A 57,671-nucleotide genomic window follows, 5' to 3' on the forward strand; every position below is an offset into this window, starting at 1 on the left:
AGTGAGGGCAAATCCATCGACTGGTGGGAAGAACTTACAGAAAGTGATAGGGTTAATATTCTAAGTGGTATCAGAGATTATCAACAAGGTGAAACCATGAAATCCAATGAATTCTGGAACGGTTTGACCAATGGATAAACCTTACAGGGTAGAATGGACAAAAAGGTCTCTGATAAACGCCATTGCCATTAAAAATTACCTTATTCAAAAGTTCACTGTCAAGGAGGTCGTTAAATTTGAAAGATTGCTTCGGCAATTTGAATTAACGGTATCTAATTTCCCTACATTATATCCTGAATCAAAAAGTCAAAAACTTTTAAGGCGAGCGGTCATTCACAAAAACACAACTGTTTATTACATTTTCAATAAAGGCAAAGTGACGGTTGTAGCTATGAAGGATAATAGGAAAGAGAAGGCCGATAGATAACCATGGTTAAAGATAAGACACTAGTGTCATGATTTTTAATAGCTTAATAGTTAGGGTAGTTCTTAATTCCTTTTCCTGGTTCTGTAAAAAGAACTTTAATTGGGATCATTTTTTAATTTGAGCATTACTATTGGTGGGTATCTTTGCTAAAAATGAAGACACCTAGCTAATCTTGGAGTTTTCTATATTTGATGATATCTGATTTTCTTTGTAATTTTAACTCGTAAATAACACATAATCAATACGTTCTTGAGCTATTTATAAATCGAGTGTCCTTAAAGGGATTTGATTTTGATAAGTACATGCAAAATACTGATAATCAATCATTTGTAACAAGTAGTTGTATTCTGTCATCCCGACCAAGCGGAAAAGTGATTTGCGAAAGCAGATCACTTTTTTTGTTTCCACGAAATTGAAAACACAGTTTTCAAAATTGAGTGGAAACAAAAATAAGGAAGGTGCCAGCCTTCACTTTTCCATTTGCAGTGAGGGTTTATAAGGATTCTGCAAATCCTGTTTTCAAAATTGAGTGGAAGCAAAAATAAGGAAGGTGCCAGCCTTCACTTTTCCATTTGCAGTGAGGGTTTATAAGGATTCTGTAAATCCTGTTTTCAAAATTGAGTGGAAACAAAAATAAGGAAGGTGCCAGCCTTCACTTTTCCATTTGCACTGAGGGTTCATAAGGATTCTGTAAATCCTGTTTTCAAAATTGAGTGGAAACAAAAATAAGGAAGGTGCCAGCCTTCACTTTTCCATTTGCAGTGAGGGTTTATAAGGATTCTGTAAATCTTGTCATCCCGTACAAATAATAAAAGTGATTTGCAAATGCAAATCACTTTTATTACCTATGCAATAGGCTATGTTTTAGGTGATTGCCGGTGCATATGACACTTCCAAGGCTATATTCTAAATGATTCGGTAAATTTGTTATTCTACAATTTTTATATCTATTGAGGTTCTAGATTGCCAACCTGTTTCGTCTGTTACAGAATAGGCACAGTGGTAATCACCCGCATCAATGTCATCGGGAATGGTTAAACTGATGTTTATTTCATAAGAAGTCAATTCACCTTCTATAGAATAGTTTTCCATAAATAAGAATGGGTTAACAGGTGATTTAATATCCCCTAAATCACATTCAGTAACTTGATCATCATGGGTGTGATGGTCAAAATTATGATGGATATCCAGACTATAAGAAGCCAATTCCTTGTTATCTGTAACCGTTGCTCTAAAGCTATAAGTTTCTCCTTTTGTCAATTGGGCACAGCCTTGTGGAAAACCATTATCGTAATTAACACTAATCGTTGGTTTTTCTTCATTCTTATCAATACTATCATCACTTGTGCAAGAGAATAGAAGTATCAAAAATGATAAAAAACAGAAATGTTTTAAGAGAACTTTCATATTTAAGATTTAAAACCGCATAGTATTTAGTGCTACTATGCGGTGTAGTTATTTTTATTTAAGCAGTAACATCTATATGTGTTTCGTATTCTTTGGTATTTCCATCTTCATCTTCAACCGTGAAAATGATATGATACTCTCCTGCGGGAGCAGTTGCTGGAACGTCTATGTGTTTATGGAATTCTGCCTCGGTCTCCTCATGGAATCCCTCCTCAAAAACTTCTTCATAATCCCATTCCACCTCCTTTTCTGCAGGTGTAAGTCCGTGTGCATGAACATCAACAGTAACATTATGTATACCATTAACAGCATTTATCATAAACTCTGCATGAAAGTCGTTTCCTCTGACAACTGTAGTATCTACAGAAGCATCACTTAAAGTAATAGGACCCATAATGTGAATATGCCCTTCTACCTCTGTACTATTACCCAGTTCGTCGGTAACTAATAACTCTACATGGTACTCTCCTTCAGGAATATTGGTAGGCACATCAATATGCTCGTGAAATGTAGGGTTGATAACTAAATATTTACTATCTGTAAATACCTTCTCAAAATCCCAATCTACCTCACCATCACCTGGTTCTACTTCATGTGTATGAATGCTAAGTGAAATGCTTTTTACTGTTGCTTCTGCATTTATTATTGCTTCTAAATGAATGTCTGATCCTTTATAGGCTACTTGATCTGTTGAATGACTACTTCCTTCTCCGTATTCAAAATCGGAAATGACTGGCGCATTTAATTCAATACTGTCGTCATCATTACTACAAGATTGTAAGGACAGTCCTAGAAAGGCAACGATGGCTAAAAATTTGAAATTTGTTTTGATAATGTTCGTTTTCATGTGTTTGATTTTAATTGTTATTAATTTATGTTCACTATTTATTAAAAAGGTATAGTCAATGAAATGGATAAGTTTCTACCTGGTTCAGGTACATCTATCAATCGGTAAAAACTAGTGTGGTTGTAATATTTTGTATTGAACACATTGTTGAGTTTTACACGTATATCAACAGGAGCATCACTGCTAAACACATCTATTTTCGATATAAAAGACATGTTCAAAACTTGAAATCCCTCTGTCTTTTCTTCTGGAGGCACAATTTCTTCTTGAGAAGCTGTAATTCTATAATCTGCAATTAATTGGGGCTTCTTAAATGGAAGAAAATTTTTGAATTGGTAATTTGCCGAAAACAATCCTGATAATGGGGGTGAAAAAGGCAGTGTAAAACCTTCTTTGGCTCCACTGGTTTGTCTGGAATACACATACTCTGTCGAAGCATTCAATTCTAGATTTTGCAATATAGTGGCACTTGCCCTGATCTCTCCTCCAGCCCTAAATACCTTACTCTGGGTATACTCATAAATTTGGAGGGTTTCATAATAATTTGAAGTAGGATTTAGGTATATAAAATTCTCAAAAAGATTTACAAAGGGACTAACTCCAAAACTAAAACTAGCGTTGCTATGGTCAATATCCAGATCCAATTGATAAGATGATTCAGGGTCAAGATCTAGATTTCCCCTTTCGTACCGATACATATGATAATTGACTCCATCCGAGGCCAGTTCGTTGGCCAAAGGCATTCTAAAACTCTTTCCTAGATTGACTTTATAGGTAGTATTGTTATAAATAAAACTTAGTCCAACCGAGGCACTTATATTGCCAAAATCCAGTGTTGTGTTTTGGGCCCTTTGCAAATAGATGTACGATGTAGATCCGTCATTGTTGTTCCTGGTCGAGGGATACCAGTCAAAATAGGATTGGCTATTCAACAGTCCATAGTCATAGCGCAGGCCTCCCAATAAATGTAGATCTCGATGAATCTCAAAATTGTCATAGGCAAAAGCTCCAATGGTAAAGCGGTTGTATGCCGGGATCAGAAATCCCCATCCCCCAATGTTGTTATTTTGATATTCCAAATTTACACCTGCTACAATATCGTGCCTTGCATTAGGGCTATGAGAGTCCTTTACGTTTAGGGCATAGGTGTTTTTATCGAATATCCGTTCCTTATTATCAGGTGGTGTTGGCATATACCCATGTGGAACGGGTTCGGAGAGTTCCTCCCTATGATTATTTTGGTAACCCAGGTCCAGATAAAGGGTATGATTTCCTATACCTAGGGAAGTATTGTTCGTGATTTTAAAATGGTTTACTTTATGATATGGTAAATCGAGATCGCGGTTAGAACTATCGTAATCAATGTTGGAAGTTCTTACTTCCAGGCCATGGGCATTGGCAAAAAAACCATTTTTAGCGTTTACATTACTAAAAGTAGTTTCGGACTTTAAGTTGTTGGAAATAAATCCGATCCCAAAGCTTGCATCGGCTTCTTGCCCCGCTGTATTTCTTAGATTATTGTCATCTAGCTCAAAAATGTAATTTTCATAATTGATTTTATCCGTTGGGACTTTATAATCGCCGTGATCCCTATACGTTAATCGTCCACGATAAAACCACTTATTTGTCCGCGCATCTATGCCTGCAGAAACTCCCAGTAAATCATTATTGTTTTCTCCTAACAGGTTTACCTCGCCCTTCATCGAATTTTGAATCGGCAATTTCAAAGCCTGTATATCTACAACCCCTGCAATGGCATCGGAACCGTACTGCAACGAAGCGGGGCCCTTTATAATCTTTACTGTTTCTACGCCATACTGGTCAATTTCCAATCCATGGTCATTGCCCCACTGTTGGGCCTCGTGCTTTATACCGTTTTGGACAACAACTACCCTGTTGAACCCTAAGCCCCTAATTACGGGTTTAGACTGCCCTGAACCAATATTGATAGTGCTTACACCAGGGATATTCTTCAAGGTCTGCATTAAACTGTTCTCCCTATTTTTATCAAGAAAATCTTTGGATACGGTCTGCGATACAATAGCGCGTTCCTGAGTCTCCCTTTTTTTGGTTTTGGCGTTGACTTCAACTTCTTGAAGCTCGGTGGCAGACTCCCTTAAGTAGATCTTTACGGTATCCATGGTTGGCCCTACCTCAATGGTTGCCGTTTCGGCCGAATAACCAATGTGGGATATAGTTAAGGAGTGTATGCCTTGGTCCACATTTTTAACGGTAAATGTCCCTTCAGAGGTTGAAATAGAAAATAAGCCTTTCCCAATAACATTGGCTCCTTCTATAGGCTGTAAGGTTTTGGCGTTTATCACAGACCCTTTGATTTGAAAAGAATCCTGTGCAGACACCATCGAGCATAGGCTAAAAAATAGCCATAGGCTCAGTACTTTATGGATCATGATTTATTACTATAAGTTGGTACAATTGCCCCATGGAGGGGTGATTACAAAACCTATGCAAATAATTCCATATGGTAATTTAAAATGCTTTCTTGGGCCTATATGATACGGAAAGGACTAGGGTGTTGCCACTTCCTTAACCTTATATAGTGATATTTTAAATAATCTAGATACCGTTCCCAATTGCGAAATAGGTATAACTATAAAGCACTGGAGTAGTCCAAGAAAATTAGAAAGAATCAAGTGCAAGTGAAACTTATAGTGAAGTAGGTGGAGGCCGTGAAAAGAGCTGGTCTGGAGCAATGGTGTTTGAAACAACGGAATCGTAATTATCAGATTTCTCTATCTGGGGAAGTGATTCTGTGTTTTTAATACCATAATCCGGTATATCCGTTGAAATTGCCGGAGTTAAGTTATGGGAGACGGCATGGTCGCATATATAACAATGTAAGGCATGCTCCTTGTCGTCCGTATGGGAAAGCACATGAAGCCCTGCCATTTTCATCGAGAGGAAAAGAGCTAGGAACAGAATGCTGATACTATTTTTTAGACGACTATTTTTCATCAAATGCAAACATAACAAAATAAGGGAAACAGGTTGCTAAAATAATCTTAACAATAATTAGTGTTTGTGATGCACTCTGAACCGCAGTAGTTTCCAATTATAATAGTGGGCCAAGGATATCAATAGGGTACCAATTATAGTCGTGCCTATTTCCCATAGTTCTGTAAAGTTGAGCCTACCTAAGCCAATAAATATAAAGCCTAAAGCAGCAAATTGCAAAGGTTTTAATTTACGGTGGATTTTGTGATAACTTGGCCATAATGAAGCCATGACAAAGACAAAGCTTAGACCGATAAATGTCTTTTCTATATTTGGGTTGGCTAAGAATTGTATTCTGCTAAATGTGGCGAGGGAAAGCACTACAGGTATTGCTGCACAATGTACGGCACAAATAAGAGAACTTGAAAGGGCTATGAGGTCTAATGTACTGTTCTTTATTTTCATTTGTTGGGTTCTTGTTTAAACTTTTGGTTTTTGGCACTTGATGAGGTAGAACGTTTGATCTTCATCTATCTCTACTATTTCAAAAAGTCCTGCCTCACCAAACTCTTCTTCTACGGATGCCTCGTCGAAATAAAATAGTTTGGCACCTTCGTGAAACTCATAACGATCCTTGCCAATATGTTTTCCTTTTCCAAAATTTGGTGCTTTTTTTGTAATTGCCGTAAAAATCATATAACCGTTTTCAATTAGTTGGTCATAGCAGTCAAGGATTAGTTTTTCTCTTTCTTTTTTTGCTAATAAATGAATTAAGGCATGGCAAAAAACCCCTTCATATTTCTTAGAATCAAAAGGCATGTCTTTTACAGAGCCTTGGTAGATTGTCATATCGTGACCAAAATGTTTTCTAGCCAATTTAATAGCTGTTTTTGATATTTCTATACCCGTTACCTCAAATCCATTATCCTTAAATATTTTGGCATTTCGGCCATAACCAATACCTGGTAGAAGAATGTTGGATATTCTTTTTTCTATGAAATAGTCTTTTGCCAACACAGCGGATATTGCCGGTTTCATACCCCACATTTCTTGTTTTTCAGTATAGTTGTCTTCCCAGAATTCTGCCATATGGTTAGCTATTTACTGCATAGTTTATCTTCTAGAATGTCACATTTATAACCTAGATTATGAACTGCTGACCTAAACTCTTCTACTGGAATACTTTCTCCTTCAACCCTGAGTATACTATGGTCACAAGGGTAATGAATGATCTTACGATCTATATCAAAGTTAATTTTTAAATCGGAATGGCTATTCTTAAGCGATGTAATAATGTTAACTGCCTTACTTATGCTTGGAATATTTGTTGTAAAAACTTCAATCATAGAAAACTCCATTTAAAATTGTTCATCAGTCAGTTCTTTATTGACCATGGCACCTGCTATATTCCCGGTTGAAACGGCATAGGCTACCGAGCGCATGGGACTGGAATTATCCCCACAGGCAAAAATATCTTGGACGGTAGTTTGCTGGAAATTATCTGTTTTGATATGACCGTCTTCCGTTAATTTACAACCTAGTTCCATAGGAATGGAAGTATGCTGCTCAAAAGGAAGGGGTGCATAGGCGGCAAGGAATCTTTCTTTACTACCATCTCTAAAAACTATTTTTTCGATATACCCATTTCGGTGCTCTATTTCCAATATTTCCTTCTCGATCACTTCAATATTATTTGCTTTGAGCTTTTTTAATTGTGACTCATTGAAATCCATTGGTCCATTTGTCAAAATGGTTAGTTCATTAGTTAGGTTGTGCACTAAAGATGCAAGATGTAATGCTCTATCTCCATTACCAATTAATGCCGTTTTTACAGTTTTATATTCATATCCATGACAATAGGGGCAGTGTATTACGGATATACCCCAGGATGTAGAAAATCCTTTAATTTTGGGCATTATGTCTTTAACTCCTGAAGCGAAAATAAGTTTTTTGGCGGTGAATGTTTTATTCGATTGCGTTATGATTTCAAAACCTAATGGAGTTTTTCGTCCTTTATGGGCAACGTCTTTTAATAACGATATTGTGTTATATTGTTCTACTTGCTGTTTGGCAATTATAGAAATTTCTTTTGGTCTTTTGCCATCTTGGGTTAGGAAGTTATGTGAATGTGGTGTTTGTTCGTTACAGGGTTGGCCACTGTCTATTACAAGAACTTTTCGCAAGGACCGTCCAAGACACATAGCCGCGGAAAGTCCGGCATAACTTCCACCAATAATGATCACTTCAAAAACTTGATTCTCCATAATCTTAAATTTTAATGCAATTATGTCGCATTAGATTGTCTTGCAAATATATCTTTATTTTGTAATATTGCAATACAATCGCAATAAATAATTGCGAATAAATCGCGTTAATGTGAAGAAAAGAAGGAATACGCCTACCAAAGAAGCTGTTTTGGAGGTATTGTCAAAGACCGGGAAAGCGATGAGTCAAGATGCCATTGAACAGAAGATAGACATTGATATCAATCGGGCTACCATCTATCGTGTTTTAAATCGTTTTTGTGATGATGGCATTGTGCACAGAGTGGTTGCAGAAGATGGCAAACAGTATTTTGCATTGTGTATGAAATGTGATGAAAATAAAAAAAACAGTCATCATTTTCATTTTAGATGTCTTAAGTGTGAAACGATCGAGTGTCTTCCTGTTGAAGTTAATTTTTCAATTCCAGATGAATACTTGGTTGAAAACGTGAACTGTGTTTTAACAGGCACTTGTAGCGAATGTATCTCCAATTAGTATCAATCATTCACTAAATCAATCGGGTAATATAACATAGTTGCTCCCCCATATTTTTTTTCAAAACTGATATGTCAAAATTGCAGGCCTCAACTTTGCTCATTGGTCTTAATTTTTATCACTTTTCAAGGGAAGAATCAGAATTTTGCAATAAATCATTTTGCAGGCTTTGCTATAAAGGGAGACACTACAGGCCTTATTGATGAAAATCATAAATAAACTATTGTCCAAATCCTGTTTTCAAAATTGAGTGGAAACAAAAAAAGGGAAGGCGCCAGCCATATTTTATATACCGGGTTTTCGGTAGGTAAGACTCCTTGTTCCATTGCAATAAACACAGACAATTTTGGGCTATCCTATTCCTATTTTAATATTCCTTAAACTAAAAAAGGGAGTAGAATTAATTCCACTCCCTTTTTCAATCTAACTTATATTAATTCTCTAGCTTAATAACCTGGATTTTGGGTGGTAAGTGCGTTGCCACTTTCGTCTTTACCTCCAGCATCGATTTGAGATTGCGGTATTGGCATATATTCATGCTTACCTGCAACAAACGTAGCACCGGTCAAAAAGCCTCTAGCTATCTGTTCCTTTGCTAAATAGGTGTTTATAACATCTGCTGCTATACCCCATCTTACTAAATCAAAAAAGCGATGACCTTCGTGGGCCATTTCCAAACGACGTTCCGTTCTTAAGGCTATTGTAGCTTCTTCTTTTGAAGCAAAAGGAGCATCATAGGTGTCAATCAAATAGTTGGCTGCATTTGCAGTGCCTTCGAGGTTTTGAATATAAATACCTGTTTTTGCACGCTCCCTTATCATATTTATATAAGTTCTTCCTTCTTCCAAATTCTCCAACTCTATTTCTGCTTCTGCTTTCCAAAGCAAAACATCGGCATATCTAATAATGCTATAGTTGGCAGCTGTTACATAAGGCCAAGATTGCAAATAAGCAGGATGATTTGCTGAGATTACTCTTTTCTTAGGTCCATATGGGCCATAGGTAGCTAGATCCCTGGCCCAACTTTCTTCATAGTTGATCTCTAAATCTTTGTAAGGAATCCCTGGTCTTCCGATGGTAACATCCAACCTTGGGTCAACATTATCACTTTCGGTAACATCATCATTTCCAATTATAGGCATTCCTTCAACATCTGTTTTATACGCATTTACTAAATTTTGGGAAGGACGTAAAAAGCCATATGCTGCATATCTTGGACCACCGGGAGGCATTAAACGATCACCTATAGACCCATTGTAATTACTAGGAGAACCATCGTTTATAGAATATTGAATTGCAAAAACAACTTCTTCACCATTGTCGTTTTCAGGAATAAATATTTCACTGAAATTAGGGGTTAAACTATAACCTCCTTTAGAAATAACTTCATCTGCAGCATCACTGGCCAACTGCCATTCTCCCTGGTATAAATATGTTTTGCTCAAGTATGCCCATGCAGCGTATTTGGTTGGTCTTCCTGGATCTGCTTGAGTTTCCGGTAATACGGCAATGGCTGCATTAAAATCATCCTCTATTTTTGTCCAAATTTCTTCAGGAGTAATTTGGGTGTTCGATAGATAATTTCCATCCTCATCCGTATAGGAGATTCTATTGTAAAGTTTTTTAAGTTCAAAGTAAAAATGACCTCTTAAAAAACGCATTTCGGCAACGCGTTGGGTTTTGGTAGCCTCATCAAATTCGGTAGTATTTTTTAAGGCTTTTAAAACGGTATTTGCACGATAAACCCCTTCATAAAGTACACTCCACTTTTGAACAACATCTATAATTTGTCCATCAATATTGTAAATCTCCATTCTGTGAATTTGGTTTTGGTCACCTGTACCGCCACCACCTTTATAGGCATCATCAGAAAGCACATCTCCAAAACTCCAGTTGGATGCTGGCGAGTTAAAAGCATTGGAGGCTTCATTACCTTGTCCATTTAATATGCTGTAAGCAGAGATTACCAAAGATTCTATATTTTCGGGTAATTCAACCTGATCGTCTGTTAGCTCTCCAAATGGTTCTTTTTCCAAGAACTCATCGCTACAAGAGGCTAGTAACCCAATTAAGGCAAATAATATGATTATATTTTTCATTTTGTTATTTTTTTAAAAGTTGAAATTAAGACCTAAAGTAAATGTCTGTGAACTTGGATAAATACCTCTGTCTACACCAATATCCAAGTTACGGTCATCGGAATCGTAATTCTGTAATCCAATTTCAGGATCCAATCCTTCATATCCTGTAATGGTAAATAAATTGTAGGCTTCCAAATAAACTCTAATACGCGAAGCTTTTATTTTTTCAGCTACATTCTCCGGAAGGGTGTACCCCAATTGAAATGTTTTTAAGCGTAAGAATGAACCGTCTTGTACATAGTAAGAAGAAGGTCTAATATTGTTGTTAGGGTCATTTAAAGAAACTCTAGCCAAATCGGTATTCGTATTTTGTGGTGTCCACGCATTTAGAATACGATCGTTCTTATTGTAGTTGGCCAAGTTGAAAAAATCAGTATAGTATCGCGACAAATCATAAATATCATTTCCTTGCGAACCTTGAAAGAACAAAGTTAAATCCAATGCTTTGTAATTGGCCGTGAAGTTAATGCCATAGGTGAAATCTGCGTGTGGAGAACCTATAAAAGTACGATCGCGATCATCTATAACATTATCGTTGTTGATGTCCTTAAATCTATAATCCCCAGCAACGGCACTCGACTGATTACTAGAGGCCGCTTCTGCATCGGAAGCAAAAATACCTTCTACTACGTGACCATAGAAGGAAGCTATTGGTTGCCCAACTGCGGTTCTCGAGGTACTCTGGTCAAAATTTACGCTATGTAAAACCCCAGGGTCTGTTTCTATGAAATTAATACCTTCTCCTAAGGACAATAATTCATTATCAATAACAGAGAAATTAACGCCTATGTTAAAATTAAAGTCCTTTGCACGGTCACTTTGATAATCTGCCGTAAACTCAAAACCTTTGTTTTCCATCTCGCCCACATTCTGCCATTGACCGCTATTTGAAAAACCTGCTTGATCTGGTGCCAAGGTTTTAAACAATAATAAATCTTCTGTGTTTTTATAAAAGTAGTCAGCAGAAAAAGTCAGGGCATCATTGAGAAATCCAAAATCCAACCCAACATTGGTCTGTGTAGTTGTTTCCCATTTTAAATCGGGATTTGCAATTCTGGATAATGTAAAACCGGTCTGGGTACTATTTTGAGCCCCATCAATGGCGTAATTGGAATAATACGGATTACTACTATATCCAGATAGTGTTTGGTAAGCAGGGATGTCCTGATTACCTGTTACACCCCATCCGGCACGTAATTTTAAGTTGGATATAACCCCTTCATTATTAAAGAAGTTTTCTTCGGATATTTTCCAGCCAGCTGATAATGCCGGAAAAGTACCCCATCTATTATTTAACAATTTAGAAGTACCATCACGTCTCAAGGTGGCAGAAAACAAATATTTGTTATCGTAGGTATAATTTAATTTACCGAAATACGAGAATAAGGAGTACTCTATTTTATCACCGCCATTCGTTTGAGTGCCTTGGTCACCTGCATTTAATATTCTAATGTTTAGTTCATTGGTAGGAAGATCATCAATAGAAGCGGTTGTAACTTCATATAGATTTTCTATGCTTTCAATCCCGACTAAGGCACTAAAATTATGTTTGTCGGCAAAAGTTTTTGTGTAATTCAAGGTATTCGACCAAACCCAGTCGAACTGCTTATTATTTCTGACAGATAAACTATTGATTACTCGCTGAGGATTTGGCTCCTTGTAAGTAGGACTAAATGAGGTTCTGTCTGATGTAGTATAATTAAGTCCAAAATTAGTTTTGAATTTTAAGTCTTCAAAAAGTTGAATTTCGGTAAATACATTACCAAATACGCGTACCCTATTTTCGATATTATCTTTATTTCGGTATAAATTACCCAATGGATTCTGAGTATCCGATAATGGATAACCGGTGAATTCTCCATTAATATCATAAACTGGAGCAATACTTGGAATTCTGAAGGCGTCGTAAACGGCATTGCCCAACAATGAATTAGTACTGGTACCAACACTTTTGGAGTAGGCAACGGTTAGGTTTTCGCCTATTGTTACAACATCATTAAACAATTTGTAGTCGGAATTTAAACGTGCGGTTATTCTACTAAAATCGGTGTATTTTAACGTACCTTCTTGATCAAAATAGCCTAAAGAAAACATACTATGCGACTTTTCACCTCCTTTGGCCAAGCTTAGGTTGTAAGATTGGATAATGGCTGGATCAAAAATTTCGCCGACCCAATCCGTGTTGGCGGAAGGAATTGTATTTTCAGCATCCAAAAAATCAGGAATTACCGGTGTAGCACCGTTGCCATATATGGCATGGGCAGGTGTTATTCCATCATTGGCAAAACCTTGCCAATATACATTCCCATAATTTTCCGCACTTAAATTATTCGGTAAATTAGTAGTATTCTGAATACCGGAATGCATGTTGATGGAAACTTTTGTTTCGTCAGATTTTCCTTTTTTTGTAGTAATGATCACAACACCATTTGCGGCCCTAGAACCGTAGATACTCGAAGATGATGCATCTTTTAATACTTGAAGGGACTCAATATCGTTAGGGTTGATAAGATTGATACCTGAAGTTGTAGGTACACCATCTATTACATAAAGAGGATCGTTATTTCGTATCGTACTATAACCTCTAATTCTAAGGCTGCTTGGGCCACCAGGAGAGGCCGAACTTACCACGTTAACACCAGAAACCTGGCCTTGTAGCATATTGTCGACACTAGCAACAGGCTGGCTTACAACACCACCCATATCAACAATAGCGACGGCTCCAGTTAGATCACTTTTTCTTTCTGATGTATATCCTGTAACTACTACCTCGGATAATGCAGCGGCATTCTCCAATAAAGTTACAGAGATATTAGCCTCTCCGTTTAAGCTGACTTCTTGTGTAGTAAAACCTATATATGAAATGACCAAAACGGCATTTTCATCGGATACATCTATGGAGAAATTACCATCAAAATCAGTAGTAGTTCCGTTAGTGGTACCTTTTTCCATAATACTTGCACCTGGGAGCGGCTCTCCTAAATTATCTGTAATGGTACCTGATACTGTTTGTTGAAACGCGCTATATTCAGCGTTAATAATATCGTTGTTTACATGTGCATAACTGTTGGAATACAGCGCAACGAATACTAGTAAAAACAACGAACCAATATTTGTTCTTTGCGATTTTGAATACGAACATTTAATGTTCTGTCGAGGGTTTAGCATAATAAAAATAATAGAGTTTTGAATTTGTTTTTTTGTTTTGAATGTTATACTTCGCTGCCATATACTTCAGTTGTGTACTATAGTTACTAATGGCAAAAAGTACTTTTGGGGTCCCAGTTTATCTGGAGAGTTTCACGTCATAGTTAGTTCATTTAATTTTCAGAGTTTTTTTAAAAGCGCAAAATTGAACATTTAAATGCTGGGTAAAAAGGATATTGTTATTGTTAAAGAAAGCTTAATAAATACATTATTAAAATTTAATATGGGAAGTGCTGGTTTTGTCGCAACTTCTTGTATTGAGCAGAATGGCCTCGTGTAAATTCCCTAGTGAAATTGGGATACTAGGACCTATATATCAAGTTAATAAGACACTTGTATTTCTGCAAGTTCCCTATGTTTGATACAATCAATATTTTTCAATAAAATTTGAAAATTGACCATTAACTTAACATTACCATTAAGTTTAAAGATTTTTGTGTTGATAAACCCTTGTTTACTGTCAAAAGAAAACATGACCTAATAAGGATAGAACTGTAACTGGACTGGTATCGATTTCTGGAATGGCTAATTTATTTGCGATTCATGGAAACCCTTTGGTGCTACTTTAAAGGAAATTGTGCAGAGGGTGCTAAATGCCATATTGATTAAAACTATCCCTTCCTATAAATCAGACGAGTCCTTTGAATATAGTTTTTTGACTGTATCAACATATATCCTCCTTGCTGACGGCCCTGCTGTTAGGTTCTATACCATACCCAAATTTTTTGGCATAATTATAGGTGAATTCTGCCCCAAAGAATAGGATCAGGCAGGAGTAGGAAACCCATAGGAGAATTAATACAATGGTACCGGCAGCACCGTAGGTAGAACCTGGTTCTGCTTGACCAAAATAATACCCCAAGGCCGATTTGCCCATAACGAAGAGTAAGGCGGTAAGAACGGCACCGATTTTGACCGAGGGCCATTTGATATTGGCATCGGGGAGATATTTAAAAATAAGTCCAAAAAGGACGGATATGATACCTGTTGAAATCAGAAAGTCGAGCGTGTAGGCCACATAGAGGAGTACATCGGGCAAAACTTGGCGTATAAAGTCGTTTAGTACTGATATAGCGGCGGTGACTATAAAACTAACCAGCAGTAAAAAGCCAATGGCCAGGATAAAGGCGAAACTTAGAACACGATCTATAACCACCTTTTTTATTTTTGCATTGGGGTCTGCCTTAATCCTCCAAATGGCGTTCAATGAAATTTTTAGGTGATAAAATACACCGGTAGCACCAAATAAAAGAACCCCGATTCCAATGATGGTAGAAATGGTACTTTTATGTTCGCTTTGAGTTTCGGTAATCATGGCTTGAATAGAAGCTGCAGCATCTCTGCCCAAGGCCATCGAAAATTCCTCGGTCAGTTTGCCCTGTACAATTTCGGTACCCCAAACTGCCCCAACAATATTTACGATTATGACCAAAAGGGCTGGTAGTGAAAGGATGGCATAATAGGCTACGACGGCACTAGACCGAAAGGGGTCATGGGACAACCATGACTTATAAGTGTCAAGAAGCAAGTTGAGAAAAGCCTTAAAGGAAAATTGATCTTTTTTGTGGTGTCCCATTTACTGTAAGCTTTTGAAATAGTTCTGAGGATCACAACCTAATCCAATGTCCTAAATTCATTAACTTTAATACATTTGATTTTAATCCGATTCCTACTATTTGCAATCAGTGGTTACTCTTGATGCTACACTTGGATAACGAAACTATCAACCATTTTCTCGGTTACGCCTTGCAAATACGGCCGAATACACTTATATAATAAGGTCTTCAACTGATTGAAAGAGGTAGGTTTTTTTAGATAGCAATTGGCCCCCATATGATGATATTTTTCTACCTCCTCCTTAACAAAGGAAGTGGAGTAGATAATGACAGGCAACTGGGATATGCGTTCCGTTTCCCTAATTTTTTTGAGACTTGCCACACCATCCATTAGGGGCATATTTATGTCTAGAAAAACGATATCAGGCAAAACGGTTTCTTTTACCATCAATTGTCCCATAAGATAGATCCCATCCTTAAAATTACGGATTTCACATTTTATGGGCAGTGCGTCCAAAGCCTCGGAAAAGAGCATGCGGTCGTCTTCGTCATCGTCCGCTAGATAGATTTTGATGGTTTTTTTGGTGGTGGTCATGGTTTTAGGTTATTTAATCAGAAAATAATGTTACACAAGATAATTCATTTTGATTAATTTTTCGAGAATTGGAAATCATAAGGAATTAAATAACAATGAATTAACAAACGGCGATTTCGACTGCGATTATTTTAAAAAATAACGTATTTTAAGGTATGTAAATTTCTGGACCGGGATAGGGATGGTTTTCCAGATGTTTTTGAGATAAAATATAACCGGATTGCGCCAAATACAATATCTCTTTTTGGTTAATTTTTAGAGAACCTTAAAAACAATTTAAAATGAACGTACAAGCATATTTAGCATTTTCAGGAGATTGTCAGAAAGCATTGAATTTTTATGCCGATTGTTTCGATGCAGAGATAATTAATAAGCAAACTTATGAAAATTCTACGACGGATATTCCCGAATCATACCGACAAAAACTTCAACATGCCGAACTCAAGGGCAAGGGAGTTCGGATTATGGCCTATGATGCGGCACCGGATACCCCTTTGAACGGCGGCAATAAAATCCATATGGCCATTGATTTGGACAAAAGGGAGCAAGCAGAGAAGCTGTTCAGTAAGTTATCCAACGGAGGCCAGATCAATCATAACTTTATGGAAAAGGATTGGGGCGCCATGTATGGCCGTTGTACGGATAGATTTGGAATTCATTGGATGGTTAATTGCGACCTCTAATGAACCCAGAAAAACCATAAATGATCAGTAAAAAACCTAAAGCACTTTTTTATGGCACAAATTGATCCCAAAATAATACGTCAAGTATTTATTTTACTGCTTATTGTTATTTTGGGCGGACTTATATTCCAAGCTATATTTCCTTACTTTTCAGGCATTTTGGGAGCCATAACCATTTATGTGCTTTTACGCAGGCCCATGTCCAAATTAGTAAAAAAAGGATGGCCACCAAATCTTGCGGCAACAGTTTTGCTCATAGGTTCCTTTGTTTGTATTTTGCTGCCCATTTCCGGAATTGTCTTAATGTTGGGCAATAAGGTGGAAAGCGCCATTCAAAATTCAGAGAAGGTGATTTCTGCCGTGGATACTCAAATGGGGAAATTGGAAAATCAATTTGGATACGATTTTACCTCCCAAATTGATGCCAGTGCCGTATCAACCTGGATGTCTAAAAACCTTCAAGGTTTGGCCGGCGGAACCTTTAATATCTTTATCGCCGTGGCCATCATGTATTTCATGCTTTTTTATATGTTGACCAATCGTAAGGAACTCCGGGAATCGCTATTCCAATATATTCCCATTGACCAGGAAAATCTAAAGATAATAGGAGAGGAAATTAGAGCAATGGTGCGTTCCAATGCCCTTGGAATTCCTATGGTTGCCGTGGCCCAAGGTATTATAGCGCTTATAGGGTTTTTTATTTTTGGCATTAAATCCCCAATTTTCTGGGCGGTCATCGTTACTATAGGATCTATGATACCCTTTGTGGGTTCTTTGTTGGGTATTGTCCCTGTTTTTATATTATCCCTGTCCAATGGAAGTACCTTTCAAGCATGGGGAATACTGTTGTACGGCTTTATTGTTGTAGGAGCAACTGATAATTTATTTCGGCTTTTTATTCTTAAAAAATTGGATAATGTACATCCTCTGATTACCCTAATAGGAGTAATTGTTGGAGTTCCTATTTTTGGCTTTATTGGACTAATTTTTGGACCCCTACTCATAAGTCTATTCTTGATTATCGTCCGGATCTATAAAAAGGAATACGCTTCGGAAAGTGGAGACAAACTTTGACTTGCTCGATAGTGCTATCCGTAGGGTAGATCTGGAACTTGTCCAACTTTAGAACCTTACTATCAATTAATATTTTTTGCAAATTTCCCAGTGCCTAAGTAATCATGCCCTTCTGGGTAATGCGTTAGGGACCGCGGCGGCATCCCCGCAGCAGGGCAAGGGATATAGCTAAGGGCCCGCCCGACAAGGGAGGGAACGCCCATATTTATTAGGCAAAACACTTATTATTTAATGCCTTTATGAAAATTGGATTTTGACAATACTTGGCCTCACTTCTATCCTATTTTGGATCTGAAATTTTAACCATATCCTTTATAAAAAACAACCCCAACGATAAAGTAGGGGTTGTTGCAATGGTGTTTAAGCTTTTGGGTTCAAGACTACATATTGTCTATCTCTTCCTTTAATTGTTCTTTTTTCTTTCCGGTTTTTTCTTGCAGCCGGCCTAAGAACGCTTCAAACTTACCTTCGGAATAGGTTAGGTCGTTATCGGTAAGGTCTCCGTACTTTTGTTTAAACTTACCTTTTACTTGTTTCCATTTTCCTTCTAATTGATCAGTGTTCATAATATCTTCTATTTAAGGTCTGCCCTCAAGGCAGACGGGTTAATAAATTGTCTACATTAAAATTAGCCCTAAATAATACTATGCAATAGTTCAAAAGATTACAATTTTGATCCATTTAATATAGATGGAAAAATTTAAAATTTCCGTACCCTTCAGAGTTGGAATTTACAGACTGAGGTCTGTTAAAAAGGATAGCCGATGGCAAAATTGAAAATGACATTGTTGCCTCCTCCATCAAAAAAAGGAACTTTGAGACGTTCACCTTCAGGCAAATAGGGAATTTGAAGTGGGGAGGCAAAATCGAACCTCAAAACAAAACTTTGAATATCCACTCTAAGGCCAAGGCCTAAACCAATACCCAATTCCTTGGCCCAATTGGAGCCAAACTTTCCTTTCGCAACCAGCTCTTCATTGAACTCACGGCTCTCAATGGGTTCATCCTCCGGGATATCTATTTCATAGGTCAACCAAACGTTGCCGGCATCTGCGAAAACAGCTCCTTTTAAGTATGACCATATGGGGAATCTGTATTCCAAATTACCTTCCAATCTTAAATTTCCCGATTGATCGAAAAAGGAGGTTGTTCCATTTTCAATAGAACTGAATGTTCCTGGTCCAAGGGAGCGAATTGGGAAAGCCCTAACGCTATAGGGACCTCCAGAGAAAAATTGTTTTACGAAGGGCAGGGTAGAGGAGTTGCCGTACGGAATGCCCCACCCGGCATATAATCTGCTGACAAGGGATTGTTCCTTGCCCCATTTTATATAATAGCGAAAATCGATATCGGCCTTGGCATATTGTGCATATTCCAATCCAAAAATGGTATTGTTGGACCCACCTAAGAGATTTAAGGTATTCCCAGCAATATCTACACTTGTGGAAATAAAAATTGGGTGTTTCCTATTTACATCTACCAATTCGTTGAAGGTAAAGGTATAATTGAGTCCGGCGATAAACTGCTGGTCGAAACTTTGCTTCAAGAACGGGTTATTATCCAATATAGCCGTGAATTCTTCAGTGGTATTGGAAAGTTTTACATAATTGACGCTAACCGGGTTAAGTTCATGGTATACGAACCTATTGGCATTCCATGAATATCCAAAAGAGCTGTTAAATGAACTCAGCGTATAAAGTTTGGTCCGTTTTAGGAAGTCGGTCCCCAAACTAATTTTGGTCTTTGGTACCGCGTACTTAAAGCGTTTGGGGGAAAAGGGAAGGAGCCTTGGAATAATTAGATCGGTTTTCAGGCCACCCGCTATACTGCTTAGACCAGTATTCTTCCCGCCCGATAGCTGTGTTTCATAGGCAAAGTTGCCGGTTATACTTAGGGTTTCCCCTCCTTTAAAAAGGTTTCGGTTGTTATAGGTAAGTGACAATCCGGGTCCGGCAAAACCGTTGGATTTGGTTACCGCTTGCAATTGGGCACGTACAGATCTTTTTGTGAGCGGAGAAAGTAAGATGTCGGCGGACAAGGAGGCAGTACTGTCAGCCACGGTAGAATCCAATTCATTAAAGCGAATATTTACGTACTTATAGACTCCAAGGGCTGAAAGCCTGTTACTGGTACGCCTGGCGGCTTCCGAATTATATTTCTGTCCCTTGCCAAACAGAATGTATGGCTCCAATTTTTTTGGTTTAAAAAATTCTTTTTCCTGGAAAAAATTGATGCCGTTGATTTCGGTAACTTTTGATTGATACTCCTTATCCGTATCGATGGAGAAATTGGCATAGACCGAAACGGAATCAATGGTATAGGCTTTTATCGTTTTTTTGGGAAGATTTCTTTTTAACCGAAGAAAGAGGTCGAACTTTTTGTTGTCATAGCGATTGGTGTCGGCTTCAAAAATCAAAAAATCGGGATTAAAATTATAATACCCTCTTTGTTTTAGCTGATGGTCTATTCGCTCCCTTTCAAATTTCATCAATTCTAGGTCAAACCGATCTCCTAGCTTAATTTCTGTTTCCTCCAAAGCCTTTTCAATTTCGGAATAGATGCTTAGGGAGTCTTTTTCCAATTCAAATTTTTCCAAGGTATAGGGCTTGGGCAATGTTAGGGTGTACTTTATGGAGGCATATTTTTGGGTACTATCTATCATAGATGTTACCTTGCTATAGAAGAATCCGCGATTATCCAATCTGTTCAACATTAGTTGTTCTATTCGCTGTGGATTAACATCTGAGAGATAAACCGGTTCCTCGCCAATTTTTTTATTGAGCCATCGGTTGATAAAGCCAGGTCTTTTCTTTTGTGCCTTGTAGTGGAAATACAGACCTGTTCTCATTCCCAAAAATTGGGAATTGGGTTCCGGTGCCAAGAGGGTGTGCAGTTCCTGGGTTACCTTTTTGGGGTTCTTGACCTCATCTTGAAATGAAATATCAACATCTGAACCGGTATATAAGGTTTCACCCTCAGGGATGTATTTACCAACACTGCAGGAGTAAATGCTTACAAGGAAAAGCAGGGTTACTATATACTGATGTGCTTTTATTTCCTTCAATCTTTTATTCGTTTTTTGGTTGTTGTTTGTCTTTCCCCTCAGTCTTTTCGACTTCTTTCAAAGGGTTGAACAATTGACTGAATCTATTAAATTCCCTATTGAAGATCAAGGCTACCCCAGTTACGATCAATTGTCCGTCTATAATGTTCTCGTACTCATTTTTTCTAAAACCTCTTAGTCTGTACCGGCCATCTTTTGTAAGTAAATATTCCAAGCTTACATTACCTATAATCGGGGTTTCCTCTTGCCCTGGCTGTGCACTTCCTTCAACATCAACGGCACTTCCAGCGGTAACGATCAAGCGGTCGTCAAATAATTTTTTCTTAGCGTTGATATTCAGCTGGGTGCGGTCCTGGGGACTTTCGCCTTGGTAATCGGTAAAACTGTCCAGATCAAAATCCAGCTCGAACCCGGAATGGCCGAAGACTCTGTCGGAAAAAGCGTTTAGTTCTCCGGACAGGACTTTATTTACATTGTCCCGCGCTATGGCGGCCGTACCGCCAATACTTCCGTCGCTTCCGGAATCGGGATAAAAACGGTTGAGGGCCAACAAGGAAAACACCTGTTTGTTTAGCTCCGCCTCTTGTTGGTTTAATTGTTGCACCCTTCCGTAAACAGCACCCCCCAATGATCCCTGTTCATCTTCAGGCATATCTAGCTCAAAGGACAATTTAGGTTCCAACAGTTGGCCATCTACATTTAGATAGACCAAAAATGGCAGTACTTGTCGGTACTGGTTGGTTACGCTAATATCCTCGCTTGATACTACGGAGGACATCAAGGGGGAAGCAGAAGTTTCTACCTTATAGGTTGCAGTAACGTCCAACTTGGCATCGGTAGGATCACCTTGCCAGATTATGGTGCTATTGGGGTTAATCAGAAACCTCCGGTTCACCAGGTTGTAAAGATTGGTCTCGTAATGTCCGGAGTTAAGTTCATACCTTCCCGTTAGTTGGATCCTACCATTAGGCTCCATATTAAGATTAAGGGAGGCGTCCCCGGAGACCAGAAGGTTATCCCCGGTTCGCTTATCAATAATAATGTTAAAATTGGAATCATCGGCTATTTCTAAAATGGCTTTGACATCAAGGCCTTTAAAGAATGCCGTAGTCTCTTCAGAATCATTTCTGGTAAGAATGGCATCCGGATTCTGGCGGTTTACAAAAATGACCACCCCTTCACGTTCTTGAATATCCATCTGGGATTCGGGTACCACATAGGTTACATCGGTACCTTCCCGCACACGGAGTTTTCCATCTATTATAGGAAGTTGTAGATCGCCCTTTACAGAAAGGTCTATATCTAAATCCGCCTTTCCATAGAACAATTCGTAGTCTTTTTCTGTTGAGTTAAGAACCTGAAATTGTTTGGCATTGAGCTCAAGGTCAAATTTTGGGTTGAGCATGTCTTTTGTTCCGATAGTGCCATCTAGTTGAAATTTGCTGTCATTGGCATCGGCAATTTGGAAATTATTCAAATAAACTCCGCCAGTATCAAGTTTTAAGGTTTCTTCGGATATTTTAAAAACAGCGTTTAAGCTGGCTACATTAAATTCGGTTTCATAAAAATTGATGGTTCCTGTGTATTCCGGTGAACTGGTGGTACCGGAAACATTTATTTTTCCGGAAAGATATCCGTGGCTGTTTTTCAATTGTCCAAAGGAAAAATCCTCTATAACCTTCAGGTCTATTCTATTTAGGTCCAAATCCAGATTCAATTGGGCCCCTGTTTCGGCAGCAGCAAAATCTCCCTGTAAATCTATGTCCAAGCCACTACCTTTAAGGGCCAGATCAAAATCATAGGTATTATTGTTCTGAGAAGTGGCCTTTAGGGATAAATTGCCTAATGGGTGCTGCATCACCTCTAAGTTGTCAATTTCATAATCCGCCACAATTCCAGTTGCCCCATAGGGATTTTCCATGGTTAAATTCCCGTTTACCATGCCGGTGGCCAAGGGGGAATCCGGGTTTAATAGACTTAGGAATGTTTGCAGTTTAAATTGATTGAAATCTAAGGTTAGTTGGGTTTCCCCTGCATCTGAAACCTGATTCCTCATCTCAAGTTGTTGTGAATTTCTGGTTAAATTCACATTCTTAAAGCCTAAATGATTAGTGGCGAAAGTGATCCGGTTATCTTCAGGGATTATCCATTCCTTCTTGTTGAATAAGAGGCCGTCAGGATTAATCTGGAGCAGGGTGGTATCTTGGGTCAGTACCATTTTAGAAGCAATATGTACTATTTTTTCCTTGTCGTCCCATGAACTGAAATCCAACAATAATTCCTTGTTTTTAAGGGTTCCCTTAAGATATGTTTTTTTAATGTGTACTGGATCCGCCATAAGGTTTAAAAGGCCAGCAGTAATGTTAAGGTTAGTGGAGTCGCCAATTATGGAAAGTTTTAAACTATCTAGGGCAATACCCTTGAACCTAGCATTGGGTACATTTAATTGAAAATTTAAGTCCTTGGATCTGGCATCAAAATTAGTTCCTATAGTTATGGGGTCCAATTGTTCCATATCTTTCAGCAACACTTCGGTAAGAAGGGTAATGGGATTTATTTTCAGATCCATTTTAAGTTTTACTGAATCGGTAGGGGAGTGGGCAATTAAGCTATCCGTAAAGTAATTTTTGAAGTGTTCGGTAAGCGCAGTATTAATAGCAGAAGGGGAGGCATTCGATTTTAATTTGCCGTTTAGGAAACCGCTTTGTATAGTTACATCTGTACTTGTGGAGTCTATTTTGGTATTTAGCAAGATGTCATCCATTTGATACTGCTGACCATCGTAGACCGCTATGCCATTTTTTATTCGGGTATTAAATACATAGTTATTGGTGTTCCCTTCAAACTTGGCTTCCAAATCCAATGCAGTCTTAATGTTATCGTTGCTGACACCTAGCGCTTCTAGGTCTGCTCCAATAACATTCAGGTTTAATTGAGCCCTTAGTTGGTTTGGATCCAAGTTCAAACTTGTATTAGCGGTAAAATTCAGGTTATCATCTTTAAAGTTAAGCACCATATTGCCTTCGCCGTTTTGGATTTTTCCTGATAGTTCAAGATTTGAAAAATCATATTTGTTAAATCCCAATTGCGTGAAATCGGATTCAAATTCTGCATTCAAAGTACTTAGTCCGTCCCCATTAGCAGTGGCCTTTATTGTAGAGGTTACGGGACCTAACTGTTCGTTTTTTAACAACTTTCCCAGTTGAAGGCTATCTACCTTGAGAATTCCCTCAAAGGATATTTGGTCTTTATTGGTATAGTGTCCGTTAAGTTGGATTTTACCTTCCGGTATTTTCAATAAAGCCTCGCCAGCGATGTTTTTTAGGTTGCCATGGCTTTTGGCTTGTAGCAAAATGGTCTTGGGAATTGCAATATTCAAATCTTTTTCAGAAATGAATTGTTGTATATCTTCCCGATTGGATGTTGCTTGCAGCACGGGAAAATCGAACAATATAGAATCGGTTGTCATAATCCTGGACAGCTGCCCTTTCCCTAGCACTGAACTCTTGCTCCAATCCAATCGTAGGTCTTGGATATCAACTTCACCAAGTGTACCTGATGCCTTGAAATTCCCCGTTAGGGGATGCTGTTGGGCTTTATAAAAATAGGGGTTTTTCTCTAGGTCTGATTGGAAAAAGATAGCGTCTGCCATTGCGAGTTGTAAAATGGGCATTTGCAGATCAATTTTGGCCTTTTCCGGGGAATTGATCAATTGTTCTATGGACAGGTATTCCATGTTTAGATCAGCGCTTAGCCAACTGGCATTGGTCTTTAACTCCAATCCCGAAATGCTTGCCCTGCCCTCGTCAAGTTCGGCCTTGAAAATTAGATTGCGCAATTGAAAGCCACTTTTATCCACAAAGGATAATCGCTCCAACTTTATACCAGCTTTTTTGGGCCGGTAGAAGAGGTCATTGCCTTGAAGGCCAAGATTTGAAAGGAAAATATCATTGGGGTTGAACTGACCTATCTTGGTTGAATCGTTGCCAAACTTATACTGTACAGAATTATTGTCGAGGGTGATGTTATCCGCCTTGATCAAAAAATCTAGCCAGGTAAATTCTACATTTTCCGGAGCATTTCCGGTAGCGTCCGTTGGGGTAAGTTCCTCTTTCTTGAAATTTAACGAAATGTCGGAATTTTTAAGGGATAGCGACCCTATTTCCACCTCCTTATTTTCTAATTCGGCCTTGGGGATCTCAATCACAAAATCACCTAGGGCTGCATGAGCCAGTATACCGTCGGGAATGGAGTTGTAATTGGCCCTTACATTATGTAGTCTTAAATTGTGGACCACCAGAAATGGCAGTGGGGTTTGTGTGCTATCATTCTCTACAACAGCATTGGTCCGCTTGGTCTGTTTGTAAGTGATGTAGGTATCGGAAAGTTCAACATCTTCTAGGTTAAAATCCAAGGCCTCCAGATCAAGGGTATTGGTTTTTACATATAATTGTCCTAGATCAAGTTTACTTTCCAAGCCCAGAAAGGCATCATTGTATTCAATTTTGAAGTCGGAAAAATTAAGCGAGCCTACACTTATGTTCATAGGTTCTGCCGTTTGTGGCTGGGCAGTGGTGTCTTGTGGTACCAAGGCTTCCAATATAAAATCAAAATTGAATATACCCGAATCCGCACTACGGCTTATTTGTGCCCTAACACCATCCCATTCCACGGACTTGAGGTTAAGGTGGTTCCTTAAAAGAAAGGGAGAAAGGGGAATGTTGGCTTCCAAGGTTTTTGAATACAGTAGGGTATCACCTTTTTTGTCCTCCAAGTAAAGGCCTTCCAGCAAAGCATTCCCAGAAAAGGTAATAAAGAGTCGGTCTATTTCAACTTTGGTATTGGTCTTATTGGCTATGTAGCTGGTGGCCTTTTCGACTATTATAATTTGCCCTCGTGGACTTCTTATAAAAAGGACCAATACGATAAATAGTAGAGCAAGTACCAACATAAACTTGGCCAAACTGCTAAAAAATCGATATTTAAATTTCTTCTTCTCCATGTAGGCAGATACCGGTCAAAGATCATCATAAATGCAGAAATAAATGAACTTTTATAGATCTTAAACTAACTTATAAAATAATCTGAATGAGTTCCAGTTGTTTTGGATACCTGCCGGTGAAATAGGATTGTTCATTAGCGACTACTTTTATTAAAATGGGTTTTAGATCAAGAACTCTTCCTTTTAAGGTTAGTATTTTAAAGAATTAATCCTATTCTTGTAGTTTCATATCCATGTTTAACTTGAAGAATAATTTAGTTGTAATATGGATTGGGGTTGGTTTTTAATAAAAGGCTTGAAGCTAGTCGGAATAAAAATGAGTGAAAAAATAATAAACAAAGGGTAATAATATGGCATCGGGATTTTTTGCGTTGTTGGACGATATAGCCAGTTTGATGGATGATGTTGGGGCCATGACTAAAATAGCGGGAAAGAAAACCGCGGGTATTTTAGGGGATGATCTTGCAGTAAATGCGGAAAAGGCCTCTGGATTTGTTTCTTCCAGGGAAATCCCTGTATTATGGGCCATTACTAAGGGCTCGTTGTTGAACAAATTGATCATACTTCCCATTGCTTTTCTGCTGAGTGCAATTTTCCCTGTGGCGATCACGGTGATCCTGGTATTGGGGGGATTCTATCTGGCGTATGAAGGGGTGGAGAAAATTTACCATTTTATGGTACCCCACCAAAAGCCAAAAGCTGGGAAAGTGCAAATCAACCTAAGTAAGGATGAAATTTTGCTTTTGGAAAAGGAAAAGATTAAATCGGCCGTTATTACAGATTTTATCCTGTCCGTAGAAATAGTAATTATAGCCCTTGGAACGGTGGTGCAACAACCTATTTGGACTCAGGTCATGGTAGTTTCCATTATTGCCCTAGTGGCAACTGCAGGGGTCTACGGAATTGTTGCCATGATAGTAAGGATGGACGATTTGGGCCTGAGACTAATTGAATGGAACGGCAAAAAGCACAGCATATCCGATTCCCTTGGAAGGTTTTTGGTAGGGGCACTGCCTGTAGTTGTTAAAAGTTTATCGGTAATAGGGACTATAGCCCTGGTCTTGGTGGCTGGGGGCATTTTTGTACATAACCTAGCATTTCTTCATCATTGGTTAGAAGCATTGCCGGCAATATTGGGGGAATTTTTAGCCGGTCTGCTTATGGGTTTCCTATGTTTATTGGTGGTAACGTTATTTAAGAAATTTTTTGCCAAGATTAGGCTAAACCGGGATACCCACCATTAAACAAGACTTGCCCATTTACCTTTTTAATAACTGGGAAGGACCTATTTTGCCGCTTACTGGAAATTAATCAAAATTTGATTGCCGAATTAAATTATTTCTGAGCTTCACGTCGGATACCCATTGGAAATTTATCGGATACCATTGGTCCTTAATGACTGTCCCATTTGAAGATTCTTTCATATTTCTTTTTAAGAAAACTTGATTGTCCTCAGAAAAAACATGTTGCGTCTCAATAACATCATGGCAGATGCTGCAAAGGGTATTAGTTCTATTTTTCATCTTAAATATTCTTTTTATATCTGTTCCTGCCCATATTGAAAATACCTACTTTGACCCCGATTCCTGCGGAGAAACCATTTATTCTTTTTACCGGATCAAAGTTTTTGGAGTCATTTACCTTATTTGAAATTCGGTACTTTACTCCTGCTTCCAATTGTAGGTATCTGGAGATGTTGAACAAGGCGTTGATCCCGGGTTCAACTATAAAAAAGGCCTGTGCGTTATCTTCAAATTCATCTTCGTCAAAATCATTGTGACTATAGTTGTCATCTATATAACCCATACCACCAGCCCCGATCAAGACAGGAAATGAGAGACTCACAAGGTTTTTGCTGAAGAAGATAGGTTCCAAATGTAGACCTCCATAACCGCCAATAAGATCTTCGTCGTAGGAGGATATTCCCCTATATATGTTTTGGTCCGAATAAAAGAAAGTGCCAATGAATCCTATTTCGAACTGTTGGTTGGCCACATAGGCCACTTTAAAACTGGTAAAATAGCTGTCCTTGTCATCAATTTCTCCATAGTGGGTAGTAAGACCTAGATATACCCCATGTACTACATTTTTTCGATCATTAAACTCCATATAATCGCCTGAGGTGTCCTGTGCAAGGGTTGGAATAATAAATCCTAATAGAAGGGGAAGTAAAACTGCTGTTCTTTGTTTCATTTTTTTTGATTTTTGATTGATGATGTAACAGTAGACAACAAACTCTATAAAAAGTTGCATCTTTTGTTCACTTTTTTTTAATTTTTATTGAAGATCCTTTAAGAGAATTACCCCTTTTTCACCTGTTATGGATACGGAGCCTTGTTTGGAATTACCGTAGGTAGCTTTTATTTCGCGTATTCTTTTTCCTTTGTCAAGCATTTTGGTCTCCACTTTTTCGAAGGATTTTGGAAGGCGCAACAAGCCTTCCTCCAAGGTTGCTTTAAATTGAAATGAGAAATCGTGAATATTAAGAACAATTTCCGAAGATTGTTGCTGAATCCTAATTTTGGCGTCGGCACTATGTATGGTCAATACATTGAATTCTGCGATTTTCATCATAAGATCAATTTCATCATCTACATTGGCCAATTCTACATTGGAAAATTCCAGTTCCCCGTGTATGGCTCCTACTTCATCAATAGTAATTTCATCCTTGCTGGAATAAATTTCCAACATCGAAATTTCTTCCAAATCCATCACCGAACCGCTACTGGTCAATCTTAAGTCCTTGGATTTACCAAGCGATAAACTGCCATTTTTTAAATTTATGCTGCCAAAGTTTATGTTTTTGGCCCTTAGTTTCCCGTATTTTAAAGCGATATCAGCGTTTTTAAGGTTTTTGTTGATCCAGATATCTCCATGTTGAACGTCTATTTTTAATTTGCCCGTCCAATCCTCTAAAATTACATCGCCAAACTTATTAGTGATATCCACAACCGCATTGGCAGGTAAATAAATGGAGTAATTTATCTGTACATTACTTCGGTCAAAATCGAACGGATTTGCTTTGTTGAAATACTCTGCGAAAAAGCCTTTGTTTTTTTCTGCAATCTCAGAACTAATAGTAACAAAATCGGACATGGTCTTAATATTAGGCTCGATGCGATCCAGCAGGTTCTGTGCATTTTCCCTTTTTTTATGGGAGGTAGTTATATCTACGGTAACCGAAATGTTGTTTTTGGACCACCCATGGATAGTTATGTTCCCGTACTTATTGTCCAACTGGAGTTCTCCCGCATTGGTCATTTCAAAAGTTTCCGATATGGTTTTCGATACTTTTTCCTGGGCGATCATTAAATTGGCCATAAGGGCCGCTGCTATACATATTAGCAAGTTTTTATAAGGTGTATCCATAATCGTCATTTATCATTTTTGAGTCATTTATTTGCCTCAACAAGTTTTCTATGAGTTCAATTCTCTTTTTGTAGTTGCCAATAATGGCTTCCAGGACCCTTTCGTTATTTAGATTCTTTTCCATTTCCAATTTTAGAACTCCGTATTCTTCATCCAATTCGTCCATGAAGGAAAGGAATTCATCTTTATCTTCCTGCGATAGATCCGGATGGTTTTTCACCATTAGTACCTGATGTTGTACTAGACTACTATAATGCATATCTATGTCCTGGAGTTCTTGGGAAACTACACTGTTCTGCCCGGCAGAACGGTATTCACCATAAACTGTAATGCCAATTAAGGTGGATAAAAGGAACACCAATATTAAACTGGCTGCCACACGGAATATGGGGGACTTCCACAATGGAACTACCTTTGGCCCGGTAGTGGACAGTTCCATTTCTATATTGGCCCACATTTTGGATTTGTCGGCCTTATGCTCATCGAACAAGGCCTTGTTGTCCCTAATATGTTTTTCAAAATGATCCATTATATTTCTTTTATAATTTCAAGTAGCTTTTTTTTTGCCCTGTGGTACTGTGATTTAGAGGTGGATTTGGATATTTCCAGAACCTCCCCAATCTCTTCGTGATCATAACCTTCTATCAAGTATAGTTGTATTATCTGTCGGTAACCTGGTGGAAGTTTTTTAATTCCTATTTTCACCCTTTCAATATCCAGGGCCTCTGCAATTTCAATTGGTTCTTCCGAGAGGTGGTATTCATGGTCAATTATAGGTACTAAGGGAATCCGTTTTAACTTTAAATGGTTAATACTTTTATTGATTACTATTCTTTTTAACCAAGACCCAAAGGTGCTTTCATATCTAAAATTCCCCAAGCTTTTAAAGGCCTCTACAAAACTGTCCTGAACCGTATCTTCTGCATCCTCCTTACTGCCCAGCATTCTCATACTAACATTGTACATGGCGTCCACATACTGTTCGTACAATTGAAACTGGGAGTTTCTGTCCCCTAACTTGCTCTTTTCTACAAGTTCTTGGTGCGTAAAGCGAATATTGGTTTCCAACTAAATAAAATGGTTTAAACGGTCCAAACTGGGGAAATTTCATAATAATAGACAACCAATGGTCCGAAAAGTTGCATCTATTGGGGAAAATATTTTTTACGGCCTTGTTTTTATCTCTACTATTTCTCTTTAAAGCCCCATGGATAAGGCTGTTTATGGCCAATTAGAATTATAGGATCAGATGTGAAATAGTTTTTATTGCCTGTATATGCAACCTTTTGTTTTTTGAAATGTCAATAGCCCTGTAACAATAAGACGCTTCAAAAAGTGAAATCAAGAAATCAAAAAGTAAAAAGTACCGAACCAAAAGCCTTAATACATCTAAGTTATGCCCTTGGATACTTTTGTCACAGTTACTTACTACGGTTAATGTACTCGAATCTGGCTTCCGATAATCTATCCAGTCATAGAATGTTATCCGGAAAAATAAGGTTCGGATTTTCATTTCAGAACGCTTGGAAAGAAATGAATACACAATTTTGCGACTTGAAAATCAAATGAATTTTTAGAAAACGAATTAACGCGAATAATTTGTTTGGAAAGCCAGGAGGTCCGGTTGAGGTATGGAAAACATACTCTGGAATAGAATTATAAAGTAGGCAAGGGCAAAAGCACTCAATTATAAATACTTAAAAAACAAATTGTATGGAGCAATAAAATAATTCAATAAAAGACATAGGGATCCCCATTATACTTAGGAAGTTTATTCGTCAATCAAAACTTTTCGGGGGTGTGCCTTTAGGTCGATTTTTGGACATTATCATGAGAAATAAACGAACAATCAATAAAGAATTATTCAATAATCAAAGAATGAAAAATATTTTTCTAATACTAATATTATTTACCACTATTTTATCCGCCCAGGATAGGTATACGATAAGTGGCGCCATTACAGATGGCAGCAACGGGGAAACCGTCTATGGGGCATCGGTTTTTTTGGAGGGGACCGCAATAGGGGTAATGACCAATGAGTATGGTTTTTACTCCATCACCGCTCCAAGGGGAGATTATAATTTAATTATTTCCTATATAGGTTTTACCGAAATAAAAAAGGAGATCAATTTGTATCAAGATCAAAAATTCGATTTTGAGATCTTGGAGTTTTCCACTCAATTGGATGAAGTTGTGCTCACTGCCGATGAACCGGAACGTGCTATTCTAAGAAAACCGGAAATGAGCGTTTCCAAACTAAATATCAAAACAGTTAAGCAAATGCCGGTGGTTTTGGGAGAGGTGGATATTATCAAATCACTTCAGCTACTTCCCGGGGTTACCAATAATGGAGAGGGCTCCAGCGGTTTTAACGTGCGAGGTGGTGCTGTGGACCAAAATTTGGTGATGTTGGATGAGGCTATTATTTACAATACCTCACATCTATTCGGTTTCTTTTCGGTTTTTAATGCAGATGCCATTAAGGACATGAAACTCTATAAAGGGGGGATTCCGGCACGTTTTGGAGGTAGAACTTCTTCTGTCTTGGATATCCGTCAAAAGGACGGGAACAGTAAAAACTTTGGACTTACTGGAGGCTTAGGCCTTATATCGAGTAGATTGGCTATGGAAGGTCCTGTTTTTGGTGATCGTGGATCTTTTTTGATTGCCGGAAGGGGCTCCTATGCCCACTTGTTTCTAAAGGCGGCCGGCCAACCTAACAGCGCCAACTTTTATGACCTTAACCTCAAGACCAATTATAGCCTCAATGATAATAATAAACTGTTTCTCTCCGGATATTTTGGGAGGGATGCGTTCGATTTAAATGGAAATTTCACAAGTAGTTATGGGAATATGTCCGGAAACCTTCGTTGGAACCATATTTTTAATGACCGCTTGTTTTCCAATGTTTCCGTCATTTTTAGTGAATATGATTACGACTTGGGGTTGGATATCCTAGAATTTGAATGGGTTTCTTCCATCAAGAATTACAATTTAAAATATGACCTAAAATATTATGCCAATGAGCAATTTAAATTGGATTTTGGGGCAAGTGCCATTTATTACGATTTTGATCCTGGAGAAATAAAACCAACTACCGATACCTCTCCCATAAACCCCTTTAAATTAGATCAGAAAAGGGCTTTTGAAAGTGCATTGTATATCAATGCAGAACATAAACTTAGCGATAATCTGACAGCGCAGTACGGGTTGCGATATAGTGGATTTAGTAGACTTGGGGGACAAGCCATGATAGCATATGCCAATGACCGACCAGTAGTTTATAACAATTTACTGGGCATTTATGAAAGGGGCACGGAAGTAGGTGAAACCTATTATGGGAAAAGTAAAAGCATTAAGGATTTTGGCAACCTTGAACCCAGGGCTTCCGTGGCATATCAATTGAACGACCTATCTTCTATCAAGGCCGGTTATGCCAGAACAACACAGTACATACATTTGTTGTCCAATACAACTTCCGTAACACCCTTGGATGTTTGGACACCCAGCGGGAAATACATTAAGCCCCAAATTTCCGATCAATATGCGTTGGGCTACTTTAGAAATTTCAGGGATAAAATGTACTCCATGGAGGTAGAGGCCTATTTCAAGACCACGGACAATAGGATAGACTATTTGGATGGTTCTGACCTTATTGGGAACAATACTATAGAGACCGAAATTCTCAATGGTGAATCCAGGGCCTACGGACTTGAGTTTTTGGCCAGAAAAAATGAGGGGAGATTAACGGGATGGTTTGCCTATACCTTGTCCAAATCGGAACAGCGAACCCTGGGCGGAAAAGCAGGAGGCCTTGGAATAAACGACGGCGAATGGTATAACACAGCCTATGATAGAACGCATGATTTTTCAATTACGGGAGCCTATCAATTAAACGAAAAATGGTCGTTTGGAACCAATCTTGTTTTTCAAACAGGTAGGCCGGTAACTTACCCCAATGGACAATACACCTATGAAGGCCTGTCCATTGCCAGTTATTCGGATAGAAACTCGGACAGATTACCGGCTTATCACCGCCTTGATCTTTCAGCTACTTATGTACCCAATAGAAAACCGGATAACAAATGGAAAGGGGAGTGGGTCTTTGGCCTGTATAATGTGTACAACCATAAAAACGCAGCTTCCATATCCTTTGGTCAAAATGTGGAGACCGGGGCAAATGAGGCCACTAGAACGGCAATTTTTGGTATCGTTCCTTCAGTAACCTATAATTTTAAATTTTAAGAACATGAAATCATATTTAAAGCTTGCAGTAGTTGCAATAATTGTAATTTTCACCTCTTGCACCGATGTAATAGATCTAGAAGTGCAAACGGCCCCAACAAGATTAACTATTGAGGCATCCTTGGATTGGGAAAAGGGAACATCGGGTAATGAACAGACCATAAAGCTGAGTACTTCTACCCCTTACTACGACAATACTACTGTTACCGCTGTTTCCGGGGCAGCTGTTAAAGTTACGAACAATACGGATGGTTCGGAGTTTGTATTTGAGGATATGAATAACGGGGAGTATACAACTTCATCATTTGTTCCGGTAATTGGTCAGTCCTACACCCTACAAGTATTATATAAGGGGGAAACCTACACGGCCACTGAAACTCTAATGTCCGTAGTGGATATTTCAGAACTTTCCCAATCTAGGGAAGATGGATTTGACGACGAGATTATGGAAATCAATATAGCCTTTATGGACCCGGAGTCTGAGGAAAATTACTATCTAATAAAACTTAAGGAACGGGGTGATCTTTTGGTGGAATTATTTGATGTGGAGGACGAGTTTGCCAACGGAAATGAGATTACGCTATTTTATGAGAAACAGGAGGATAAGGATACCAATACCAAGGAATTTGAGACGGGGGATATTGTAGATGTAGAGTTATTGGGAATTTCAAAAGCCTATTATGACTATATAGGTATCCTAATATCGCAGAATGAACCAAGTGGCCCTTTTGGGACTACTCCGGTTGCTCTAAGAGGGAACTGTGTTAATCTCACCAAGCCCGATAATTATGCCTTTGGCTATTTTAGATTGACGGAGGTGGTAAAAAAAAGTTACACTTTTGAATGATTTTCTCTAATTTAAGACCAAGATGATAAAAGCAATAATTTTTGACCTCGATGGAACGCTGGTACAGACCGAAATACTAAAGGCGGAATCTTATGCCCAAGCAATTCAAATATTGACCAAGGGGTCGGTATCACGGGAAATGGTCCTGAATAGTTTTGGGAAGTATGTGGGCTTGCCCAGGGCCGGAGTAGTAAGGGGACTTTTTGAGGAATATAAAGACTCCTTGTCAGAACACTTTAATAGCCTTAGTGCTGAGGCTGTACAAGAAAGAATTATTAAGAGCAGACTTGCCATATATCATCAGATGCTTAACGATAAAAAACTATTGTCCAGTTATTTTTGTCCATATAACCTTGGCTTGCTGCATAGTGCTCACAAGGAAGACTTTCGAACAGTAGTGGCCACCATGTCACATCGTGCTGAAGCTGAGAAAGTAATAGGAGCGATGGGGATTAGCGGAAAATTGGATATAATCCTCACTAGTGATGATATTGTACAGGGTAAACCAGATCCCGAGATTTATATAAAAGTTAAAGAGCTGCTTAAAATGCATTCGAATGAATGTTTAGTGATTGAAGATTCGGTAAATGGAATTAAAGCGGGACTTGCTGCTGGTATGCATGTCTTTGCAGTAACCAACCAGATAACCAGAAGTCAAGTCCATTCCTCAAATATCCTTGACCCCTATTTTATAATAGACGATGCAAAGGAACTTAGTAAAAGGGTTTATAATTTTATTGAAAAGAACAAGTAGGGCGAAGGGCCATTTAATTGTAAATCCTTGTAGTTACAAAATGGATTATAAGTATATCCTTAGGTGTTATAGACCTAGATGAATGGGCTTGGTATTAAGGTTCGGGATTGTAATTCCTAAACGGAGCGGCAGGTAGACCTTCCTTGTTGTATAAATTGGCGCCAAAAGGGTTGTCTGCCCAGGCGTATCGGACATAGGTTGGGTTGGCAACGGAATCGTTTTTAACAACCACCGTATTTCCGACTATTTTGGCAGCTGCCCAAACAAAGTTTTCATCGGGTCCTGATATTTGAAACTGCCGCAGTGTCAAGCCATCATTGGCCATTAATCCACCTCCCACCGACTTGAAAGAAATTATAATTTGATTATCCTTTATTTTTGAGGATTTAAAAATAGGTCCAGAGTTCACAACGTTTTCGTTGTAGGCCACCTTTTGGGCATTTAAAGCCAATCGTTGCCCAACACTTTCTTTATTCAGTGGGTGTATATCATTCCATTCTCCAAGGTCTGTAGCGACCACCATTCCGGTATTGGCCAGTTTAAGGGTATTCAATTGCGCGTGCCTCAATTCTGCCCATTGGCTTTCTGAAGGTATCATTTCCTCTTCCATATAATTGGCTAATTGCACATAAATAAATGGGAAATCTCCCATATTCCATCTTGCTCTCCAGTTGTTTATCAAGGCAGGAAAAGTGTGATAATATAATTTTGGATTTTGAGTGTTGGATTCTCCCTGATACCATATAGTGCCTTTAATTTTGTAATTTAATAGTGGGGCTATCATGCTGTTGAAGAGACCGGCAGGTTGCCACCTAACAAATGTTGGATTTGGTAAAGGTTCCATAATGGTTCCCAATTGGTATTTCCAACTGCCTTTTAAATCTATACTATCCTTCCCAACAGAAAGAAAATAGGGTTTATCCATTATAAAGCCGCCTTTTCCCTGTTGGTTTATCAAACGTATGGTGATGGTATTTTTTCCAGGAACCAATATGTTACTGGGAATTTTATATTTTCTGGGGGGGTATTGATATCCAGTGCTGCCAATAAAAGTACCGTTCACATATACATGGTCCTGATCTACGCTTCGCCCCAGCCATAATTTTGCTTCCTTATCCACCATATTTTGGGGAATTTCAATGCTTCTTCTAAACCAAACTACACCGTCAATATTAGGGAGACCTTGATCTTCCCAATAACCGGGAACCTGCATGCTGCTCCATGTATCATCATTATAATCCTTTAGAAACCATTCTGATCCCCTTACAAAACCTTTGTCCATTTCATTGAGTAGGGCAAACCAATCTTGTTGACGCTTTTGGTCTTTTTGTTCTGTTTTGGAAATCAGATCTGGATCCTTAAAACGTTGCAGTGTGTTATAAGCGGTATCAAAAGGTTTTAAGGCGCCTTCGCTCATCCAGGCCTCAACGGGCGATCCCCCCAAAGCGGCATTGATCAGGCCTATGGGAACCTGATATTTTTGATATAATTCCTTGGCGAAAAAGTAAGCAACTCCTGAAAACTCCATTAAATTTTCTGGTGATGCTTCCATCCAAGTTCCATGACTTAGGTTTGTCTGTTCTTGGGTAAAGTTATACGCATCTGGTACCAAAAATTGCCTAATTTTGGAATTCTTGGAATTTTTTATGGTTTCGGGATAGTGATCTCGAAGCCGGTTCATGGTCAGTTCCATGTTGGATTGGCCAGAGCAGAGCCAAACATCTCCTATTAGAATATTTTTAAGGGTAATAGTGTTTTTGGTACCTTTTAGCTCTAATTTATAAGGGCCGCCAGCCTTTTGAGCTGGAATCGTTACATGCCATTTCCCTTGGTTATCCGTTTTGGTCTTGTATACTTTGTTTTTAAAATTGACGATTATTTCTTCTTCTGCCGAGGCCCAGCCCCAAATTATAATGTCGGTCCCTCGCTGTAATACCGCACCATCACTAATTAGCTTGGGCAGTGTTATTTGGCACTGTAGCAATGGGATTTGCAGAATTAAAACTAGTAGGAAAAGTGTTTTTTTAATGTTCATTTTGCATATACTTATTGAGCATGGCTATAGGGTTCAATCGTTGGTCTTTCAATCCCATTGAGGTCGGATGCCGGGGGCAAATGGAAATTTCAATGATTGGTAGTATTCCAAGCTCTTTGGTGATTTCTCCACCTCTTTGGGGAGAGCTTTTTGCGAATAGGTCTGAAAATAGAGCAAGCAGGCATTGCGCCACCATTTGGCCTCTTTCAATTGGATTTTTAGAAGCATGTGCACTTCTTGGTATTGTTCCTTGGTGATATAGGGCTGGGCATTGTTCCAAGTCTCAATCATTTCTTCTACTTGATCAACCCCTTCTTCATATTTTAGGGCCATTCCATCCCAAAGACTATAACCATTTTTTAAGGTATAATCCCACGGTAAATGGTGAAACCATAGCAGATATTCTTCTGGACATGTATTGGGGTCGTTGAAGGTCTTTGCTACTTCTGGAGCATATTGCCCAGTGGCATTGCTGCCACTATTGCTACGGTTAAATCCGATACCCTTAGTATCTGCCTTATGATAGTAGGTAGGATTCCATTCGGGCCTGCTTAATTCATGTACCCAAGGCCCCGGACCGTAATGGTGGCCAGTATCAAAAATATGGTGTAACCCTAATGGATTCATGTAATTTACCACTGCTTCCCTTGAGTTAAGCATCATATTTTTTACCGGTTCAATAAAATCGGGGTTATTGGAATAGGTAGCTCTAAGCCATTCATCCGCTATGGTCCCTGCACTTATATAAGGATCCCAAGCCAACCTTCCAAAACCGTACCAATTGGCTTGGGCAAAAGGATGTCCGGTCCAATTAAGATCATTTCCAATATTGGAAACACCGGCCATCCCCGATATCTTATTATTATCCAAGGAACCATCCACAACCTTGGCCACTGTAGATCCCTTGCCTTTGCTGTAGGTGTCGGAATCAAGTACTTCTTCGTACAATTTGGGCAAAAAGACCAGATGGGTACTAAAGCCCAGATATTCTTGGGTTATCTGAAACTCCATCATCAATGGGGTATTGGGCATGGCGCCAAACATGGGGTGAAAGGGTTCACGTGGCTGAAAGTCAATGGCCCCATTCTTTGTTTGAATTAAAACATTGTCCCTGAACAGACCATCTAAAGGAACAAATTCTGAGAAGGCCTGTTTGGCCCGATCTTCGGGATCGTGTTCAGAATAAACAAATGCCCTCCAAATAACGAGACCATTGTGTGGTTGCAGGGCCCTAGCCATCATATTGGCCCCGTCCACGTGGTTTCTTCCATAATTTTGTGGACCAGGCTGTCCTTCTGAATTGGCTTTTACCAAAAAACCGCCAAAATCAGGTATTAAGGAGTAGATTTTGTTGACTTTGTTATTCCACCATTGTTGGACTTTTGGGTCCAAAGGGTCCGCAGTTTCCAAGCCACCGATTTCCATGGGTGCGGAAAACCTTGCCGTGAGATATACTTTAATACCATAAGGCCTGAAAACAGTGGCTAGGGCACTAACTTTTTCCAGATACATAGGGGTCAAGATCAGGGAATTGGCATTGACATTGGTCAAGGAGACGGCGTTGATGCCAATTGAGGCATTTGCCCTGGCATAATCCAAATAGCGCTGGTCCAGATACTCTGGTAATTTATGCCAATTCCATAAGGAAAAACCGGCATAGCCCCTTTCTACAGTCCGGTCTAAATTATCCCAGTGGTTGAGCATTCGCAAGTCTATCTTTGGATACTCTACAAGAGAAATTGTGCTTAAATCTTTGTGTTGTTGCATCAAATTTAGTAGGCGAAATACTCCATACAGTATTCCAATATCTTCGTTGGCAGCAAGTACAAAAAGTTTTTTTCCCTTATGGGTAATGGATTTTAAGACAAATCCCTCGCTGCCTACTTCACTGAGATCATCGGACATTTTTTCCTTCAGACTAGTTTCCAGGGTAGCGGTCTTCGCTATCAGAAAGGTGTTATTTGTATTTGAGGCCTCCGTAAAATTAAGTGTGGTTCCCAGAATTTTTTCCATGCCCGTAACCATTTCTTTTTTGGCAGTTTTGAGCACCTCGCCCCCGTCTTCAAAATAGATTGAATTGGTCAGGTCTTTATATTCCTTTAGCAGCTTTGGTTTTCCAACCTTATCATATCCCAACCAAAGGTTATATCCATCGGGCGATTGTGGGTAGGCACAGGCTATGAATACCATAAAAACTAATAGTGTTGGTTTTATACAGAACATTTTAAAATTTTTGATTTGTAATTATAGGTACTCTATAAAGTTAATGAACAAATTAATTGATACATATAATTTTGGGAACAACTACATTATGTAATGATGTCCAGGAACATTTTTGAAAAACAGGTATGGGGCATATTGCAGGACTTTATTCATTCTATCGGGTTATGAAAACCGTATGTTAAATTATCCAAATCTGGCTAATCAAAACAGCTTATTCCAGTCAAAGGTGTTGGATTCTTAGTGAATTGAATAGCACGTATGTTGCCCATTCTAGTAATTATGGCGCATTTGAATAAGGATGCAATTTTTTCTAATTATATTGATACGCCCTAAGTGGTTTTGTAGCCACAAAGCTAGGTGAGAACTTCTAGTTTTTCTGACTACTTTTATGTTCATCTGGGATAATTCAATGATTTATAAAATTATTGTCTGTTTAATGGACATACTATTGATGTTATTTAATAAAATTATGAAAGTTGCCCTAATTCCAACAATCTATATTGTAAGTGTAATATTATTACTTGGCAAGGCTAGTGCCCAGAGCAATGGGGAGGATTATACGTTTGTTAATATAGAGCAAAACAATACACTTCGCGCGGTTTCAGGAATAGTCCAGGATAGTTTGGGATTGATTTGGATGGGTACCAATGGTGTTGGGTTAAAGAAATACAATGGTATTGAATTCAGCTCTTATAAACAAGATTCCAATCATAAAAATACTTTAAATAGTTCATTGATATATGTCGTTTATGTTGACAAATCCAATAGATTGTGGATCGGCTCTGAGGCAGGATTAAATTTATACGATCGTGATTATGATGAGTTTAAAAATGTTGTTCTATATAAAGATTCTATAGCCCTAGAGAACGTTCCTATTAGGGCTATCCATGAAAGTTCTGACGGTACCATGGTAATAGGTTCGCACTTTAATGGTCTTTTCCAGATAGATCAAAACGAGGTCAAAGGGCATAGTGTTCCCATCCATACTACCAGCCCCATTTCCGAATTGCAAATAAATAGTTTAATTCAAAGTAGTACCGGTAAGATATTAATGGGGACCAATAGAGGCCTTTTTGAATACAATGGTACTATTGCCAATCCTATTTTATCCACTTTTGAAACTAAGGGAGATGAAAAGGATTTCTTGTACAACATAGAGTCAATGCTTCAAGACGATGATGGGTCTATTTGGATAGGTACTTTTTCCAATGGTCTTGTAAAAGTAGAGGTAAGTCCATTTAATTCTTATGAAGTACATAATTATAAGATTACTAATCAGCGGATCCTGTCTTTGACCCAAGCACCAGACGGTAATATATTGTGCGGAACGGAAAACGACGGTCTTTTTGTGTTGAAAAAAAATGGGATTGTCCAGAAGAATTACCGGTATAATAAATTTAACTCCAATAGTATAAAGTCTAATTCCATTTGGTCCTTATATGTAGATACACAAGACCGTATTTGGATAGGATATTACAATAATGGGGTAGGGGTCTATGATCGACTTCATGACAAGTTCAAGGATATAAAGAGTCTTGCCAATTTAAACAATTCCTTGCAGTTACCATCTGTAACCGGAATTATACATGATAAAAATGGCCATATATGGATCGGGATGGATGGAGGTGGCATTGATGTCTACGATCCCAATAAAAAGAATATTGTACATCTGAAAGACCCAAAAAATAGGTTAGTTTCCCAATTGAATGCCGGGGATATAGTGGCCCTTTTTATGGATAGTAAGGATAATCTATGGGTGGGCACCTGGAATTCTGGAATATTTTACCTGCCCAATAATGCTAGGACCTTTGTAAATTACAATACATCCAATACCAATGGTGGGCTAAAATCTAATCGTATAATGAGTTTTTCAGAAGACTCTAAAGGGGTTGTTTGGATAGGTTCCTATGTAGAAGGATTGCATTCTTTTGATCCAAGAAATAAAAGTTTTAGCCATCATAACAATGCAATATTTGATGACCCAAGTCCTGGCCAGGGAGCTATGCGCATAGTTTTGGTAGATAAAAATGATACTATTTGGATGGGAACTACCAGTGGACTTTACAAACTGTCATCTGATTACAACAAGCCCCAAAAAGTCATTTCGCTACGGGAAAGCATGCATAAAGATGTAGAAAATAAACTTGTTGTAGATGTTATAGTTTCCTTATATGAGGATAGTAAGGGATATATATGGATAGGGACCGATGGTGCGGGCCTTTGTAGGTATGATCCACTTGGTGACACTTTTACTTGGTATGGTAATAATAATGGCCTTGGACAGGAAACAATTGCCTCTATTTTAGAAGATGATAATGGAGATATTTGGATGGGAGGTAACAATGGTTTATCCTATATGAATATAGTTGATGGGACGTTCAAGAATTTCGATATGAATGATGGTCTGCTTTCAAACGACTTTAATTTCAATTCTTCTTACAAAGACGAAAACGGTATTTTGTATTTTGGTAATTATGGAGGTATCAATTATATAGATCCTAAAAACATGAAGTATAACAACAATAAACCGTTGGTGTATTTTACTGATTTTAAATTATTTAATAAATCGGTGGTTCCAAATCAAGGGGACTCCCCATTGCAAAAGATAATAGGACAGACCGAAAGCCTCAGTTTAAATCACCGCCAGTCCGTTTTTACCATTGAATATGCAGGTATCAACCTCACTAGGCCAAAAAAAATCAGATATGCCTATTATTTGGAAGGCTTTGAGGATAAATGGAATTTTGTTGGTGAAAATAGGAGTGCTACATATACCAACCTCCCTTCAGGGGATTATATCTTTAAAGTTAAGGCATCTAACAATGATGGCATCTGGAACGAAACCCCAAAAACGCTTAAGCTGAGCATTCTGCCCCCATGGTGGGCTACGAATTTTGCCTTGATATCCTACGTACTTCTTTTTAGTTTGATAACTTATTTTTTGACTCATTTGGCAAAACAAAGGATAAGAGAAAAACGAATTATGCAATTTGAAAGGGATAAGAGAATACAGGAGGAAACTTTGAATGACAGAAAAATACAGTTTTTCACCAATATTTCACACGAATTTAGAACGCCACTGACATTGATAATCAATCCTTTAGAGGATATTATGGATGATCCAGGACTTGTATTGAGCAGAACAGTGAAGGAAAAGTTGCGAATTATCCATAAAAATACAGCTAGACTTAAGCGTTTAATAGACGAGTTGATGGATTTCAGAAAATTGGAAATCAATAAGTTTTCCATTAAGGTTTCTGAAATGGAAGCCATTGCCTTTGTCAAGGAAATTGCCGGCCATTTTGAAGAAGAGGCGGTTCTTAAAAATATAGTTTTTCAGGTAGAATCCGATGATCTTCCCATAACACTATGGAGTGACCCCTCTATGTTGGAAAAGATAATTTTCAATATACTTTCCAATGCTTTCAAGAATACTCCTGATAATGGAGAGATTACCGTAGGGGTTATTAGGTGCAACCATAAGGTAAGCTTTCCGTTATTGTATGGAGAAGAGACCGTACAGGCCCTGGAAATTTATGTACATGACACTGGGAACGGAATAAAAAGGGAAGAAATAGTTAAAGTTTTTGAGCGGTTCTATCAGGTGGAGAATATGAACAGTCAATATTATGGTGGAACCGGCATCGGCCTAGAGGTAGTCAAAAATTTTGTAGATCTATTAAAGGGGAAGATAGAAGTGGAAAGTGAGGAATTCAAAGGAACCAAATTCAGGGTTTATCTCCCCTTGGGGAATGCCCATTTTAAACCTAGCGAATTGTTTTTGCCTCCTAAGAATGATATTGACCACATTGGTCGGCAGGAATTTGAGGAGGAAATAACACATCAAATATTAGGTACCAACTTACAGAAGACCTTGCTGATTGTTGAGGATAATACAGAGTTAAGGGATTACCTTAAAAACGAATTGTGCAGTGATTATATGATTGTTGAAGCTGTTAACGGTGTACAAGGTTTGGATTTGGCTACCAGAAGAATTCCGGACATGATACTGACCGATGTGGTAATGCCAGAGATGGACGGATTTGAATTTTGTAAACATATCAGGGAAGATCTTAAAACCAGTCATATCCCATTATTAATGTTGACTGCCAAAGCGATGACCGACGATTGGGTCAAGGGCATAGATTCTGGTGCCGATGTATATTTGAGCAAGCCTTTTGAAATGAAGGTTTTAAAGGCACAGCTAAAACAAATAATACATAGTAGGCAAGTGCTTTTCAATAAATATTCCAATGATTCCAATAACGTTCAGATTCCTGGTAACTCGACCCATCTGGACAAAAAATTTATCACCAAAGTCTTGGGTTACATTGCAGAGAATATGTCCGATGAGAACCTCAATGTAGAACATTTGGCCGATGAACTTAACTTGAGCAGAAGTCAATTGTACCGAAAGATAAAAGCCCTGACCGGGTATTCGGCAAATGAGTTTTTGCGTAAGATAAGATTGGAAAAGGCAAAGCACATGTTGGTAAACGGTAATGAATCCATAAGTGAAGTATGTTTCAAGGTTGGATTTTCCTCACCTTCTTACTTTACCAAATGTTTTAAGGCCCATTTTGGGGTATTGCCCACCGAGATAAAATAAAGGTAATCTTTCAAGGACGTTTTACCATTTAAATTGATTAGACAATCCATGGTTTATCCAGAAGCGGCTATATGGTAGGATATGTTTGAATATTCAATTTGGGTTTTAGATAATCGGATATTTCCTATATGCCCCAAATGTTCTAAAAATCGCTTCAGATGTAGTATGCAAAGGTTGGGAATATGCCGATTTTTACCTTCTTAAGAATTAATAAGGTATGCAAGGGATTTTGACTAATTAAGAATACCAATCTAAAATACATACAAATTGCAATTATCTACAATGGTCCCCAATATTAAAATAATAGTTGTATTCCTGGTCACATTGGTTGGCATATTTGGATGCGGACATAAGGTTATGAAAAAGGATAATTCGCAATTAATTCAAAGTCGTGGTCTTAAGGATGTTTTTTTTAACGATTTTCTTATGGGAGCTGCAGTTAATGGGCAGTTGATAGATGGAAAAGATTCATTGGCGTTGAAACTGGTGACTTGTGAATATAATTCCATTAGTCCGGAAAATGTAATGAAGTGGATGTATATACATCCGGAGCCTAAATCTTTTAATTTTAAAATAGCCGATCGGTATGTAGATTTAGGTATGAGAAACAAACTTTATACCATAGGACATACCCTAGTTTGGCATAGCCAGGTTCCTGATTATTTAAATAAGGTAAACGATAGCGCCACTATGGCCCGGTATCTTGAAGATCATATAAATACATTGGTGACCAGATACAGGGGTAAAATAGCCGAATGGGATGTGGTAAATGAGGCTTTAAACGAAGATGGTTCCTTAAGACAAAGTATTTTTTTAAGGTTCTTGGGAGAGGATTATATAAAATGGGCTTTTGAATTGGCGGAGAAAGCCGACCCAGGGGCTCAATTGATCTACAACGATTATAATCTTTGGAAACCGGAAAAGAGGCGGGGAGTAGTTAAGTTGGTAAGGCAGTTACAGGATGATGGAATAAAAATAGATGCCATTGGGCTTCAGGGACACTGGAGTTTATACGAACCTTCGCTCGAAGCTATAGAAAAAAGCATTATCACATTTAGTAATCTTGGGCTAAAAGTACATTTTTCTGAATTGGATATTACCGTACTACCCAATCCCTGGGATCTGGTGGGAGCAGAAATTAGTCAGAATTTTGAAGAGAGCCCGTACATGAATCCCTATCCGGATAGTATGCCGGATTCGGTTCAAATTGCATTGGCCAATCGTTATCAAGATATTTTTAAGCTCTTTTTGAAGCATAGGGAAAAGATAGATAGGGTCACTTTCTGGGGTATAAACGATCAAGGTTCCTGGCTCAATAACTGGCCCATTAAGGGTAGGGTGAACTATCCCTTGCTATTCGATAGAAAGTTTAATCCAAAGATGGCATATGACAGTATAGTTGCCCTTAAATTTTGACTTCACCTTACATTATATTATAATATACATGACTAAAATTTCACAGAAATTATCCATAAAGGAAAAAATTGGATATAGCTTGGGGGACTTGGCCGCCAACTTGGTTTTTCAGACCTTAATGACTTATCTTGCCTATTTTTATACCGATATTTATGGTCTTGAGGCCAACCATGCCTCTGCAATTATTTTAACGGTAGGGCTTGTAGCGGCCTTTGGATTTAATCCAATTATGGGGGCATTGGCCGATAGGACAAAATCCAAATGGGGGAAATTTAGGCCATGGATTCTTTGGACTGCCATTCCCTTGGGAATTGTGGCGCTATTGGCTTTTAGCACCCCAGATTTTGAATACAAGGGTAAGGTAATTTACGCAGTGGTAACCTATACGCTTTTACTCCTTCTATATGCGGCCAATAATTTGCCATATTCGGCCTTGAGCGGGGTAATAACAGGGAATATGGCCGAGAGGAATAGCCTGTCGTCCTATCGATTTGTAGCCGTCATGTTTGCCCAGTTTTTCGTACAGGTCTTTATGTTGCCCATAATAGAAACAGCCGGAGGAGGTGATAAGGCGATCGGAATTGAAAAAGTGATGACTTGGTTGGCAATTATTGGGACTGTAATGCTTCTGATCACTTTCTTTACCACCAAAGAACGTATTGTTCCTAAACCAGAGCAATCCTCCAGCTTGGCAGAAGATATTAAGGACTTGTTTAAAAATAGGCCATGGGTCATTATTCTGTCCGTAACCACCTTGGTTTTTATTACCCTTGCCCTGAAGGGAGGTGCTTATGTGTATTATTTTGAAAATTATGTTAGTAAGGAAAAGCTAACCCAGTTTATACAACCCATGTTGGATACCTTGGCTGGGATAGGTATTAACTTTTTTGGTGAAAATCCAGTGTCGGCCGGTTTTGGTCTATTCAATGCAGGGGGTATTATATTTATGATCATAGGTATTACACTATCAAAAAGTTTTGCGGATAAGTATGGTAAAAGGGATGTTTTCAGTGTGGCCTTGTTTATGGCAACCTTCTTTATCTTTATATTTTACTTCTTTTCGGCGGAGTCGGTAGGGCTGATCTTTCTTTCGCAAATACTTCACGGTTTTTTCTATGGTCTTACAATTCCGTTGCTTTGGGCTATGATCGCCGATGTGGCCGATTATTCCGAGTGGAAAAACAACCGCCGTGCCACAGCTATCATTTTTTCGGCTATGATGGTAGGCTTAAAGGGGGGGCTGAGTATTGGTGGTGCATTGGTGACTTGGATTTTAGGCTTATATAATTATATAACCAAAGAGGCAGCTGTGGCAGGGGAGGTAATAGTACAACCAGAAACTGCTGTTCAAGGAACTAAATTACTGGTAAGTATTTTTCCTTCCATTCCATTTTTGATTGCCATAGGACTATTACTGTTGTATGAAATTGATAAGAAAAAGGAGGTTAAAATAGAACTTGACCTTAAGGAACGAAGAAATAACGGATAAAAATTATAGATTATGCCAGAAGAACCCATATCCCATATCGATTTTGATGAATTAAATTCAAAGGCAATTTCCCAGCCCATTGTAAGCCTTTTGTATACAGCTGACCCCTCTGCACATGTGTTTGATGGTAAGATTTATATTTACCCCTCCCATGATATTGATGCTGGAGTCCCATTTAACGATAACGGGGATCATTTTGCCATGGAGGATTACCATGTAATATCCATGGATACCATTCACGGACCGGCCGTGGATCATGGAATTGCCTTACATGTAAATGATGTTCCCTGGGCGAAAAGACAGCTATGGGCTCCTGATGCTGCCCATAAAAAAGGGAAATATTATCTCTTTTTTCCGGCCAAAAAAGCCGACGGTATTTTTCAAATAGGGGTGGCTATTTCTGACCGTCCCGAGGGTCCGTTTATAGCCCAACAACAACCGATTTTAAAAAGTTATAGCATAGATCCGGCAGTGTATGAAGATGAAGACGGAAGCTATTATATGTATTTTGGAGGTATTTGGGGAGGACAGCTTCAAAAGTACAGGAAGAATATCTACAGGGAGGAGTATGAATTGCCACCAGCTAATGAACCCGCCCTCTTGCCTTTGGTAGCAAAAATGACCGATGACCTTTTGCAATTTGCGGAGGACCCCAAGGAAGTTCAAATACTGGATGAATTCGGTAAATTACTATTGGCAGGAGACAACGATAGGCGCTTTTTTGAAGCTTCATGGGTTCATAAGTATGGGGGCAAATACTATTTTTCATATTCTACAGGGGATACACATTTTATTTGCTATGCGGTAGGGGAGAGCCCCTATGGCCCTTTTACTTATTCGGGACGAATTTTAAACCCTGTTGTGGGCTGGACATCACATCATTCCATCTGTGAAGTAGATGGAAAATGGTATCTTTTCTATCATGATTCAAGCCTGTCCAAAGGAGTCACCCACTTGAGATCCGTGAAGGTTACGGAGTTGGTCCATAGGCCGGATGGGACCATAGAAACTATTGATCCCTACAACAATTTATTGCAAATTTAAAATTTCAGTTTTTACTCGATAATCGAGATTAAAATGCTCGGATGCTTACCTGCCTGTTCCATTCAGGCGGGCGTCGAAATGTTATTGGTAGTTTCCTTCTGATACCTAAAGGGCTTGATATGCGGTAGTTTACTCCCATATGGGGATCTGAATATTCCGGCGGGTGTAAAATTATTATCTGTAATGCTTTTAATTAAGTTGAATGAATTGAAGGTAATCATTATTTTTTGCCGCTATAATATAGGATTTATTATTATTTACAGGAAGCATGTCCTTGACATCCCCTGGTACAAAAAATCCACTTTGGTTGGCGGGTACGGATTTGAAACTACCTTTTCCATTTCCCTTAAGGAAAAGTCCATGGCCGGCGTCATTGCGGGGAGTTTCCACTTCGGAGACATGTAGGTTGCCCGCTATTATACAATCCAGATAACCATCTTTGTCATAGTCTTTCACAAGTATTTTGTTGATACTGGAAGTCTGTGCCTCTCGTGGGAGCTGGTGCTGGACCAATTTTCCATTTTTATTTTCCAGATAAATACTGGCAAACGATTTTACCTGATAGTGCAGTGAAGATTCCAGTGCCTTCTCACTATAAACATCCTCTAATGTGGCCTGGGCAAAACTCTCATAGTCCTGGAATTTTTGTTTAATTCCTGGTATTTGTTGAGAGGAACATTCTCTTCCCCTTAGTGGATATTGCTTCCCGTCATTATAATAACTAAGCACAATATCAGCGGCATTATCCTTGTCAAAGTCATTGGCATAAATATCGAATGTTTCCTCCTTTGTTGCTTTGTACTTGTAGTTTAGACCATTATTTCCAACTACGTAATCCATGTCGCCATCACCGTCAAAATCTCCTTGTTCTATGCTCCACCACCATCCGGTAGAGTCTTTGGTAAGGCCCATTTCCTCCGAAACCTCTTTGAACCCGGTCGTAGTATTTTTAAAAACCCTTATGGGCATCCATTCACCAACAACAATAATATCCAACCGATTATCATTGTCTATATCGGAAATTACCGCACTTGTGGCCATTCCTAAGTTCTCAAACTCTGGTGCATGCATTTCTGAAGAAATGTCAAATTTAACGTTTTTCGAGGTGCTTAGATTTTGTAAAATATAACTACTGGCAGGTGCAGGATAATTACCAGGGATCTGTCTGCCCAAGACCAATAAATCTTCTCTGCCATCATTATTAAAATCTGCATGATACACCTTTGAACCACTATTCTTTATTGGTGGCAAGGCGCTTTCATGGGCTTTTGAGAATTTCCCCACTCCGTCATTTAAGTATAACCTGTCTTGTAGGGCTTCGGAATTAGGGGAGAATTCATACCCCCCACTTACCACATAAAGATCATTGTCCCCATCCCCGTCGGCGTCGAATAGTATGGCACCTGAATCCTCGCTTAATTTGTCTTCTTCTAAAAAATTGGAGGACACCTTTTTAAAGATATTCGATTCTTGGATAAAAACACTTCCGGTATATCCGGCTGATCCCCCTACAAAATAATCATCCATCCCATCGTTGTTCATATCACCAACGGCTATGGCCGGTCCAAAGGCAGACATTTTGTGAGGCAAGAGTACCTGCATTGCAAAATCGTCATAGCTGTTTTCTTGATGGAGGTATTTAGGGAAGACCGCGCTACTATCCGTAGAAAATAGTGGTTTATTTGCTAGGGCAGGAATATTACGGCTAAGGGCTTTCGAATGGTCAAAGGTAAGGGTCTGGTTAGGGTCAATATTCTTAAGCTCTTCAATTTTTCCATCTGTCCAGACCACTTTTAAATGGTCAATTTTTTTGGATTTTCCCAAACCGAAATGCAATTCTGGGGCCACGGAGGATTGAAACCCCCTGGTTAAGGTGAGCTCTTGCATCTGTGTTTGCCCGGAAGTTGTTAGATACACTCTGTTGCCAAGACCAAATTTATTGCCGGGTAGCCCGTTAAATTTAATTTTTAGATGCCCATTCAATTCCGAGCTTTTATTCTCAAAAACCGAAGCATAGTCATCAATATTATTGGTAATGATTTCAAGATCCCCGTCATTGTCAAGATCTGCGTATACCACCCCATTGGAAAAACCTTTGTATTCAATCCCCCAGCTTTTGTTTGCTTTCTGAAACTCCAGGTTACCTTTGTTTCTGAATATAAAGTTGTCTATTTTTTCGGAAGGGATGGCCTGACTTAATTGCAAAAGGCTGTCTGAACTTAATTTTATGCCCTTTAACTTATTAAAATAGTCATTGTTGTTGATTTCCCTTCTTGTGCCGTTGGATACAAAGAGATCCTTTAGACCATCGTTATCAAAATCGGCGAATAAAGGTCCCCAACTCCAATCGGTGGAGGAGGTTCCGGTAAGTCTCGAAATATTGGAAAAGTGTGGTACCCCGTCTTTATATACTCCAGAATTCAACTGCATACAGTTGTGCATATATTGGTATCCAAATCCGGAATTGACAACGTCCCAAAACAATGCTATGTTCATACTGGCCATATTGGTTTTTTTACGCCTATTGTCCTTGGCATCCATATCTACCTGAAAGATATCCAAGTTTCCATCGTTGTTAAAATCGGCAATATCGGCTCCCATACCGTAAAAGGATGTATGTTTGGTTGCCTTTTTTACCACTTCCTTAAAAGTGCCGTCCTGATTGTTGATAAACATATAGTCTGGAGATCTAAAGTCGTTGGAAACATAGATGTCCGGCCAAGTATCATTATTGAGATCCCCAACGGTAGCACTCAGGGTTAGCCCAAAGTTTCTAAGTCCAGATTCATTGGTAACATTGGTAAATTTATTCCCGTCGTTCCGGTAGAGATAATCCATATCGGTATCGGAAACGTTTTTCATGTTGTACAGGTAGACAAATGAAGGTGAATCAAATTTAGTAGGAGGATAATTGGCAACGTATAGATCCAGATCCCCATCTTTGTCATAATCAAAAAATGTGGCCTGAACGCTATTTCCCAAATTGTCCACTCCATATTTTTTAGCCATCTCCTCAAAAGTACCGTCGCCTTTATTTACGAACAATTGATTATTTTTTTTGCCAAATTTGCCTCCCACTGAGCAATAAATGTCCAATAATCCGTCTCCATTTATATCGGCCATGGTCACCCCGGTATACCAACGGTCATCTCCGCTGACACCTGCATTTTCGGTAATATCCTCAAATTCTAGGTTGCCTTTGTTCAGGTACAGTTTGTTGGGGACTTGATTTCCCGTAAAATAGATATCCAATAGGCCATCATTGTTAATGTCGCCTGTTGCAATACCGCCGCCCATATATAGATAGGAATAAGTAAAATAGTTTAAGGAATCATTTTCTGTAAGGATGTTCCTGAATGTTATACCAGTTTTGGGATGATCCAAGGATCTAAATATTTTGCCTTCGTTCAATTCCTTGTTTTTGGAACAATTGATCAATAGTATCAAACCAATTGAAGCAAGAATGATTTTCCCAATCTCTGTAATTTTCATGGCTTTTAAAATTTAATTCGTGGTAACCATTTAAGGCAATTATACCTTATAAAAAACAGCGTACCTGAGCACGCTGTTTTTAAACAAACTAATTAACCAACTAAAATATCATAATTTTTAATATCCAGGATTTTGATCCTCAGAATTTATATTTTCATTGGAAGTAATTTCGGAAAGGGGTATTGGAAATAGTTCGCTCTTTCCGGCTTGAAAGCCGGTTCCTTCCAAAAATTCGGCCGCAATTCCCCAACGGATCAAATCGTTGAACCTAATTTGTTCCCCGGCCAGCTCCACTTTACGCTCATGTACAATGGCATCAAATACCTCTGATTTTGATAGGGAGGTAGGTAACTGTGGCATCATAACACTAGGTCTTGACCTAACTTCATTAATGTAACCTACGGCATTTGCCTGTGTCCCTACCTCATTTTCACATTCGGCCATCATGAGAAGTACATCCGCATATCTCATCACTTTGAAATTAATTCCCGAATTGGTCTCTTCATGTGCCCGTTGGTAATAGTTTTGATATTTTTTCCATCCTGCACGTCTATTTTGCGCAATGTAGACTTCCCCGTCTGGGACGGGATCCGGAGGAGTTCCGGTACGTACTGTTCCTCCTGGAAAAGTGTCCCCTTCAGAATAGAAGCAGTCCTTAAAGCGTGGGTCCCCTAACTCATATTCGTCTAGAAGATCATTTGATGGAAAAACGTTGAACCAATCGTTGAAACCGTATTCCTGGCCTCTAAAGGTAATCTCGTTCAATCGGTCTCCAGAACTGCCATCTCCCCATCCGGAGCCACCAATTGAAGTGTCATAGGCTACTTCAAAAATAGATTCCGGACCGTATTCTGTTTGTTCCTTAAAATTATCGAAATAGTTTTCTTCCAATTGGTATTTACCATAGACTTTTTCAAAACTGTCAAGGGCAAGCCTATGTTCCCCTCTAAATAGATGTACTTTGTCTAAAAAAGCCAAAGCGGTCTCTTTGGTAGCCCTTCCCAATGTTGTTTCCTCTCCCTTGGCTAGAAGGGTATTGGATGCATCGGTCAAGTCGTTGATGATTTGTTGGTACACCTCTTCTTTTGGGCTTCTTGGGTAGCCTACAATATCGTCCGGAATGGTTGTTATAAGTGGCACATCGCCAAATCTGGTTACCAAAAAGAAGTAATAAAGTGCCCGTAAAAATTTGGCCTCCCCAATATATTTGTTTTTAAGCGCCTGTGACAATTTGTTTTCGGGTATCGCATTGATCTTTTCTTCGTTACCTATAACGAAATTGGCCTTATTGATACCTTTATAACAGCTGTTCCAATATAGTCCAATGGCCCCATGGGCAGAATTGAAGGAAAATTGTAAGTATTCCCTTTTATCTGCTTCCAATTGGGAGTTGCCCCCGTTTTCATGGGACATATTGTCCATCATAAAGAACATATGACGGGTATATAGGCCTTGTGTTTGTAGGTTGGCATACACAGCAGTAACGGAGGATTCTACCTGTCCTGCGTCCGAGAAAAAAGTTTCTGGTGCTATGTTGTTTTCATTGATAAGTTCAAGGCCACTATTGTCGCACGACAGGGTGAACAATAGGCCAATTACAGTGGCGGTAAAATATTTATATTTTCTCATGTTTTTATTTTAAAATGAAACTTGTATGCCTAGAAGTAAGGATTTGGGTTGAGGATAGTTACCTCTATCAATACCGACTTCAAAATTTGAGTTATTATTGGGTTTACCTATTTCGGGATCTAATCCAGAATAATCTGTAAGTGTAATAAGGTTCTGTCCACTTATATACATCCTCAATTTGTTTATATGCTTGTTAAGCGCATCACCTTTAATGCTATACCCCAAAGAAATATTTTTTAATCGGGAATAGGAACCATCCTCTATAAATCGGTCAGAGGCTGAAACGTTCTGGGTAGAACCAAAGGCCCTTGGTACTGTATTGGAAGTGCCTGGTCCTGTCCAACGGTTTAGGACCGCGGTGCCCGCGTTGAACAATCGGGGCATTCCTTCCAGGTCATATATGTTGGTGTTGTAAATGCTATTGCCCGAAACCCCGCTAATAAAGGCATTAAAATCCCATCTCTTATAGCCTGCCGACAAGTTAAGGCCATAGGTTAGATCAGGGAATGCGCTTCCCAATATGGTACGGTCCTGATCATTTATGTTCCCATCATTATTTAAATCCTTAAAACTGATATCCCCAGGTTGTACGGCAGTCTGTGATGGGTTGGCTGTAAAAACGGCATTTACCTCATTTTGGTCCTGATAGACACCATCGGTTACTTTTCCATAAAAATGAAACAAGGTTTCCCCTACCGCCAATCTGGTAAGATTCTCATTTTCAAATCCACCTCCTACTAGTTGATCAAGGCCACCCAAGGAAAGAGCCTCATTTTTGCTGGTACCCAGATTTAAATTGGCTGACCATGTAAAATCGCCTTCATAGTCGTTGTAGCCCAAGGAGATTTCAAAGCCCTTGGTCTGTACGGAACCTACATTTGACCATTTGTAGTTCTTGAGAAAGCCGAACGAATCTGCAAGATTTAACTGCATTAAAAGGTCGTTACTGGTGTTGTCATAATATTCCAGGGCCAGGGTTACCTTGTCGTTCATTAGGCCAAGATCCAGCCCTATATTAACCATGGTGGTCTCCTCCCATTTTAGATCAGGGTTTGAAACTCCTTCGGCTGTAACACCAACATAATTGGTGCCTCCAAAAGGGTAATTAAAATTGGGCGATAGGGATGTCGTATAGGTGTAATCCTCAGATTTGTCATTGCCTACTATTCCCCAACTTCCCCTAAGCTTAAAGGTGCTAAATGAGGAATCTTCCAAAAAGGCTTCCTTTGCAAGGTTCCAGCCTGCAGCCAGGGATGGAAACCACCCCCATCTGTTATTGGCTCCGAATCGCGAAGAAGCATCCCTTCTTAATGAGGCAGCAAAAATATAGCGTTGATCAAAATTATAGTTCAACCTTCCCAAATAGCTTACTCTGGCATATTTAGTAGTGGCGGAAGAAATATTGGCATCCTGATTGGAAAGTTCCTTGATGGTATTGCTCAGGTAATTTCTACTGTTATTATTGATATAGGAATTTTTGGCATCTTGCCGTTCATATAGTAATAGCAGCTCAAAATTATGAAGATCATTAAAAGATTTGGTATAATTAAGACTGTTGGTGAAAATAATATCCTTATTAATTCCTGTATTCTTAACAATATTGGCATAGACTTGTGTCCCTGTTCCTGTATTTTGACTATCCTGGTTATAGGCCGGTGTAAATTGTTCATTTAGATAATTATCGTAAATGAGACCCAATTGTGATTTGAAATTAAGACCGTCCAAAATTTCGTACTCCCCATAAATGCTTCCATTTATTATTACGTTCTTGTTGGAGAAATCCCTTAATTTTTGAATCCGCACAGGGTTTTCGGCATCCTGCCCATCGTTTGGGCTACTTGGACCTTGGAACCCACCTAAATTGGCACTATTGTAAACAGGTAAATAGGGAGCCATTTTGATGGCATGCTCTATTAAAGATCTACCGGAGTTTAGCCCACCTTCAGGATTCTGGTCATTAAATGAAAGTGCGAGTGTTTCTCCCAAACGCAATTTACCTTTGGTAAAATTACTATTGGCCCTAAAGGCATATCTTTTAAATCCGGTTCCAATTACCGCACCTTCCTGGTCTTGGTAATTTGATGAGAATCTGTAGTTGCTATTTTCTCCTCCGCCGGAAATTCCCAAATCGAAATTTTGGATTAGACCAGAAGTAAAAAGCTCATCCTGCCAATCGGTATTTAAGCCAGATTTACTAGCGGGCGTATTGGGTGTAAATCCAAAGGCATCAGTGGCATATTTTAGATACTGTTCAGTGTTTAGAAGGTCATATCTGTTGGTTACGTACTGAACACCCGTATAGGAATCAAAATCAACACTAACTAGGCCGTTACGACTGCCTTTTTTCGTGGTTACCATAATAACTCCATTGGCGCCCAAGGAACCATAAATGGCAGTAGTTGAAGCATCCTTTAAAATGTTGATGTTATCTATATCTCCCGGGTTTAATCCTGAAAGTCCAGAATTGGAAATAACTCCATCTATAACATATAAGGGGGAGCTATTGTTCATGGTCCCCAAACCACGGATGCGCACTTCAGGTGCAGTACCTGGAGATCCATTGCTTATTACTGTAATACCAGCTGCTCTTCCTTGCAGGGCAGATTCGGCATTGGTTACAGGTATGGCAGTAATGTCTTCGGACTTTATGGTAGAAATGGCTCCGGTTACTTCGGATCTACTCTGGGTACCATAACCCACGACCACAACTTCTTCCAAGGCTTCAAGGTCTTGAACTAGGCTTACATTGATGGATGTTCTGCCATTTAGGGGAATTGTCATTTTTTCATATCCTAAATAAGTGATGACTAAACTGGCATTGGAAGGAACTTCGGGTAAGGTAAATTTTCCATCAAAATCGGTAGTGGTACCGATCGTGGTACCCGAAATCACGATTGTGGCCCCTGGTAATGGAATACCCGTGTCATCAGAAACAACACCGCTGACCGTAGAGGTTTGGGAATAGGCGAAATGCCCGATAAATACAACAATCGCAATTATTGCGTGTTTAAATTTAATCATAGTTTACAGTTTAAGTTAGTTGATTTACAATATTGCACCTTCAAATAAATGATGATGTATTAGGACAAATATATACTCAAGGCTATGATGGAGAATATCAGAAATGAAGCAAATAATGAGAATTATGTTGCACAGGGCTTATATAAATGTGAATACGGAAATTATTGTACAATAAAATTATAAATGTGGTATATGTTCAATTCAGGGGTTATATTGCCGCTAAAGTGAGATTAACAGTGGAAGTGGATGGAATATAGGGATTACATGGCGTATTGGAGGGTTGGTAGGCCAAAGTATATTTTGGGTTATTGCCAAGTACCCTTTTGAAGTTATTGCCAAAAGCAGGTAGAAATTTTCACACAATTAATTGCAGAGTTTTGCTTAAAAGATCAACTTTTTTCCTGCTGTCAAATTCTAATCAACCTTAGCGTGGATTTAATTAGTACCTAGAAATATGATTAACCGTTTGAAACTAAGGGAATGGGAAAGTTTTTTAAAACTTGAATCTAAATTTGTTCCATTTGAGGTAAGGCCTCTTTGGTAGACTTTCGTTTAACGAGGGCAGTGTCCAAGACAATTTTCTCAAATACAACAGGTTGCTTGTTTTTTATTTGCTTTATTTCTTTGTAAAGGCATTTAAAGGCGGTCTTTCCCATTAGATAGCCAGGCTGGTCAATAGTGGTTAGGGAAGGAGAGATGACTGAAGACATAAACCAATTACTGAAACCGACCACGGAAATATCATCAGGGACTTTAACCCCTTGCTCGTTAAATTCGGTAATGGCTCCAATAGCCACCATATCGGTATTTATAAAGATACCGTCAACGTCGTTGTGATCTTTTAATAACTGGCGTGCATTCATTTTTCCTTCCTCAAAGCTCTTATCCCCACATTCACATATGTATACCAAAGAGGGGTCGTAGGGCATGTTGTTGTCCAACAGGGCTTTTTTGTAACCAAGAAAGCGGTCTATGGAGTTTTGGGGCAAAAGCGCCCCTCTAAAATGGGCAATTCGTCTACAACCTGTATCTATTAAATGTTGTGTTGCTATATAGGCAGCTTTTCTGTCATCGATGATCACCTTGGAGCATTTGATAATTTTGGCAATCTTATCGAACATTACCAAAGGTTTTTTCTGGTCCATGAAGTCGGTCAAGTGGTTATACTCCGCCGTTCCGTTGGCCAAGGAGATTAGAATTCCGTCCACGCCTTGGCTCAATAGCAGCTGAATCTGTTTCTTTTCCATTTCATAAGATTCATTGGACTGGAGAATGATGACCAGATATCCCTTTTTTTCTGCCTGGGCAACTATTCCCTTGATAACGCTGGAAAAAAAATGGTGAACAATTTCGGGAATTATGAGCCCAATGGTCTTGGATTCCCTATTCCTTAGGTTTACCGCGAAAGCGTTGGGTCTGTAGTTCAAGGTTTTTGCCATTTCTTTCACCAATGCCTTTGTTTTTTTGCTAATGTCCGGATAGTCCTTTAAGGCTTTCGACACTGTGGTTACAGAAATATTTAATCGATCCGCGATTTCTTGTAAGGTTACGGGTTTCATTAAAGCTTTAGTTTTAGAAAATAAATATAATGAAAAAATAGAATTCTAAAACGTTTTCGTTTATTTCGAAAACGTTTTCGTAAATGAATTTGATATTTTAAGGCATTATTAAATATAAATTACACAAAGTTTCTTCCATGACATGTGAAAAAAGGAACCTCTGGGAGTTATTTAATGGTTTATTATCAAATAAAGATTGAATTTCCATTAAGTGATAATTC

The 57,671-nt window shown here is 38.8% G+C and carries 35 protein-coding genes; 11 read left to right on the forward strand and 24 right to left on the reverse strand.

Going from position 1 to position 57,671, the window contains the following annotated elements; genetic code table 11:
* Positions 1-1,354: 1,354 nt before the first annotated feature.
* The 7 genes from MWU84_RS18920 to MWU84_RS18950 all read right to left on the reverse strand — a co-directional run bounded on the left by MWU84_RS18920 (position 1,355) and on the right by MWU84_RS18950 (position 7,900).
* Positions 1,355-1,834 carry a DUF4625 domain-containing protein gene (locus MWU84_RS18920; RefSeq protein WP_246904554.1) on the reverse strand — a complete coding sequence of 160 codons (480 nt, stop codon included), beginning with the start codon at positions 1,832-1,834 and terminating at the stop codon, positions 1,355-1,357.
* 58 nt (positions 1,835-1,892) lie between these two features.
* Positions 1,893-2,681: a DUF4625 domain-containing protein gene (locus MWU84_RS18925; RefSeq protein WP_246904557.1), complete on the reverse strand. Its 789-nt coding sequence runs from the start codon at positions 2,679-2,681 to the stop codon at positions 1,893-1,895.
* Between the two features lie 41 nt (positions 2,682-2,722).
* Positions 2,723-5,005 (reverse strand): TonB-dependent receptor, encoded by a 2,283-nt coding sequence (locus MWU84_RS18930; protein ID WP_246904559.1) that lies wholly within the window; start codon positions 5,003-5,005, stop codon positions 2,723-2,725.
* Positions 5,006-5,348: 343 nt separating this feature from the next.
* A complete protein-coding gene (locus MWU84_RS18935) occupies positions 5,349-5,657 on the reverse strand; it encodes a hypothetical protein (protein ID WP_246904561.1) in 309 nt (102 codons plus the stop codon).
* Positions 5,658-5,714: 57 nt separating this feature from the next.
* A complete protein-coding gene (locus MWU84_RS18940; RefSeq protein WP_246904563.1) occupies positions 5,715-6,101 on the reverse strand; it encodes a MerC domain-containing protein in 387 nt (128 codons plus the stop codon).
* A gap of 15 nt (positions 6,102-6,116) precedes the next feature.
* Positions 6,117-6,725 (reverse strand): class I SAM-dependent methyltransferase, encoded by a 609-nt coding sequence (locus MWU84_RS18945; protein WP_246904566.1) that lies wholly within the window; start codon positions 6,723-6,725, stop codon positions 6,117-6,119.
* A gap of 269 nt (positions 6,726-6,994) precedes the next feature.
* The gene (locus MWU84_RS18950; protein WP_246904570.1) at positions 6,995-7,900 is read right to left on the reverse strand and encodes an NAD(P)/FAD-dependent oxidoreductase; all 906 of its coding nucleotides are present in this window, start codon (positions 7,898-7,900) and stop codon (positions 6,995-6,997) included.
* A 112-nt stretch (positions 7,901-8,012) separates the two neighbouring features.
* On the opposite strand from MWU84_RS18950, the gene MWU84_RS18955 reads away from it, so the two are divergent.
* A complete protein-coding gene (locus tag MWU84_RS18955) occupies positions 8,013-8,396 on the forward strand; it encodes a transcriptional repressor (RefSeq protein ID WP_246904572.1) in 384 nt (127 codons plus the stop codon).
* 446 nt (positions 8,397-8,842) lie between these two features.
* Here the strand turns inward: MWU84_RS18955 and MWU84_RS18960 are convergent, their stop codons facing one another.
* The 4 genes from MWU84_RS18960 to MWU84_RS18975 form a co-directional block, all read right to left on the reverse strand.
* Positions 8,843-10,495: a RagB/SusD family nutrient uptake outer membrane protein gene (locus MWU84_RS18960; protein WP_246904575.1), complete on the reverse strand. Its 1,653-nt coding sequence runs from the start codon at positions 10,493-10,495 to the stop codon at positions 8,843-8,845.
* Between the two features lie 12 nt (positions 10,496-10,507).
* Positions 10,508-13,639: a TonB-dependent receptor gene (locus MWU84_RS18965; RefSeq protein ID WP_246904577.1), complete on the reverse strand. Its 3,132-nt coding sequence runs from the start codon at positions 13,637-13,639 to the stop codon at positions 10,508-10,510.
* A gap of 769 nt (positions 13,640-14,408) precedes the next feature.
* A complete protein-coding gene (locus tag MWU84_RS18970; protein WP_246904580.1) occupies positions 14,409-15,320 on the reverse strand; it encodes a YihY/virulence factor BrkB family protein in 912 nt (303 codons plus the stop codon).
* A gap of 125 nt (positions 15,321-15,445) precedes the next feature.
* Positions 15,446-15,895 carry a response regulator gene (locus MWU84_RS18975; protein WP_246904582.1) on the reverse strand — a complete coding sequence of 150 codons (450 nt, stop codon included), beginning with the start codon at positions 15,893-15,895 and terminating at the stop codon, positions 15,446-15,448.
* 281 nt (positions 15,896-16,176) lie between these two features.
* Here MWU84_RS18975 and MWU84_RS18980 point away from each other — a divergent pair, with 281 nt between their 5' ends.
* Both MWU84_RS18980 and MWU84_RS18985 read left to right on the forward strand, forming a co-directional pair.
* Positions 16,177-16,578, forward strand: a complete 402-nt coding sequence (locus tag MWU84_RS18980) for a VOC family protein (RefSeq protein WP_246904584.1) — start codon at positions 16,177-16,179, stop codon at positions 16,576-16,578.
* Between the two features lie 51 nt (positions 16,579-16,629).
* Complete coding sequence (locus MWU84_RS18985; protein ID WP_246904586.1) at positions 16,630-17,652, forward strand: AI-2E family transporter; 1,023 nt, start codon at positions 16,630-16,632, stop codon at positions 17,650-17,652.
* A 380-nt stretch (positions 17,653-18,032) separates the two neighbouring features.
* Here the strand turns inward: MWU84_RS18985 and MWU84_RS18990 are convergent, their stop codons facing one another.
* From MWU84_RS18990 to MWU84_RS19000, 3 genes are all read right to left on the reverse strand, one after another.
* Positions 18,033-18,218: a CsbD family protein gene (locus MWU84_RS18990; RefSeq protein WP_246904588.1), complete on the reverse strand. Its 186-nt coding sequence runs from the start codon at positions 18,216-18,218 to the stop codon at positions 18,033-18,035.
* Positions 18,219-18,400: 182 nt separating this feature from the next.
* Positions 18,401-20,716 carry a BamA/TamA family outer membrane protein gene (locus MWU84_RS18995; protein ID WP_246904591.1) on the reverse strand — a complete coding sequence of 772 codons (2,316 nt, stop codon included), beginning with the start codon at positions 20,714-20,716 and terminating at the stop codon, positions 18,401-18,403.
* A gap of 4 nt (positions 20,717-20,720) precedes the next feature.
* On the reverse strand, positions 20,721-25,718 hold the full coding sequence (locus tag MWU84_RS19000) for a translocation/assembly module TamB domain-containing protein (RefSeq protein ID WP_246904594.1): 4,998 nt from the start codon (positions 25,716-25,718) through the stop codon (positions 20,721-20,723).
* Between the two features lie 350 nt (positions 25,719-26,068).
* On the opposite strand from MWU84_RS19000, the gene MWU84_RS19005 reads away from it, so the two are divergent.
* Positions 26,069-26,962, forward strand: a complete 894-nt coding sequence (locus tag MWU84_RS19005; protein WP_246904597.1) for a DUF808 domain-containing protein — start codon at positions 26,069-26,071, stop codon at positions 26,960-26,962.
* A 280-nt stretch (positions 26,963-27,242) separates the two neighbouring features.
* On the opposite strand, the gene MWU84_RS19010 is transcribed toward MWU84_RS19005, so the two are convergent.
* From MWU84_RS19010 to MWU84_RS19025, 4 genes are all read right to left on the reverse strand, one after another.
* Positions 27,243-27,911, reverse strand: a complete 669-nt coding sequence (locus tag MWU84_RS19010) for a hypothetical protein (protein ID WP_246904599.1) — start codon at positions 27,909-27,911, stop codon at positions 27,243-27,245.
* 84 nt (positions 27,912-27,995) lie between these two features.
* Positions 27,996-29,087, reverse strand: a complete 1,092-nt coding sequence (locus MWU84_RS19015) for a hypothetical protein (RefSeq protein ID WP_246904602.1) — start codon at positions 29,085-29,087, stop codon at positions 27,996-27,998.
* Entirely contained in the window at positions 29,071-29,616 is a 546-nt protein-coding gene (locus tag MWU84_RS19020) for a hypothetical protein (RefSeq protein WP_246904605.1), read from the reverse strand. The genes MWU84_RS19015 and MWU84_RS19020 overlap by 17 nt, the downstream gene beginning before the upstream one ends.
* Positions 29,616-30,155, reverse strand: coding sequence for an RNA polymerase sigma factor (locus MWU84_RS19025; RefSeq protein ID WP_246904608.1), 540 nt, complete (start codon positions 30,153-30,155; stop codon positions 29,616-29,618). Before MWU84_RS19025 ends, MWU84_RS19020 begins: the two co-directional genes overlap by 1 nt.
* An 810-nt stretch (positions 30,156-30,965) precedes the next feature.
* Here MWU84_RS19025 and MWU84_RS19030 point away from each other — a divergent pair.
* Genes MWU84_RS19030 through MWU84_RS19040 form a run of 3 tightly spaced genes read left to right on the forward strand, consistent with a single transcriptional unit; the run spans position 30,966 to position 34,933 of the window.
* Entirely contained in the window at positions 30,966-33,332 is a 2,367-nt protein-coding gene (locus tag MWU84_RS19030) for a TonB-dependent receptor (protein WP_246904609.1), read from the forward strand.
* A gap of 4 nt (positions 33,333-33,336) precedes the next feature.
* A complete protein-coding gene (locus tag MWU84_RS19035) occupies positions 33,337-34,179 on the forward strand; it encodes a DUF4249 domain-containing protein (protein WP_246904610.1) in 843 nt (280 codons plus the stop codon).
* A gap of 22 nt (positions 34,180-34,201) precedes the next feature.
* Positions 34,202-34,933, forward strand: a complete 732-nt coding sequence (locus MWU84_RS19040; protein ID WP_246904611.1) for an HAD family phosphatase — start codon at positions 34,202-34,204, stop codon at positions 34,931-34,933.
* A 94-nt stretch (positions 34,934-35,027) separates the two neighbouring features.
* Here MWU84_RS19040 and MWU84_RS19045 read toward each other — a convergent pair whose 3' ends face one another.
* On the reverse strand, positions 35,028-36,968 hold the full coding sequence (locus tag MWU84_RS19045; protein WP_246904612.1) for a sialate O-acetylesterase: 1,941 nt from the start codon (positions 36,966-36,968) through the stop codon (positions 35,028-35,030).
* 48 nt (positions 36,969-37,016) lie between these two features.
* Entirely contained in the window at positions 37,017-39,191 is a 2,175-nt protein-coding gene (locus MWU84_RS19050) for an alpha-glucuronidase family glycosyl hydrolase (protein ID WP_246904613.1), read from the reverse strand.
* 469 nt (positions 39,192-39,660) lie between these two features.
* Here MWU84_RS19050 and MWU84_RS19055 point away from each other — a divergent pair, with 469 nt between their 5' ends.
* The 4 genes from MWU84_RS19055 to MWU84_RS19070 all read left to right on the forward strand — a co-directional run bounded on the left by MWU84_RS19055 (position 39,661) and on the right by MWU84_RS19070 (position 47,749).
* Entirely contained in the window at positions 39,661-43,800 is a 4,140-nt protein-coding gene (locus MWU84_RS19055; RefSeq protein WP_246904614.1) for a two-component regulator propeller domain-containing protein, read from the forward strand.
* A gap of 267 nt (positions 43,801-44,067) precedes the next feature.
* Positions 44,068-45,216, forward strand: coding sequence for an endo-1,4-beta-xylanase (locus MWU84_RS19060; RefSeq protein ID WP_246904615.1), 1,149 nt, complete (start codon positions 44,068-44,070; stop codon positions 45,214-45,216).
* A 28-nt stretch (positions 45,217-45,244) separates the two neighbouring features.
* Complete coding sequence (locus MWU84_RS19065) at positions 45,245-46,705, forward strand: glycoside-pentoside-hexuronide (GPH):cation symporter (RefSeq protein ID WP_246904617.1); 1,461 nt, start codon at positions 45,245-45,247, stop codon at positions 46,703-46,705.
* Positions 46,706-46,717: 12 nt separating this feature from the next.
* Complete coding sequence (locus MWU84_RS19070) at positions 46,718-47,749, forward strand: glycoside hydrolase family 43 protein (protein ID WP_246904619.1); 1,032 nt, start codon at positions 46,718-46,720, stop codon at positions 47,747-47,749.
* Between the two features lie 189 nt (positions 47,750-47,938).
* On the opposite strand, the gene MWU84_RS19075 is transcribed toward MWU84_RS19070, so the two are convergent.
* The 4 genes from MWU84_RS19075 to MWU84_RS19090 form a co-directional block, all read right to left on the reverse strand.
* On the reverse strand, positions 47,939-51,241 hold the full coding sequence (locus MWU84_RS19075; protein ID WP_246904620.1) for a VCBS repeat-containing protein: 3,303 nt from the start codon (positions 51,239-51,241) through the stop codon (positions 47,939-47,941).
* A gap of 117 nt (positions 51,242-51,358) precedes the next feature.
* Positions 51,359-52,870, reverse strand: coding sequence for a RagB/SusD family nutrient uptake outer membrane protein (locus MWU84_RS19080; protein WP_246904622.1), 1,512 nt, complete (start codon positions 52,868-52,870; stop codon positions 51,359-51,361).
* 9 nt (positions 52,871-52,879) lie between these two features.
* Complete coding sequence (locus MWU84_RS19085) at positions 52,880-55,891, reverse strand: TonB-dependent receptor (RefSeq protein WP_246904625.1); 3,012 nt, start codon at positions 55,889-55,891, stop codon at positions 52,880-52,882.
* A 506-nt stretch (positions 55,892-56,397) separates the two neighbouring features.
* Positions 56,398-57,450 (reverse strand): LacI family DNA-binding transcriptional regulator, encoded by a 1,053-nt coding sequence (locus MWU84_RS19090; protein WP_246904628.1) that lies wholly within the window; start codon positions 57,448-57,450, stop codon positions 56,398-56,400.
* Between the last annotated feature and the right edge of the window lie 221 nt (positions 57,451-57,671).

The organism is Arenibacter sp. F20364 (genome assembly GCF_023015905.1).
GTDB lineage: Bacteria > Bacteroidota > Bacteroidia > Flavobacteriales > Flavobacteriaceae > Arenibacter.

Excerpts from the sequence above, each read along its gene's own strand:
- MWU84_RS18935 (WP_246904561.1), bottom strand. The coding sequence starts at position 5,657 with ATGAAAAATAGTCGTCTAAAAAATAGTATCAGCATTCTGTTCCTAGCT.
- MWU84_RS18940 (WP_246904563.1), bottom strand. The coding sequence starts at position 6,101 with ATGAAAATAAAGAACAGTACATTAGACCTCATAGCCCTTTCAAGTTCT.
- MWU84_RS18925 (WP_246904557.1), bottom strand. The coding sequence starts at position 2,681 with ATGAAAACGAACATTATCAAAACAAATTTCAAATTTTTAGCCATCGTT.
- MWU84_RS19035 (WP_246904610.1), top strand. The coding sequence starts at position 33,337 with ATGAAATCATATTTAAAGCTTGCAGTAGTTGCAATAATTGTAATTTTC.
- MWU84_RS19030 (WP_246904609.1), top strand. The coding sequence starts at position 30,966 with ATGAAAAATATTTTTCTAATACTAATATTATTTACCACTATTTTATCC.
- MWU84_RS19015 (WP_246904602.1), bottom strand. The coding sequence starts at position 29,087 with ATGGATACACCTTATAAAAACTTGCTAATATGTATAGCAGCGGCCCTT.
- MWU84_RS19005 (WP_246904597.1), top strand. The coding sequence starts at position 26,069 with ATGGCATCGGGATTTTTTGCGTTGTTGGACGATATAGCCAGTTTGATG.
- MWU84_RS18990 (WP_246904588.1), bottom strand. The coding sequence starts at position 18,218 with ATGAACACTGATCAATTAGAAGGAAAATGGAAACAAGTAAAAGGTAAG.
- MWU84_RS19055 (WP_246904614.1), top strand. The coding sequence starts at position 39,661 with ATGAAAGTTGCCCTAATTCCAACAATCTATATTGTAAGTGTAATATTA.
- MWU84_RS19085 (WP_246904625.1), bottom strand. The coding sequence starts at position 55,891 with ATGATTAAATTTAAACACGCAATAATTGCGATTGTTGTATTTATCGGG.
- MWU84_RS19065 (WP_246904617.1), top strand. The coding sequence starts at position 45,245 with ATGACTAAAATTTCACAGAAATTATCCATAAAGGAAAAAATTGGATAT.
- MWU84_RS19050 (WP_246904613.1), bottom strand. The coding sequence starts at position 39,191 with ATGTTCTGTATAAAACCAACACTATTAGTTTTTATGGTATTCATAGCC.
- MWU84_RS19045 (WP_246904612.1), bottom strand. The coding sequence starts at position 36,968 with ATGAACATTAAAAAAACACTTTTCCTACTAGTTTTAATTCTGCAAATC.
- MWU84_RS19010 (WP_246904599.1), bottom strand. The coding sequence starts at position 27,911 with ATGAAACAAAGAACAGCAGTTTTACTTCCCCTTCTATTAGGATTTATT.
- MWU84_RS18970 (WP_246904580.1), bottom strand. The coding sequence starts at position 15,320 with ATGGGACACCACAAAAAAGATCAATTTTCCTTTAAGGCTTTTCTCAAC.
- MWU84_RS19040 (WP_246904611.1), top strand. The coding sequence starts at position 34,202 with ATGATAAAAGCAATAATTTTTGACCTCGATGGAACGCTGGTACAGACC.
- MWU84_RS18985 (WP_246904586.1), top strand. The coding sequence starts at position 16,630 with ATGGCACAAATTGATCCCAAAATAATACGTCAAGTATTTATTTTACTG.
- MWU84_RS19070 (WP_246904619.1), top strand. The coding sequence starts at position 46,718 with ATGCCAGAAGAACCCATATCCCATATCGATTTTGATGAATTAAATTCA.
- MWU84_RS18950 (WP_246904570.1), bottom strand. The coding sequence starts at position 7,900 with ATGGAGAATCAAGTTTTTGAAGTGATCATTATTGGTGGAAGTTATGCC.
- MWU84_RS19075 (WP_246904620.1), bottom strand. The coding sequence starts at position 51,241 with ATGAAAATTACAGAGATTGGGAAAATCATTCTTGCTTCAATTGGTTTG.
- MWU84_RS18960 (WP_246904575.1), bottom strand. The coding sequence starts at position 10,495 with ATGAAAAATATAATCATATTATTTGCCTTAATTGGGTTACTAGCCTCT.
- MWU84_RS19080 (WP_246904622.1), bottom strand. The coding sequence starts at position 52,870 with ATGAGAAAATATAAATATTTTACCGCCACTGTAATTGGCCTATTGTTC.
- MWU84_RS19090 (WP_246904628.1), bottom strand. The coding sequence starts at position 57,450 with ATGAAACCCGTAACCTTACAAGAAATCGCGGATCGATTAAATATTTCT.
- MWU84_RS18975 (WP_246904582.1), bottom strand. The coding sequence starts at position 15,895 with ATGACCACCACCAAAAAAACCATCAAAATCTATCTAGCGGACGATGAC.
- MWU84_RS19020 (WP_246904605.1), bottom strand. The coding sequence starts at position 29,616 with ATGGATCATTTTGAAAAACATATTAGGGACAACAAGGCCTTGTTCGAT.
- MWU84_RS18945 (WP_246904566.1), bottom strand. The coding sequence starts at position 6,725 with ATGGCAGAATTCTGGGAAGACAACTATACTGAAAAACAAGAAATGTGG.
- MWU84_RS19000 (WP_246904594.1), bottom strand. The coding sequence starts at position 25,718 with ATGGAGAAGAAGAAATTTAAATATCGATTTTTTAGCAGTTTGGCCAAG.
- MWU84_RS18980 (WP_246904584.1), top strand. The coding sequence starts at position 16,177 with ATGAACGTACAAGCATATTTAGCATTTTCAGGAGATTGTCAGAAAGCA.
- MWU84_RS18920 (WP_246904554.1), bottom strand. The coding sequence starts at position 1,834 with ATGAAAGTTCTCTTAAAACATTTCTGTTTTTTATCATTTTTGATACTT.